The following is a 49,110-nucleotide window of genomic DNA, read 5'->3' as shown; positions in this document are numbered from 1 at the left end:
CGCAAGTGCCGCGCCCCGCGCCCGCCCCGCTTCCGGTCGGATTCGAACCCGTCCGGCCGCGTCCGACCGCTGCGCGGCCGGCCACCGCTGCGCTGACGCAGACCGCGCCGCGCGCGACCGTCACGCCGCGACCTGCCGGCACGCAAGCGCAACGTCCGCCGGTGCGCCCGGTCGCGGGCACGGCGGCCACCGGCCAGTCGCCGGACGCCGCACGTCGCCGCCCGGCGCCGCCCGCCCCGGCGCGCGCGCCGCTCTATGCGTGGAACGAGAAGCCGGCCGCGCCGATTACGCCGGCGCCGAGCGTTCACGACACGCTGCGTTCGATCGAGGCCAGCACCGCGCAATGGGCGTCGCTGGGCGGCGCACAGTCGGCCGATGCAACGCACGCGGCGGCCGCGGCCGCCGCCGTGGCCGGCGTCGCCGCGGCAGCAGGCAGCGTGGCCGCGCCGGTATCGGCGGCATCGGCGGTCGCGTCGAACGCGTTCGCCTCCGCGGCACATGACATTGCAGCCCAGGACACCAACGTTCCGGCAGCACACAAAGAACACGATGCCGTGCCCGCGTACGACGATCGCGCGCCGATCGTGCTCGACGCCTTCATGCCGGCCGAATCGCGGATCACGCAGGCGCCGGCTGGCGAGTTGCCGGGCCCTGCGCTCGACGACGCTACATCGCACGCGCTGCCGGAAACCGGCACCGACGATCGCGTGGTTTCGCATCACGCCGACGACGAGATCCGTCACGTCGACGATGTGCCCGCCGCGCCGGCATTCGGGATCGCAGCCGCGCCGTCGTTCGACGCGCCCATCGATCTCGCGCCGTGGGACGACGTTGTCAGCGCGCCGGTTTCCGCCCTCGACGTGTCGACCGAAAACCCGATCGCCGAATCGCTGGCGAACACCGCAGGATCGGAATCCGCTCATTCAGCCTCCACGCAAACAGGCGATGCAGCGATTCGCGACCTCGGCACCAGCACACCGACCAGGTCCGTCGATATCGACGACAAGGACGACGCGCAACCGGCGGCTGCCATCGACCGCACCGCACCGGTCCACGTGCCGCAAGGCGCTGCCGATGCGCACGCCGGTGTAACACCCGTCGAAAGCATCGTTCCGTTCGCTGCGCTGCCCTCTTCGTCGATCGCGCAGACGTCTGCCCGCACGCTTTCCGGGACCGCGTCGACTGCGGCAACGTCCGCACCGGCCGGATCGCAGCCTGCACCGGAAGCTGGCAAGGCAATGGAGGCGGACCCAGCGGCACCGCTGTCGGCCGGCGCTCAACGCGCGACGCCCGCCGCCACACATTGGACAGCCCCGACGATGCCGTCCGCTGCGGCACCGGCGACCGTCGCTTCGGAAGTGCCGAAATCGCCCGCGGCTCAACCGTTCGCCGCAGCTTCGACGGCTTCGGCCATCGCTGCATCGCCACTGGCCGGCACGGCTCATGGCTCGACTGCACAAGCATCCACACCCGCATCGAGCGTCGCCCCCGCTACCGCCGCCGTCTCACCCGTTGGCACAACCGGCACCGCGCCCGCTTCGCTGACGCAACCGGCCGCATCGGCACCGCCCGTTACTTCCGCCGCGCCGGCATCGCCGGCCGGTGTTACGGGCATGACTTACGGTTCGCTTTCCGGCGCTTCGACGCCCGCATCGACCGCCGCGCCCGTCGTGACGGCATCGACGACCGGTGCGTCGGGTTCGACGTTCGGTTCGATCGCGCCGACGCCGGACACATCGGCGCCCGCCATCGCGACGCCCGCGACTTTCACGTCCGCGCCGAACGCTGCACCGTCTTCCGCGCCTGCATCGACGCTTCCCGCCAGCACGGCGACCACGTCGACCGGTACAACGACCACGACCTTCGCTACATCCGGCTCATCCGGCGCAGTCACCCCGCAGCCGCCAATCAGCTTGCCGGTGTCGCCCACCGCGTCCACCACGACGTCGGCGTCCTTCAGCGCGCTCGCTCCGGCCACCACGGCCGCCGCCACTCCGGCCCACCCGCCCGCGGGTGCGCCTTCAGCCGCAGCCGCAACCCAGACGTTCACGACATCGCCCGCCCCTGCCGCTTCGTCGGCAGGCTGGACCATGTCGCATGACGTGACCGCGACGCCGACCGCGGCACCGCCGGCAGCAATCGTCCCCGGCACGAACCTCCCGGCCACGCCGGCAGCCGTCAGTTCGGCGCCGCCGACCGTGATCCCGCCAATCGGCGCACCCGCGGCCCATGCAACCGAGGCCACCGACGCAACCGAACCGCCCCCGGCCGACACCCCCGTCCGTCAGCCGCGCCCGAACGCGTTCGAATTCCACGCACCCGCGTCGTTCAGCGTCGAACTGCCGACGCTCGACCTGCTCGAACCGGCATCCGACGACATCGAAACGATCACCGAGGAACACCTCGCGCAAACCGCGCAGGTGATCGAGCAGCGGCTGCAGGAATTCAAGGTGCCGGTGACGGTGGTCGGTGCATCGGCCGGCCCCGTGATCACGCGCTTCGAGATCGAACCCGCGCTCGGCGTGCGCGGCAGCCAGATCGTCGGCCTGATGAAGGATCTGTCGCGCGGCCTCGGCCTCACGTCGATCCGCGTCGTCGAGACGATTCCCGGCAAGACCTGCATGGGCCTCGAACTGCCGAACGCGAAGCGTCAGATGATCCGCCTGTCGGAAATTCTTGCCGCACGCGAATATCAGCATTCGCCGTCGCAACTGACGATCGCGATGGGCAAGGACATCACCGGCCATCCGGTCGTCACCGACCTCGCGAAGGCGCCGCACATGCTCGTTGCCGGTACAACCGGTTCGGGCAAGTCGGTCGCGATCAACGCGATGATCCTGTCGCTGCTGTACAAGGCGACGCCGGAAGACGTGCGGCTCATCATGATCGACCCGAAGATGCTGGAGTTGTCGGTCTACGAAGGCATCCCGCACCTGCTCGCGCCGGTCGTCACCGACATGAAGCTCGCGGCCAACGCGCTGAACTGGTGCGTCGGCGAAATGGAGAAGCGCTACCGGCTGATGTCGGCCGTCGGCGTGCGCAACCTCGCGGGCTTCAACCAGAAGATCCGCGACGCGGAAGCGAAGGAAAAGAAGATCGGCAACCCGTTCTCGCTGACGCCCGACGATCCGGAGCCGCTGTCGAAGCTGCCGCTGATCGTCGTCGTGATCGACGAGCTGGCCGACCTGATGATGGTGGCCGGCAAGAAGATCGAGGAGCTGATCGCCCGCCTCGCGCAGAAGGCGCGCGCGGCCGGCATCCACCTGATCCTCGCGACCCAGCGGCCGTCCGTCGACGTGATCACGGGCCTCATCAAGGCGAACATCCCGACGCGCGTCGCGTTCCAGGTGTCGTCGAAGATCGACTCGCGCACGATCCTCGACCAGATGGGTGCGGAGTCGCTGCTCGGGATGGGCGACATGCTGTTCCTGCCGCCCGGCACCGGCTATCCGCAGCGCGTGCACGGCGCGTTCGTCGCCGACGAGGAAGTGCACCGGATCGTCGAGTACCTGAAGCAGTTCGGCGAGCCGCAGTACGAGGAAGGCATCCTCGACGGCCCGGCCGCCGACGGCGCGACGCAGGACCTGTTCGGCGACGCGCCGGACGCGGAAGCCGATCCGCTGTACGACGAAGCGGTCGCATTCGTCGTGCGCACGCGGCGCGCGTCGATCTCGTCGGTGCAGCGGCAGTTGCGCATCGGCTACAACCGCGCGGCGCGCCTCGTCGAGCAGATGGAAGCGGCCGGCCTCGTGTCGGCGATGGGCATCAACGGCAGCCGCGAGGTACTCGTGCCGGCCGCGGCCGACTGAAGCCGGCAGGCCGGCGGCCGCGAATCGTCGATCCGGGCGAGCCACACAACCGGCCGCCCCGCACAAAAAGGCGCTGCCTCGGCAGCGCCTTTTGCATTTACTGCACCGGCACCAGCTTGAAGTCGACCGGCTTGCCGACCGCGACCTTCTGCGGATTCGCGCCGAGTTGCCCGGTTTCGACATCGCGGCTGAACACGTAGAACGTGTCGCTGTCCTGGTTGCCGACGATCAGCCACTTGCCGGTCGGATCGATCAGGAATTCGCGCGGCGTCTTGCCGAGGCTCGACTGGCGACCGACGTGCTTCAACCGGCCGTCGGCCTTGTTCACCGCGTAGATCACGAGGTCGTTCGCGTCGCCGCGGTTGCTCGCGTACAGGAAGCGGCCGTCCGGCGACAGGTGGATCGCGCCGCCGCCGACCTTGCCCTTGAAGCCCGGCGCCGTCATCGGCAGCGTCTCGATCGGCGTCAGCTTGCCGTCGTGGTAGCCGAACACCTCGACCGATGCGTTCAGCTCGCTCGTCACGTACGCGAACCGGCCGTCGGCGCTGAACACCATGTGGCGCGGGCCCGAGCCGGCCTTCACCGGCGTGTAGCGCGCCTCGGTCGGGCTGATCAGCCCGCGGCTGCCGTCCACCGTGTAGCGGTAGCCGTAGATCTTGTCCGCGCCGAGATCCTGCACGAACAGGTAGCGGCCGTCCGGCGAAAACACCGTCGAATGCACGTGCGCGCCGTCCTGGCGGCCCTTCACGGGCCCGGTGCCTTCGTGGTGAACCGTCAGCACGGCCTGGCCGACCGCGCCGTCGTCGCGCAGCGGGAACACCGCGAAGCTGCCGCCCGGATCGGCCGCGACCGAGTAGTTGGCCGTCACGAGGTACTTGCCGTCCGGCGACAGCGCGAGATAGCAAGGATCGTTCCCTTCGGACGATACGCGGTCGATGAAGCTCAGCGCGCCCGTCTTCGCGTCGAAGCGGAATGCGCTCACGCCGCCGCGCTGCGTCGCCGGGCCGTTGTCGCCGGGCAGTTCGTTGACCGCGTAGACGGTGCGACCGTCGCGGCTCGGCAACAGATACGACGGATTTTCGGTCTTCGCCGACGATACCGGCGCGACGCCGCCGGTCTTGGTATCGAAGCGGTAAACGTAGATCCCGTCGCTGCCGCCGCCCGTATAGGTGCCGACGAGCAGGTTGTAGACGCCGTCGGCCGGGGCGGACGATTGCTGTGCAAACGCGTGGGTCGCGGACAGGGAAAGCACGATCGCGAAACCTTTCATCCAGTGAGCGAGCCTAAGCGGGAACCCTCGTGTCGAAGCGCGTGCGTCATGCTCGCGTAAACGGTTGGGCATTGAATCCTCCTTGCATCGAGTCGCTTCAAGTGTTGAGATAGGACGAAACGCCGGCCGTTCATGCGCTCCGCCGCCCGGCCGAGTATACGGGGCGCGGCGCCCGGGCGTGAAGTCCGGGCCGCCGACGTCCGCATTGTGAACTCGAATACCCAAGGATCGCCTGCCCATGCCCGCCCTGATCGAAGACTACGCCCTCGTCGGCGATGGCCATACGGCCGCGCTGATCGCAAAAGACGGCTCCGTCGACTGGCTGTGCTGGCCCCGCTTCGATTCGGGCGCCTGCTTCGCGGCGCTGCTCGGCACGCCCGAGCACGGCCGCTGGCTGCTTGCTCCGGCCGCCGACGCCGCGATCACGCACACGACCCGCCGCTATCGCGGCGACACGCTGATTCTCGAAACCGATTACGAAAGCGCGGACGGCGCCGTCACCGTGATCGACTTCATGCCGCCCGGCAACGGCTGGTCCGAGCTGGTGCGGATCGTCGTCGGCCGCCACGGCACGATGAAGATGCGTATGGAGCTCGTGTTGCGCTTCGACTACGGTTTCTCGATTCCGTGGGTCACGCAACTGACCCGCGAGGACGGCATGAAGGCCATCGCCGGGCCCGACACCGTCGTACTGCGCACGCCGGTGCCGCTCACCGGCAAGAACCTCCATACGCTCGCGGAATTCACGGTCGGCGCCGACGAGCGCGTGCCGTTCTCGCTCGGCTACGCGGCGTCGCACATGCGGCTGCCGCCCGCGCGCGATCCGCTGTCGATGCTCGCGCGCACCGAAAACTACTGGCTCGAATGGTCGGGCCGCTGTCAGGTGCAGGGCCGCTACGCGGCCGCCGTGCGCCGCTCGCTGATCACGCTGAAGGCGCTCGCGTACGAGCCGACCGGCGGCATCGTCGCCGCGCCGACCACGTCGCTGCCGGAGAAGATCGGCGGCAACCGCAACTGGGACTACCGCTACTGCTGGCTGCGCGACGCGACGATCACACTGCTCGCGCTGATGCGCGGCGGCTACTACGACGAGGCGCGTGCGTGGCGCACGTGGCTCGGCCGCGTGATGGCCGGCTCGCCCGAGCAGATCCAGATCATGTACGGAATCGCCGGCGAGCGCCGGCTGCCGGAAATGGAGCTCGACTGGCTGCCCGGCTACCAGGACTCGCTGCCGGTGCGCGTCGGCAACGGCGCCGCGAACCAGCTCCAGCTCGACGTGTTCGGCGAGGTGATGGCCGCGCTGCACCTCGCGCGCGTGGGCGGCCTGCAGGCCGACGACACGGTCTGGTCCGTGCAGTGCGCGCTGCTCGACCATCTGGAAAAGATCTGGCAGGAGCCCGACGAAGGGATCTGGGAAACGCGCGGCGGCCGGCGCCATTTCACGTTCTCGAAGGTGATGGCGTGGGTCGCGTTCGACCGTGCGATCAAGTCGGCGGAAATGTTCCGGCTGCCCGGCTCGCTCGACCGCTGGCGCGCGCTGCGCGAGCGGATCCATGCGGACGTCTGCGCCAATGCGTGGCACGAAGGCAAGCAGGCATTCGCGCAAAGCTACGGCAGCGACGAGCTCGACGCGAGCGTGCTGCTGCTGCCGCAGCTCGGCTTCCTGCCGCCGGAAGACCCGCGCATCGTCGGCACGGTCGACGCGATCGAACGGGAATTGCTGCACGACGGGCTCGTGATGCGCTACCGCACGACCGAATACGACGACGGCCTGCCGCCGGGCGAAGGCACGTTTCTCGCATGCAGCTTCTGGCTGGTCGACAGCTACGCGCTGCTCGGCCGGATCGACGACGCGCATCGGCTCTTCAGCCGCCTGCTCGCGCTGTCGAACGACCTCGGGCTGCTCGCCGAGGAATACGACCCGGTCGCCGGGCGGCTCGTCGGCAACTTCCCGCAGGCGTTCTCGCACGTGGCGCTCGTGCACACCGCGATGAACCTGATGCACCACGAAGACGCGATGGCGCGCGCGGCCGGCCAGCCCGCGCCGGCCGTGGCCACCGGCCGCTGAACGCTGCCGCCGCGGCCTTGGTCAGAGATCGTCAAATCGCAACACTTTGATGAAAACCCGGGGAAATGTTGCATTGCACCACCGATCGTTGTCCGATATGATCGACGCGATTGTCCGGCTGCAATGCAACATGGCCGGTCGCTGACCCACACGGCACGCCGCGACGCCTCACGCCGCCCTTGCGCACCGTCCCCCACGCGGGAGTAGCCTGCATGCTTTACCAACTGCACGAATTCCAGCGGGCCATGCTGAGCCCCCTCACGGCCTGGGCCCAGGCCGCCTCGAAGTCGTTCGCGAATCCGTCCAGTCCGTTCTCGCTGATGCCCGGCGCCCCGCGGATGGCAGCCGCCTATGAGCTGATGTATCGGCTCGGCAAGGATTACGAAAAGCCGGAATTCAACATTCATCAGATCGTCAAGGACGGCCACAACATTCCGATCGTCGAGCAGACGATCATCGAGAAGCCGTTCTGCCGGCTGCTGCGCTTCAAGCGCTATTCGGACGACGCCGACGCCGTCACGCAACTGAAGGACGAGCCGGTCGTGCTGGTCTGCGCGCCGCTGTCGGGCCACCATTCGACGCTGCTGCGCGACACCGTGCGCACGCTGCTGCAGGATCACAAGGTTTACATCACCGACTGGATCGACGCGCGCATGGTGCCCGTCGAGGTCGGCCCGTTCCACCTGCACGACTACATCGCGTACATCCAGGAATTCATCCGCCACATCGGCGCGCGCAACCTGCACGTGATCTCGGTATGTCAGCCGACGGTGCCAGTGCTCGCGGCGATTTCGCTGATGGCGAGCCGCGGCGAGGACACCCCGCTCACGATGACGATGATGGGCGGCCCGATCGATGCGCGCCGCAGCCCGACTTCCGTGAATTCGCTCGCCACGCAGCACTCGACCGCGTGGTTCGAGAACAACGTGATCCACACGGTGCCCGCGAACTATCCGGGCGAAGGCCGCCAGGTGTATCCGGGCTTCCTGCAGCACACGGGCTTCGTCGCGATGAACCCGGAGCGGCACGCGCAATCGCACTGGGATTTCTACCAGAGCCTGCTGCGCGGCGACGAGGACGATGCCGAAGCGCACCGCCGCTTCTACGACGAGTACAACGCGGTGCTCGACATGGCCGCCGAGTATTACCTCGAAACCATTCGCGTCGTGTTCCAGGAATTCCGGCTGGCGGAAGGCACGTGGGACGTCGAAGGCGAGCGCGTGCGGCCGCAGGACATCAAGCACACCGCGCTGATGACGATCGAAGGCGAACTCGACGACATCTCGGGCAGCGGTCAGACCCACGTCGCGCACGAGCTGTGCACGGGCATTCCGCAAGACGATCGCCGCAGCCTGACCGCCGAGAAGTGCGGTCACTACGGGATCTTCTCGGGCCGCCGCTGGCGCACGATCATCTATCCGCAACTGCGCGACTTCATCCGCGAGCATGCGCCGGAGCCGAAGAACGGCGCGACGAAGTTGCCCGCCGATGCGCAGGATGCCACCGCGATCGGCGTCGTGCCGGCCGCAAAACCGGAGCCGGAGACGACGGCGCGCGCCACCGCCGCGAAGCGTACGCGCGCGAAGGCGCCGGCCGTGACGGTCGCGCCCGCGAGGACACCCGCCGCAAAGGCCGCGCCCGCCGCGAAACGCGCGGCAAGCAGCCCGCGCGCAAAACCCGTGCGTGCCCGCAAGGCCGCCTGACACGCCGCCCTCCGACGCAAAAACGCCGCCGTTGCTTGCGCACGGCGGCGTTTTTTCATGCGGCGACGACGAGCGGGCGGCTCGCCGGCTCGTCCGTTCGTTGCGTCAGCGCCGCAGCAGATACGCGAGCAGCACCTCGGTGTTCATCCGGACCATCTCCGCGCGTTCGTCGGTGTCGGTGAAGTCGCGGCCGAGCGTCGCGGCGAGCGTGAAGCGGTTCGAGACGATGTAGTAGCCGAGCCCCGACAGCGTCACGTAGAAGCGCAGCGGATCGACGTCGTTGCGAAACAGCCCGGCCTTCTGGCCGCGCATCAGCACGTTGCCGAGCTTCGCGACGATCGGCGACATCATCTCGCGGATCCGCGTCGACTTGTGCAGATAGCGGGCTTCGTGCAGATTCTCGTTGTTGATGAGCCGGAGCAGTTCCGGATGGTCGCGGTAGTAGTCCCAAACGAAATGCGCGAGCCGCGTGACGGCTTCGACCGGCGCGACGCCATCGAGATCGAGCACGCGCTCGGCCTCGGTCAGCGCGGAAAACGCGTGTTCGAGCACCGCCGTGAAGAGCTGCTCCTTGCTGCCGAAGTAGTAATAGAGCATGCGCTCGTTGGTTTCGGCCCGGCGCGCGATCTGATCGACGCGCGCGCCGAACAGCCCTCCATTCGCGAACTCTTCGGCTGCCGCCATCAGGATGCGGCGGCGCGTACCTTCAGGATCTCTTTTGATTTTTGGCTGATTCATGGTGGCGTTTTGCTATGTGAGCCGCTTGATCCGGACCGGCACCCCCACCGCCTCGGCGCCGGCCGCCCTGGAACGGGCGCGCCGCGGACGGCCGCCCTCCTGCTGAGCCCCTGCAAAAAAGCGGTTCGATTATGCGCATAGACGGCGTCCAGCGCAATGCGGGAAATCGGCGATAATCGAGCTTTGGCAAACCTTTCCGGCCGCGCCCGACGCGGCCGAGAGCCATTCGGCGCCGTTGCGCCCGCTGTTACCGTGACCGACTCCAAAACACTCGCGGATCGCATCGAAGATCTGCTGCCCCAGACGCAATGCACGAAGTGCGGCTATAACGGCTGTCGCCCGTACGCCGAGGCGATCGCCGCCGGCGACGCGAACTACAACCAGTGCCCGCCCGGCGGCGCCGAAGGCATCGCGCGCCTCGCGAACCTGCTCGGCAAGCCGGTGATTCCGCTGAACCCGGTCAACGGCACCGAGCATCCGCGCGCGATCGCGTTCATCGACGAAAACCTGTGCATCGGCTGCACGCTGTGCATGCAGGCGTGCCCGGTCGACGCGATCGTCGGCGCGCCGAAGCAGATGCACACGATCGTCGCGTCGCTGTGCACGGGCTGCGACCTGTGCGTGCCGCCGTGCCCGGTCGACTGCATCGCAATGCTGCCGGTGACCGGCGATCGCACGGGCTGGGAGGCGTGGTCGCAGGAACAGGCCGACGCCGCACGCGAACGTCACGACCTGCGGCTCGCACGCCAGCGCCGCGAGCGCGAGGCCGCCGAAGCGCGCGCCGCCGCACGCCGCGCGGCCAGCGCCACGAAGCCGGCCGCGGAGCCCACCGCCGCACAGCCCGGCGCGCCAGCCGCCGCACCGGCCGACGACGACGCCGAAGCGAAGAAACGCGCGATCATCGCCGCCGCGCTCGAACGCGCGCGCAAGAAGAAGGAAGAACTGTCCGGGCAAGGCGCCGGGCCGAAGAACACCGAAGGCGTGAGCGCGGCCGTCCAGGCGCAGATCGACGCGGCCGAGGCCCGCCGCAAGCGGCTCGCCGAACAGCAGGCGCAGCGCGACGCCGAAGCGGCATCGGGCAGCAACGACAACGACGCAGGCAACGACGATCCGGACGGCCCGTCCGCGCCGCCCGACCAGAACGCTCCATGAACGCCAGCAAACGACGCGCGATCTACGAAACGCTGCAGAGCCTCAATCCGCATCCGACCACCGAGCTCGAATATTCGACGCCGTTCGAGCTGCTGATCGCCGTGATGCTGTCCGCGCAGGCGACCGACGTGTCGGTCAACAAGGCAATGCGGAAAATGTTTCCGGTCGCGAACACCCCGCGACAAATCGTCGCGCTTGGCGAGGAAGGCGTCACCGAGTACATCAAGACGATCGGCCTCTATCGCACCAAGGCGAAGAACGTGGTCGCGACGTGCCGGATCCTGCTCGAGCGTTACGACGGCGAGGTGCCGGCCGATCGCGAAGCGCTCGAAGGCCTGCCGGGCGTCGGCCGCAAGACGGCGAACGTCGTGCTGAACACCGCGTTCGGCCAGCCGACGATCGCGGTCGACACGCATATCTTCCGCGTCGCGAATCGCACCGGGCTCGCGCCGGGCAAGGACGTGCGGGCCGTCGAGGCCGCGCTCGAGAAGTTCACGCCGAAGGAATTCCTGCAGGACGCGCATCACTGGCTGATCCTGCACGGGCGCTACGTGTGCAAGGCACGGCGGCCCGAATGCTGGCACTGCGCGATCGAGCCGCTGTGCGAATTCCGGCCGAAGACGCCGCCGCCCAACGAATAAGCGTCCGGTACGACGGGCCCGCGCCGCGGGCCGTCGCAGTCCCCGCCCCCTTTCCCGACTACGCGTTGGACGTCGCCGTCGCGTCGTCGGCCGCCGCGCCGCCCGCGCGCACGAGCGCCAGCACGGCCGCCAGAATCGCGACGCCGCCCGCCCATTGCAGCGGCGACAATGCCTCCCCGAACAGCAGCGCCGCGAGCGCGACCGTCACGACCGGCTCGAGCGTCGACAGCATCGACGTGCGCGCGGCCCCGAGCCGCGCGAGCCCGGCGAAGAACGCGAGCATCGCCGCGACCGTCGATATCAGCGCGATCGCGAGCATCGACGCCCAGCCGCCGGCCGTCGCCGGCCAGCGCGGCGGCGCGCCGAACGCCGCCGTTCGCACGACGGCGATCGCGACGAGCGTCGCGCTGGCCGACAGGCAGATGATCGCGGTGGTCGCGAGCGGATCGACGCCGCGCGTCGCCTTCGTGCCGCCGACGATGTACAGCGAGTAGATCACCGCGGCGGCCAGCGCGAGCGCGATCCCGAGCGGCTCGCCGTGCCCGCCGCCGACCATCAGCGCCGAACCCGCGACGCACAGCACCAGCGCGACGGCCTTCGCGCGCGTCAGGCGCTCGCCGAGCCACCACGCGGCCAGCAGCGTGACGAACGCCGGATAGAGGTACAGCAGCAGCGCGACGAGGCTCGCCTGCGCGTGCTGCAGCGCGCTGAAATAGCAGAACGACTGCCCGACGTAGCCGAGCGCGCCCATCGTCACCAGCGGCGCGAGCGCGCGCCCGCGCGGCCACGCGACGCGGCGCTGCCGTGCGATCGCGGCGAGCACCGCGCCGCCAATCGCGAAGCGCACGATCAGCAGCCCGAGCACGTCGACGCCGGCCGCATACGCATAGCGGCCGAAAATCGCCATCGCGCCGAACGCGGCGGCGGACAACGCGACGTAGAGCGCGCCCTGCAGGGCCGCGGACGATGGGCGGACGGTGGCGGTCATGACGAAACGGGCGGCAACGCGCCGTGACGGGAATCGTCGGAGTGTAGCGGCGCGGCGGCGGCGAGCCTACCCGCGCTTACCCGTTCCGCGGCGGGCGGGCGCAACACCGCCTCGACCGCTGCCGGGGCCGCCGCCAGCGCCGTGCGCCGCTCCGGCGTACAATGCCCGACGCGGCATGAGCCGCCCGAATCACGACGTTTCCCCACCATGTTCAATCCAAGCCGCGACGACGTGCGTCGCTTTTTCACCGAGACCTGGCGCAAGCAGCGCGCGGGCGAGATCCTGACGCCGCTGGAAGCGATTGCCGCCGACTGGATCGTCGAGCATCCCGAATACCACGACGAACTGGCCGACGCCGACGGCGCGGCGGCGCGCAACTACACGCCCGAGGAAGGCCGGACCAATCCGTTCCTGCACCTGTCGATGCACCTCGCGATCAGCGAACAGCTGTCGATCGACCAGCCGCCCGGCATCCGCGCCGCGCACGACAAGCTGGCCGCGAAGCTCGACTCGACCCACGACGCGCAGCACGCGATCATGGAATGCCTCGGCGAGACGATCTGGGAAGCGCAGCGCACCAACACGCCGCCCGATACCGACGCGTACCTGCAGCGCATCCTGCGCCGCGCGTCGCGCGACTGACGCCCCGAGGCCGGCACATCGGCCCGCACCGGACCGCGGACAAAAAAATACCCCGCCGAGGCGGGGCATTCTTGCTGCGTGAGCCCGCGAGGCCCGTCGCGCTTACTTCTTGAACACGAGGTCGGTTTCCTTCAGCGACTCGATGTAGGACGCGATGTCCTTCATGTCGCTGACCGACAGGTTCTGTACCTGCGCCTGCATGATCGCGTTGTTGCGACCGAGCAGCGGATTCGTCAGCCCCATCTGGTACTGGCGCATCGCCCACACGAGGTAGTCGGCGTGCTGGCCGGCGAGGCGCGGGTACTCCGCGTTGATCGGCTTGTTCAGCTGCGCGCCGTGGCAGGCCGCGCAATTGTGCGACTCGACCAGTTCCTTGCCCTTCGAGATGTCCGCGGCGTGCGCGGTACCGATCGCGAGGCCGGCCGCCAGTGCAACCGCCGCCGTCTTGAATGCGTTGTTCATGAATGCTCCTGTCCCGCCGGAGAGATCGGCGGCGCGCGCTTTACTTGTAGGGATTGTCCTTCGTGTCGGCCTTCTGCGCGGCGTAGTACGCCGACAGATCCGCGATGTCCTGGTCGGTCAGCGAACCGGCGATCGCATTCATCGACGGGAAGTGACGATCCTTCTTGCGGTAGGCCTTCAGCGCGTTCTCGAGGTATTGCTGGTTCTGGCCGCCGAGGACAGGCACCCGGTAGACCTCCGGGTACGCCGCGCGGTAGTCCTGGATGCCGTGGCAACCGATGCACATGGCGGCCTTGCTCGCCCCGTCCTTCGGGTTGCCGACCACACCGGCCGCCTGCGCGCTGCCCGCGAGCGCCACGAGCGCTGCGACAACGACGTGTTTGCCGACGAATTTGTTCATAGCTCTTGTAACCTAGCTTGAGGGGAAACTGGCGCCAAAGCGGCAACGGCCCGCGCCGTTTTGCTTATCGGATCGCCACGCAGGCCAAAAAAAACGGCCAGATTGTACCGCGTCGGCGGGGAACGCGTCCATACGGCGCCCCGGTTCGCCCCGCCGCAGCCCCGCAACGATACGCGGGCGCGGCCCAACCGGACAGCCCTTCTGACTTATACTGGGTTTTTTTCCCGATGAAGAAGAGCGCCGCCATGCGTTTCGAAGGGTCCTCGCAGTACGTCGCCACCGACGATCTGAAGCTCGCGGTCAACGCCGCATTGACGCTGCAACGCCCGCTGCTGATCAAGGGCGAGCCCGGCACCGGCAAGACCATGCTCGCCGAGGAAGTGGCCGCCGCGCTCGACATGCCGCTGTTGCAGTGGCACATCAAGTCGACCACCAAGGCGCAGCAGGGCCTGTACGAATACGACGCCGTGTCGCGACTGCGCGATTCGCAGCTCGGCGACGCGCGCGTGAAGGACATCGCGAACTACATCGTCAAGGGCGTGCTGTGGCAGGCGTTCGACGCCGAGCGCCCGAGCGTGCTGCTGATCGACGAGATCGACAAGGCCGACATCGAATTCCCGAACGACCTGCTGCGCGAGCTCGACCGGATGGAATTCCACGTGTACGAGACGCGCGAGACGGTGCGCGCGAAGCACCGTCCGCTCGTCATCATCACGTCGAACAACGAGAAGGAGCTGCCCGACGCGTTCCTGCGCCGCTGCTTCTTCCACTACATCCAGTTTCCGGACCCGTCGACGATGCAGAAGATCGTCGCGGTGCACTTCCCCGACATCCGCGAGGAGCTGCTGCGCGCGGCGCTCGAGAGTTTCTTCGAATTGCGCGGCGTGTCGGGCCTGAAGAAGAAGCCGTCGACGTCCGAACTGCTCGACTGGCTGAAGCTGCTGCTCGCCGAGAACATCCCGGCCGACGCGCTGCGCGGCGCGGACGCGAAGCAGATCGTGCCGCCGCTCGCGGGCGCGCTGCTGAAGAACGAGCAGGATCTGAGCCTGCTCGAACGGCTCGTCTACATGAACCGGCACAACCGGTAACTCCCCCACCCCGAAGGCCCGGCCATGCTGCTCAATTTCTTCTACGCGCTGCGCGCAGCCAAGCTGCCCGTCTCGGTGAAGGAATACCTGACGCTGCTCGAATCGCTGAAGGCCGGGCTGATCTCGCCGTCGATCGACGCGTTCTACTTCCTCGCGCGGATGACGCTCGTCAAGGACGAACAGTACTTCGACAAGTTCGACCAGGCGTTCGGCGCATATTTCCACGGTGTGTCCACGCTGCCGTCCGAGGCGTTCGACATCCCGCTCGACTGGCTCGAGAAGCGCCTCGAGCGCGAGCTGTCGCCGGAGGAGAAGGCGCAGATCGACGCGATGGGCGGGCTCGACAAGCTGATGGAGCGCCTGAAGGCGCTGCTCGACGAGCAGAAGGAGCGCCACGAAGGCGGCAACAAGTGGATCGGCACGGGCGGCACGTCGCCGTTCGGGCACGGCGGCTACAACCCCGAAGGCGTGCGCATCGGCGGCCCGTCGAACGGCAACCGCACCGCGGTGAAGGTGTGGGAGGCGCGCGCGTACCGCGACTACGACGATTCGGTCGAGATCGGCACGCGCAACATCAAGGTCGCGCTGCGGCGGCTGCGCCGCTTCGCGCGCGAAGGCGCCGCCGAGGAGCTCGACCTGCCCGGCACGATCCGCAGCACGGCCGCGAACGCAGGCTGGCTCGACCTGCGGATGGTGCCCGAGCGCCACAACAACGTGAAGGTGCTGATGCTGCTCGACGTCGGCGGCTCGATGGACGACCACATCAAGCGCACCGAAGAGCTGTTCTCGGCCGCGAAGGCCGAATTCAAGCACCTCGAATTCTTCTACTTCCACAACTGCGTGTACGACCACCTGTGGAAGAACAACCGCCGCCGCCACGCGGAACGCACGGCGACGTGGGACGTGCTGCACAAGTTCACGCCCGACTACAAGCTGATCTTCGTCGGCGACGCGACGATGAGCCCGTACGAAGTGCTGCAGCCCGGCGGCTCGGTCGAATACAACAATCCGGAAGCCGGCGCCGTGTGGCTGCGCCGGCTCGCCGACCAGTTCCCCCATCATGCCTGGCTGAACCCCGAGCCCGAGCGGCTATGGGAGTACCGGCAATCGATCGCGATCATTCGCGACGTGCTCGGCCAGCGCATGTATCCGCTCACGCTCGCGGGCCTCGAAACCGCGATGCGCGCACTCAGCAAGTAACGACACCCACCCGCAGATACACAGGCCGCGTCCGAGCGGCCGCCCCGGAGATTGCATGAACCCTTCGCCCACCGCGAGCGCCGGCCGCGCCGGCGGCCGCCGCTTTTTCGCCGATACGTCCGTGTCCGCGCTCGTCGCCGGCTTCGTCGCGATGATGACCGGCTACACGAGTTCGCTCGTGCTGATGTTCCAGGCCGGCCGCGCCGCCCACCTCACCGATGCGCAGATCTCGTCGTGGATCTGGGCGCTGTCGATCGGCATGGCGCTGACGACCATCGGCCTGTCGCTGCGCTATCGCGCGCCCGTCGTGGTCGCATGGTCGACGCCCGGCGCCGCGCTGCTGATCGCGTCGCTGCCCGGTGTGCCTTACCCCGAGGCGATCGGCGCGTTCGTCGTGTGCGCGCTGCTGCTGACGGCCGTCGGCGTGAGCGGGCTGTTCGACACGCTGATGAAGCGCATTCCGGCCGGCATCGCGGCGGCGCTGCTCGCGGGCATCCTGTTCGAGATCGGCATCGAGATCTTCCGCGCCGCGCAGTTCCAGACCGCGCTGGTGCTCGCGATGTTCTTCACCTACCTGATCGTCAAGCGCCTCGCGCCGCGCTATGTGATTCCGACGACGCTGATCGTCGGCACGGCCGTGGCCGGCGGCCTCGGCCTGCTCGATTTCAGCCGCTTCCACATCGCGCTCGCGCAACCCGTGTTCACGATGCCCGCGTTCTCGATCGCGTCGATCGTCAGCATCGGCATTCCGCTGTTCGTGGTCGCGATGGCGTCGCAGAACGTGCCGGGCATCGCGGTGCTGCGCGCGGACGGCTATCCGACGCCGTCGTCGCCGCTGATCGCGACGACCGGCCTCGCGTCGCTGCTGCTCGCGCCGTTCGGCTCGCACGGCGTGAACCTCGCGGCGATCACGGCCGCGATCTGCACCGGCCCCGAAGCGCACGAGGATCACACGAAGCGCTACACGGCCGCCGTGTGGTGCGGCACGTTCTACCTGATCGCCGGCATCTTCGGCGCGACGATCGCCGCGCTGTTCGCGGCGCTGCCGAAGGCGCTCGTCGTGTCGGTCGCGGCGCTCGCGCTGTTCGGCTCGATCATGAGCGGGCTCGCGAACGCGATGCAGGACGTGAAGCAGCGCGAAGCGGCGCTCGTCACGTTCATGGTGACCGCGTCGGGCCTCACGCTGCTGTCGATCGGCCCGGCGTTCTGGGGGCTCGTCGCGGGCGTCGTCACGCAGGTGATCCTGAACGCGCGGCGCCCCGCGTGACGCGGCTCGCCGGCCGCCGCGGCGCGCCCCCGGCACGCCAAAACGTGCTCGACACGAATCGGGCCTAAAATGATGGATCGGAGGCGGCGCCCGGCGCCGCTTCGCTTCGCCGCCGCGCTCGCGCGGCCCGTGAGAACCCGGCGCCCCGCGCGCTTCTTTCGAATCGCCATGACTACCGCACTCGACCAGCTGAAGCAGTACACGACCGTCGTCGCCGACACGGGCGACTTCCAGCAGCTTGCGCAATACAAGCCGCAGGACGCGACCACGAATCCGTCGCTGATCCTGAAGGCCGTCCAGAAGGATGCGTACAAGCCGATCCTCGAGAAAACCGTCCGCGATCATCGCAACGAAAGCACCGATTTCATCATCGACCGCCTGCTGATCGCATTCGGCACCGAAATCCTGAAGCTGATCCCGGGCCGCGTATCGACCGAGGTCGACGCGCGCCTGTCGTTCGACACGCAGCGCTCGATCGACAAGGGTCGCGAGCTCATCAAGCTGTACGAAGCAGCCGGCGTCGGCCGCGAACGCATCCTGATCAAGCTTGCGTCGACGTGGGAAGGCATCCGCGCGGCCGAGGTGCTGCAGAAGGAAGGGATCAAGTGCAACATGACCCTGCTTTTCTCGCTCGTGCAGGCCGCCGCGTGCGCGGAAGCCGGCGCGCAGCTGATCTCGCCGTTCGTCGGCCGCATCTACGACTGGTACAAGAAACAGGCCGGCGCCGACTGGAATGAAGCGCGGGACGGCGGCGCGAACGATCCGGGCGTGCAATCGGTGCGCCGCATCTACACGTACTACAAGACCTTCGGCTACAAGACCGAAGTGATGGGCGCGAGCTTCCGCACGACCAGCCAGATCATCGAGCTCGCCGGCTGCGACCTGCTGACGATCAGTCCCGATTTGCTGCAGAAGCTGCAGGAGAGCAACGACACGGTCGCGCGCAAGCTGTCGCCCGACACGCTGCAGGACAAGCCGGCCGAGCGCGTCGCGATCGACGAGGCGTCGTTCCGCTTCCAGCTGAACGACGAAGCGATGGCCACCGAAAAGCTCGCCGAAGGCATCCGCGTGTTCGCCGCCGACGCGGTGAAGCTCGAGAAGCTGATCGACGCGCTGCGCTGAGCCATGCCGCGCGTCAGCGGCTGTCAGCAAGACTGACAACAGCCGTCAGCACTTGCTGCACACGGTCGCGAACGTGATGTTCGCGGCCGTTTTTATTTTTCATTCCATCGTCAAGCGCGCGCACTACAATCCACGTCACGGGTGCGACGGCCGCCTCCCGATGCACCCTTTCCCCCCAGTCAGTCTTGCACGACGCCGTGCCAGCGCCGCCGCGCCGGCACGGCTCATCCCAGGAGACAACGATGCAAGTTCAACCGTACCTGACGTTCTACGGTCGCGCCGACGAAGCCCTTCAGTTCTACGAAAAGGCACTCGGCGCGAAGACGATGTTCAAGATGCACTTCAAGGACGCCCCGCCGAATCCCGATTACCCGATGTCGCCGGAGATGGCCGACAAGGTCATGCACGCGAGCTTCACGATCGGCGACTCGATGATCATGTGCTCGGACGGCGATTGCAGCCAGCCGGCGGGCGCCGCGCACGCCGGCTATTCGCTGTCGCTGAACCCGGCGACGGTCGACGAAGGCCAGAAGCTGTTCAATGCGCTCGCCGACGGCGGCGAAGTGACGATGCCGTTCGGCAAGACGTTCTGGGCGCTCGGCTTCGGGATGGCGAAGGATCGTTTCGGCGTGCACTGGATGGTCAACGTCGAGGACCTGTCGCAGCGCGAGGATCTCGCGAAACGCGCGCAGGGCTGACGCAAAACGAACGCCCGCCACCTTGCGGTGGCGGGCGTTTTCGTTGCCGGGCAGCCACGTAATGCGTCGTGCGCGGCGAGCGGCCGTGCACCGGCCGTATCAGCCCTCGACGACGTCCAGATAATCCTCCGGCCGCGTGCGATCCTCCGCATGCGCCATGCCCATCACCCGCACCAGCACACTCACCGCCACCGATACCACCAGGTTCACGACCAGCGACCACACGGCCGCATAACCGGGGATCGCGAGACCGAACAGGTGGATCGTGAAGATCGAGCTGGCCAGCTTCAGCGAAATCGCCATCCACGTACCGCACACGATGCCGGCCGCCCAGCCGGCCAGCAAGCCGCGATGGTCGAGCACGCGCGTGTACAGGCCGAGCACGATCGCCGGCAGCGTCTGGATGATCCAGATCCCGCCGAGCAGTTGCAGCTGGATCGCGTAGGTCAGCGGCAGCCCGAGGATGAACGCCACCGCGCCGACCTTCACGATCAGCGACACGAGCTTCGCGACGTGCGTTTCCTGGTCGTGCGACATGTTGCGGTTCACGAACTCGCGGTGGATGTTGCGCGTGTACAGGTTGGCGGCCGCGATCGACATGATCGCCGCCGGCACCAGCGCGCCGATGCCGATCGCCGCGAACGCGACGCCGACGAACCACGACGGGAAATACTCGAGGAACAGCGCGGGCACCGCGAAGTTCGGGCCGAACGCCTTGAAGTACGGCGCGTACTGCGGCATGTCCTTCACGCCGGAGGCGAGCGCCATGTAGCCGAGCAGCGCGAGCAGGCCGAGCACGAACGAGTACGCGGGCAGCATCGCCATGTTGCGGCGGATCGAGTTGCCCGACGACGACGACAGGATCGCCGTGACCGAGTGCGGATACAGGAACAGCGCGAGCGCCGAGCCGATCGCGAGCGTCGCGTACGCGCTGTAGCCGTTCAGGCTCGTCGCGTCCGGCGCCTTCAGCAGCAGCTTCGCGGGCGGCACCGCGGAGAAGATGTGCCCGAAGCCGCCGAGCTTCGCGGGGATCACGATGACCGCGGCCGCGATCGTGACGTAGATCAGCACGTCCTTCACGATCGCGATCATCGCGGGCGCACGCAGCCCCGACGTGTACGTGTACGCGGCGAGGATCGCGAACGCGATGATCAGCGGCAGATCGCCGACGAACCCGGTCGTGTCGAAGCCGAGCGCGCCGATCACCACCTCGATGCCGACCAGTTGCAGCGCGATGTACGGCATCGTCGCGACGATGCCCGTCACCGCGATCGCAAGCGCCAACATCCGGCTGCCGTAGCGTGCGTTGACGAAATCGGCGGCCGTCACGTAGCCGTGCCGCTTCGCGATGCTCCACAGTTTCGGGAACACGACGAACGCGAACGGATAGATCAGGATCGTGTACGGCAGCGCGAAGAAGCCCATCGCGCCGGCGCCGAATACGAGCGCGGGCACCGCGACGAACGTGTAGGCCGTATAGAGGTCGCCGCCGAGCAGGAACCACGTGACGATCGTGCCGAAGCGGCGTCCGCCGAGGCCCCATTCGTCGAGATGAGCGAGATCGCCGCGCCGCCAGTTCGCGGCCAGGAAACCGAGGATCGTGACGCCGATGAACAGCAGGACGAAGACGAAGGTCGCGCCGAGATTCATTGCGCACCTCCTTGCGTGCCGCTCGCCTTCCACGCGTTCTTGGTCTTGAAATACACGAACGCGGTGATCACCGCGCTGATGAAGACCCAAAGCAACTGGTACCAGTAGAAAAACGGAAAACCGAGCCATTGCGGTTCGATCTTGCTGTACGACGGCACCCAGACCATCGCGATCAGCGGCAGTACCAGCAGCCAGAGCCAGCGCTTGGCGGCCCGGTTGGCGTCGGCATCGTGAGCCATGACGTCTCCTCTTGTTTCCCGGTTATCGATCTTGTTGAGCGGGTACGGCACCGAGAGGAGCGGCAAAACGGGTAGGCTGCGGCTCCCCTGGCTTCGCGCCAGTATAGGAGCCGCGAGCACGCGGTCAAGCAGGGGCGAACCCGAGGTGATCCGCCCCTTGTCGCGGGTTGCACCGGCCTGCCGCCGGTGCATCCGGCGTCAGATCGCGAACGCGGTGTCGCGTGCGCCGGTCGTTGCTTTCAAAGCTTTCACCCACTTGCGCGCGGGCAGCTTCAGCGTGTCCTCGATCAGCTTCGCCCGGGCGTCGAGCTGCGCGAACGGCACGTCGAGCGCGGGGCCCGAAAACGCGATCGCGATGCGGTTGCCGTCGTGCACTTCGGGCAGCGCGATCACGCGGTGATCGAACGCCGCGTTCAGGTGCTTCATGTTGCGCACGAAGCTCGGATGATCGCCGAACAGGTTGATCGTCGCGATGCCGGCATCGGCCAGGCAGCCGCGCACCGCGCGGTAGAACGCGACGCTGTCGAGCACGGGGCCGCGCGCGGTCGCGTCGTACAGGTCGATCTGGATCGCGCCGGTCGTGCCGCGGTTGGCCGGGTCGTTGACGAAGTCCCAGGCGTCGGCTTCGTGCACGACGAGGCGCGCGTCGTCGGGCGGCAGCGCGAACATCGTGCGCGCGGCGACGATCACGGCCGGGTTCAGCTCGACGGCCTCGACCTTCGCGTGCGGCAGGAAACGGTGCGAGAACTTGGTCAGCGCGCCGGTGCCGAGCCCGAGCTGGACGATCCGCTCGGGCGTTTCGAGGAACAGCAGCCACGCCATCATCTGCTGCGCGTATTCAAGCTCGATGTGCAGCGGCTTCGAGATCCGCATCGCGCCCTGCACCCACTCGGTGCCGAAGTGCAGGAAGCGCACGCCGCCTTCTTCGGAGAACGTAACGGGCGCGAAGCGCGGCTTGCGCGGCGCTTCGAGCACCGGCACGTCGTCGTGCTCGTCGATGTCCGGGCGGCGCTTCACGCGCGGCGGCTGGAGTTTTTCGGAGCCGTTGTAGGCGGACGCCTTGCGTTGCTTGAACGCGCGCGCCTCGGCGGACGCGCGCTTGATCAGTCGGGTCATGATGATTGAATCTCGCTGGGTGACGCTGGATGAGCGGACGAGAGGATAGCATTGGTGGGAGACGGAGGCCGCGACGAACGCGCGGCCCTGCGTGACGCCGAATCACGTCGGCGCTACGCTGCACTTGCGGATCACGGGAGCGCGCATGACCTCGAACGACAGGAAGATCTGGTTTCCAGCGAAGCGCTACGGCTGGGGATGGGGATTGCCGGTGGCGTGGCAGGGCTGGGTCGTGCTGCTGCTGTTCGCGTTCGGGATCGTCGCGAGCGCGTGGCTGCTGCCGCCGCAACGCTCGCCGGTCGCGTACGGCGCGTGCATCGTGGTGCTGGTCGCCCTGCTCACCGCGGTGTGCTGGATCAAGGGCGAGAGACCGCGGTGGCGCTGGGGCAACGACGATTGAGCGTCGCCGGCAACGGCGCGCGACGGGCGCCATGCGTGCCTGCGGCCGGTACGTGCCGATGTCCCAGTCCATTCGACTGCTGATACGACGACCGTCGAAATCCACGAACCCGCCGCCAGCCTGATTCGCAGACGTGACCGGTCATTTACTTTCTTGCAATAAAAAGGCCGTTCGGTCGACCGAACCTATGCCAAACTGAAACGGCATTCGGGGAGGCTCATAGCGGCCATGACGCACACTGCGACGGACCACGCATCGCCAGATCGCCGGGGATGGCTCTCCCGAGAGCGGCTCGTGCTGTACAGCGCGGCCATCCTGCTGTTTCAGCTCGCGTTGCTGGGTATCTGGGCATTTTCGTGCTGGGTGCTGCATCTCCCCGGCGTGCCGCCTCCCGGCATCGACTTCCGGGTTTTCTGGAGCGCGTCCTTCGTGTCGCTCCACAGCGGGCCGCTCGCTGCCTTCGACCTTCGTCAGATGTTCGCGGCGGAAGCCCGCTTGCTGCCGGATTGGCCGCCCGCGCGGATCGCCGCGCCGTGGGTTTATCCCCCGACCTTCCAGTTGCTGGTGTATCCGCTGGCGTTGCTGCCCTACGCCGCTTCGTACGGCCTGTTCGTCGGCATCGGCATCGCTGTCGCGCTGGCGGCGTGCACGCTCGCGATGAAGGATCGCCCGCTGCCGTGGATCGCGCTCGTCGCGTTCCCCGGCATCTGGGTCACGACGATCTGCGGCCAGAATTCATTGCTGACCCTGGCGTGCGCCGCCGGCGCACTGGGATGGCTCGAACGACGTCCGGTCGTCGCCGGCGTATGCGCTGGCCTACTCGTCATCAAGCCGCAGCTCGCGCTCCTGTTCCCGGTGCTGTTCCTCTGCGGTGGACATGTCCGCGCGGTTGGCGCGATGGCCGTCACGGCCGCGCTGTTCTGCGCGGTCAGCGCGCTGGTGCTCGGCGTGCCGCCGTGGATGCGTTTTTTCGACACGCTGTCGTGGTTCAGCCACTTGATCCTGGCGAACAACGCGGGCGGAATCTGGAACGCGATGCCGACGCCGTTCGCGATGTCGCGACGGTCGGGCGCCAGCCTGCCGACCGCCTTTGCCGTGCAGGCGGCCGTCGCGATACCGGCCGTCGTTGCGACCGCGGGTCTATGGGCGAGGAAGAAGCATGCCGACCTGTGCGCGGCGGCGGCGATCGTTGCGACGCTGCTGACCCAGCCGTACCTCGTCTACTACGATCTCGCGTGGCTGCTGCTCGCGATCATTTACATGTGCAGGTATGACCGGGCAACCCGCGCGCTCGGGCGGGTGGACCATGCGGTCATGACGTTGGCGTGGGTCCTGCCGGGCCTCTCGTTTTTCTTCGTGTTCAAGCCCGCGATGGGACAACCGGGCGCCGTCCTGTTGCCGATTTTGCTGATCCTGATCGTCTACCGCGCCTTGCATCCGCGCGCGGCTGACGCGAGAACCTCGGTTGCCGTACGACAGTCGCCCGGCTAGCGCGGCGACGCTCCGACGCGACGCTATCGAACGGCGATCGCGCGCCACTGCGCGAGCTTCTGCTCGAACGACAGCATCGCATTCGCCGGGCTCGACGACGGCAACACGAGCGTCTCGTATCCGGCCTGGCCGATCACGTCCGCGAACCGCCCCGCCGTCTTGCCGTTGAAGCACACGCGCTTCAGCAACGGCGCATGCTCGCGCAGCGACGCGAAGTCGTTCGGCTTCGCATTGCGAATCGCGGAATCGAGACTGCCCTGACGATGGCACGCATCGAGCACATCCCAGATGCCGATGCCGTGCGACAGCACGCGCGCGAGCCGCGCGTCGTACGGCAGTTCATGCAGCGTCGGCTCGCCGAGCACCGCGCCGAGCAGCCGCCAGAACTGGTTGCGCGGATGCGCGTAGTACTGCGCGGCGTCGAGCGACGCCTCGCCCGGAAAGCTGCCGAGAATCATCGTGTGCGTATGCGGCGCGACGACCGGCGGAAAGCCCTGCAGCATCACGCGCCTCCGTGCGGCCCGACCGACCGCGGCCCGTCGCCGTGCGCGGCGAGATGGCGCCACAGCGCCGGCAGCATGCACTCGGTGACCATCAGCGGCTTGCCGTGACGCTGGAACACCGAGCGGCGCGCGGCAAACGCATGCGGCGCACGCGCGCCCTGCAATGCATGGCTCGCGAGCGCATACAGCGGATGACCGGCGATCACGCGCCGGCTCACGAGCGCCGAGCGCTCGACCTGCGGATCGCTGTACAGCAGCTCCGCGAGCGGCCGTGTGCGCAGCCGCCGCATGGCCTGCCACACCCCCTTGCTGGCCGCAAGCGGCGCAATGCTGTGCGCGGCGACGTACGGCGTGCCGTCGACCGACAGGATCACCTCGCGCACCCACATCGGCGCGCGCGGCGAACTGGCGAGCGCGTCCGGCTCGTCGAACCACGGCGAATCGACGGCCTCGCGCGTCACGCGCACGTTCACGCGGCCGAGCCGCGCGAGGTGCGCGGTCAGCGATCCGCCGCGCGTCAGCCAGTCGCGCTGGTCGAGCGTGCAGCCAGGCCGCGGCGTCTCGCGCCAGCCGGCCTGGGCGCCGTCGAATCGCATGCGCGCGTTCACGCGGCGCGCGACAGCAGCAGCGCGTTGGTCCGCTTCACGAAGCTCGCCGGGTCGTCGAGCATGCCGCCTTCGGCCAGCAGCGCCTGATCGAACAGCAGATGGCACCAGTCGCCGAAATCGGCGCTGTCGGCGTTCAGCTGCTTCACGAGCGCGTGCTCGGGATTGATCTCGAGGATCGGCTGCATCGCCGGCGCGTTCTGGCCGGCCGCCTTCAGCATCCGCTGCAGATAGCCGCTCATGTCGTTGTCGTCCGCGACGAGGCACGACGGCGAATCGGTCAGGCGGAACGTGACGCGCACTTCCTTCACCTTGTCGCCGAGCGCTTCCTTCATCTTCTCGACGACCGGCTTGATCGCCTCGCCGGCCTGCTCCTGCGCCTTCTTCTCCTCGTCGTTCAGCTCGCCGAGATCGAGATCGCCGCGGGCCACGCTCGCGAGCGGCTTGCCGTCGAATTCGTGCAGGAACGAAAGCATCCATTCGTCGACGCGGTCGGTCAGCAGCAGCACCTCGACACCCTTCTTGCGGAACACTTCGAGATGCGGGCTGTTCTTCGCGGCCTGCCAGGTATCGGCGGTCACGTAGTAGATCTTGCTCTGCTCGGGCTTCATGCGCGACACGTAGTCGGCGAGCGACACGTCCTGCGCGTCGGTGTCGCCGTGCGTCGACGCGAAGCGCAGCAGCTTCGCGATGCGCTCGCGGTTCGCGTGATCCTCGCCGAGGCCCTCCTTCAGCACCTGGCCGAACGCGCCCCAGAACGTCTTGTACTTCTCCTTGCCGGCATCCTCTTCCGCGTTCGCGAGTTCCTCGAGCATCGACAGCGCGCGCTTGGTCACGCCCTCGCGGATCGCCTTCACGTCGCGGCTTTCCTGCAGGATTTCACGCGACACGTTCAGCGGCAGGTCGGCCGAATCGACCACGCCCTTCACGAAGCGCAGGTATTGCGGCAGCAGTTGCTCGGCGTCGTCCATGATGAATACGCGCTTCACGTACAGCTTCAGGCCGCCGCGATAGTCGCGGTTCCACAGGTCGAACGGCGCGTGCGCCGGCACGAACAGCAGCTGCGTGTATTCGCTGCGACCCTCGACGCGGTTGTGCGTCCACGTGAGCGGATCCTGGTGATCGTGCGCGATGTGCTGGTAGAACTGCGTGTACTGCTCGTCGGTGACGTCGCTCTTCGAACGCGTCCACAGCGCGCTCGCCTGGTTGACGGTTTCGTCCTCGTCCTTCAGGACCATCTCGCCCTTTTCCTGATCCCACTCTTCCTTGCGCATCAGGATCGGCAGCGCGATGTGGTCGGAGTACTTCTGGATGATCGACTTCAGGCGGTGCGACGACAGCAGGTCGTCCTCGCCTTCGCGCAGGTGCAGCGTGATCGTCGTGCCGCGCTGCGCGCGCTCGATCGCGTCGATCGTGAAATCGCCCTCGCCGGCGCTTTCCCAGCGCACGGCCTGGTTCGCCGGCAGGCCCGCGCGGCGCGTCTCGACGGTGATCTTGTCGGCGACGATGAAGCCCGAGTAGAAGCCCACGCCGAACTGGCCGATCAGCGCCGCATCCTTCTGCTGGTCGCCCGACAGCTTCGTGAAGAATTCCTTGGTGCCCGACCGCGCGATCGTGCCGAGGTTCGCGATCGCCTCGTCGCGGCTCATGCCGATGCCGTTGTCGTCGATCGTGATCGTGCGCGCGGCCTTGTCGTAGCCGATGCGGATGCGCAGGTTCGGATCGTTCTCGTACAACGCGTTGTCCGCGAGCCCCTCGAAACGCAGCTTGTCGGCCGCGTCGGACGCGTTCGACACCAGTTCGCGCAGGAAGATTTCCTTGTTGCTGTAGAGCGAATGGATCATCAGGTGGAGGAGTTGCTTGACCTCTGCCTGAAAGCTCATCGTTTCGTGTGCCATGGATGCTGTTTCCTCTTACTAGAACTGAAAAGGGGTGACGCCGGCGCCCGGCGCGCGATGCCGGCGGCCCCGCGAAAGACGGCGCGTCCGGGACGGCGCGTCCGGGACGGCCCGTGTGGGACGGCCCGTGTGGGACGACCGCCTGGCGCCGGCGGTTTGCGCGCGTATCTGGGGACGGCTCGGACAATTTCAAGAGCCGGCCTTGCCGCGCCGCGTCACGACGCGCGCCGCACCGCCGAGTCGATATAGCTCGCCAGCAGCCCCGGCAGCGCCGGATCGCCGCAGTTCGCGACGTTGAAGCGCATCCACGTGGACGGCGACTGCTGCGGCGAGAACAAGCTGCCCGGCGTCAGCAGGAAGCCGGCTTCGTGCGCGACCGCCGCGAGCGCGTCCGAATCGACGCCCGTGTCGGCCCACAGGAACATCCCGGCCGCGGGCATCGTGAAGAGCCCGAGCCCGGTGCGCTCGAGCATCCGCGCGGTCTTGTCGCGCACGCCGTCGAGCCGGGCGCGCAGCCGCTCGACGTGGCGCCGGTAATGCCCTTCGGTCAGGATCTTGTACAACACGCGCTCGTTGAGCTCGGGCGTGGTCATCCCGACCAGCATCTTCTGGTCGGTGATCGCTTTCGCGATTTCCGGCGCGCACGCGACGTAGCCGACCCGCAGGTTCGCCGCGAGTGTCTTCGAATAGCTGCCGAGATAGATCACGCGCTTCAGCTGGTCGAGGCTCGCGAGGCGCGTGGCCGGATAGCTGGGCGGGCACAGGTCGCCGTATATGTCGTCCTCGACGACCAGGAAATCGTAGGCCTCCGCGAGCTTGAGGATCCGGAACGCCTGCGCGGCCGACAGCGATGTGCCGGTCGGGTTCTGCAGCACCGAATTGATCACGAGCATCTTCGGCCGCCACATCTGCACCAGGGTTTCGAGCGCGTCGAGGTCGGGGCCGTCGGGCGTATACGGCATCCCGACGAGCTGCGCGCCCTGCGCCGCGAAACGGCCGAACATCTGGAACCACGCGGGATCGCCGACGATCACCGCATCGCCCGGGCGCATGTAGATCCGCGAGATCAGGTCGATCGCCTGCGTGATGCCCGACACCAGCACGATCTGTTCGGGCTTCGCGCCGATCTCGACTTCGGCGAGACGCGTCTGCAGTTGCTGGCGCAGCGGCAGGAAACCCTGCGCGGTGCCGAAACCGAGCATCTGCGCGCCCGACTGGCGCCCGAGCGCGCGCAGCGCGCCGGTGATCAGCTCGCCGTCGAGCCAGCGCCCCGGCAGGTAGCCGAGGCCGGGACCCTTCTCCGGGCTGACGGTATGCAGCATGTTGCGCAGCAGCCAGACGACGTCGATCGTGTTGTGCACGGGCGCGGCCTCGGCCACCCGCGCGACGCTGTCGGCCGGCTGCGGGCCGGCGCCCGTGCGCTCGCGCACGTAGAAGCCGGAGCCGCGCCGCGAGTCGAGGTAACCCTGCGCGACGAGGCGCTCGTAGGCCTCGACGACGGTGAAGCGCGACACGCTCTTGTCGAGCGCGAGCTTGCGGATCGACGGCATGCGCATGCCGGGACGGAACACGCGTTCGTCGATACGCCGCCGCGCCCACTGGACCAGCTGGTCGACGAGCGTGAGCGTGGCCGTGTCGTGCGGCGCGGGAATCTGGGCGAGTGGGACGGTGGACATGGGCGGCAGCTCCAACTGTACCGAAGGCTATCGCGCCGATTGTACCGTTACTGTGCCGGTAGCGACGATTACAGTTGACCGGAATGGCGATCGTGCGGCCGCCGTTGCGGCCCCGCCGCACCTGGCGCTGCGCCCGCCGGCCCGCTTCGCGGCCGGGTGCGCCGGCCGGTCCGGCGCCGCCCGGCCCGCCGTCCGCCTACCATGACACTTTCGCTTCCCGACCGACGCTCATGCCAGCCCGCTCCCTGACACTCGACCATCTCGTGATTGCCGCGCGCACCCTCGACGAAGGCGTGCGCCATGTCGCCGACGCACTCGGCATCGAGCCGGCCGGCGGCGGCCGCCATCCGCTGATGCGGACCCACAATGCGCTGTTCGGCGCGTGGGGCGGGCTCTACCTCGAAGTAATCGCGATCGACCCCGATGCGCCCGCGCCGGACGACGGCACGAAGCCGCCGCGCGCGCGGCTGTTCGGGCTCGACGATCCGGCGCTCCAGGCGCGGCTCGCGCAGGGCCCGTTTCTCGCGCACTGGGTGGCGCGCGTCGACCGCCCGCGCCAGCTTGCGTTGTGGCAGCGCCAGTACCCGGCGCGCATCGCGCCCGTCGTCGCGATGCGGCGCGGCGACCTGAGCTGGGGCCTCACGGTGCCCGACGACGGCAGCTTCCCCGCATGGCAAGGCGCCGGCGACGGCCTCGTGCCGTCGCTGATCCAGTGGGACAGCCCGCGTCATCCGGCCGAATCGCTGCCGGCCGACGGCGTCGCGCTGAAGGCGCTCAAGGGCGTCCACCCGCACGCGGATACGGTCCGCGAGCAACTCGACTGGCTCGGCGCCGCGCACCTGCTCGACCTCGAATCGACCGACGGTCCGCCGGCGCTGGCCGCCGAATTCGACACGCCGCACGGCGCACGCACGCTGCGCTGACCGCCCCGCCGCTTTCCCGACGACAACGACCTGCACGACGGAGACACCCACGACATGAATTCGCGCGAAACCCGGGGCATGCTGCTCGGCCTCATCGGCGTGATGATCTTCAGCCTGACGCTGCCGATGACGCGCATCGTCGTATCCGAGCTCAATCCGCTGCTCAACGGGCTCGGCCGCGCGCTCGCCGCCGCCGTGCCGGCCGGCCTGCTGCTGTGGTGGCGCCGCGAGCCGCTGCCGAGCCGCGCGCAACTGAAAAGCCTCGCGATCACGTCGGCCGGCGTGATCATCGCGTATCCGGTGTTCTCGGCCTGGGCGATGAAATCGGTGCCCGCCTCGCACGGCGCGGTGGTCAACGGCTTGCAGCCGCTGTTCGTCGCGCTGTATGCGGCCTGGCTGTCGCACGAACGGCCGTCGAAGGCGTTCTGGGCCAGCGCGGTGGCCGGCAGCGCGCTCGTGATCGCGTTCGCGCTGCGCGACGGTGGCGGCACCGTGCAGGCCGGCGACGCGCTGATGCTCGTCGCGGTCGGCATCGGCGCGCTCGGCTATGCGGAAGGCGCGCGCCTCGCGCGCCAGATCGGCGGCTGGCAGGTGATCTGCTGGGCGCTCGTCGTGTCGGCGCCGGTCCTCGTGCTGCCGGTCGGCTGGCTCGCGTGGATGCAGCACGCCGCGCATCCGGGCCCGCTCGCGCTGCGCACGTGGCTCGCGTTCGGCTACGTGACCCTCTTTTCGCAATTCATCGGCTTTTTCGCGTGGTATGCGGGGCTCGCGATGGGCGGCATCGCGCGGGTCGGCCAGGTGCAACTGCTGCAGATTTTCTTCACGATCGCCTTTTCCGCGCTGCTGTTCGGCGAAACGGTCACGTCGTCGACGTGGCTGTTCGCGGCCGCCGTGATCGCGACCGTGGTGCTCGGGCGCCGCTCGGCGGTCGCCACGGCCCCGCGTCCCGCTCGCGCCGGCTGAACAGCTGCGCCATAATGGACGTTTTGCCTGATCGGTTTGCCCACCCGGCCGCGAAGGCTTCATCGCGTTCGCGCTCGCCCACCCGGCGGCGTCGAAGCGATTCGCCCGAACGACCTTTCTTGACTGACCACGATATCCGAACGAGGAGACTATGAATCCGAGCGACCTGCATCCGCCGCACTGGCAGCTTTCCGAACGCGCCCGCAAGCTGACGAGCTCTGCGATCCGCGAGATCCTGAAGGTCACGGAACGCCCCGAGGTCATCTCGTTCGCCGGCGGCCTGCCCGCCCCCGCGACGTTCCCGGCGGAACGCATGCGCGCCGCCGCCGACCGCGTGCTGCGCGACGCGCCGGCCGCCGCGCTCCAGTACAGCGCGACCGAAGGCTACCTGCCGCTGCGCGAATGGATCGCCGAGCGCTACAGCGTGCGCGTGTCGCAGGTGCTGATCACGACCGGCTCGCAGCAGGCGCTCGACCTGCTCGGCAAGGCGCTGATCGACCCGAACAGCCCGATCCTCGTCGAAACGCCGACCTACCTCGGCGCGCTGCAATCGTTCTCGCTGTACGAGCCGCGCTACGTGCAGGTGCCGACCGACGAGCAGGGCCTGCTGCCGGAAGGCCTCACGCCCGGACTCACGCAAGGCGCGCGCCTGCTGTACGCGCAGCCGAACTTCCAGAACCCGACCGGCCGCCGCCTGCCCGTCGAGCGCCGCCGCGCGCTCGCCGCGTTCGCGCAGACGAGCCCGTTCCCGGTGCTCGAGGACGATCCGTACGGCGCGCTGAACTACCAGGGCGAGCCGCTGCCGACGATGCTGTCGATGGCGCCCGACCACGTCGTGCACCTCGGCACGTTCTCGAAGGTGCTCGCGCCGGGCCTGCGGATCGGCTACATCATCGCGCCCGAGGAACTCCACTTCAAGCTCGTGCAGGCCAAGCAGGCCACCGACCTGCACACGCCGACGCTCACGCAGCGCATCGCGCACGAAGTGATCAAGGACGGCTTCCTCGACGAGCACATCCCGACGATCCGCGCGCTCTACAGCGCGCAATGCGACGCGATGCTCGGCGCGCTCGCGCGCCACATGCCGGAAGGCGTCACGTGGAACCGCCCGGAAGGCGGGATGTTCATCTGGGTGAACCTGCCCGCGCAGATCGACAGCATGAAGCTGCTCGCCGCGGCCGTCGACAACCACGTCGCCTTCGTGCCGGGCGCGCCGTTCTTCGCGGAGAACGCGCAGCAGAACACGCTGCGCCTGTCGTTCGTGACGGTGCCGCCCGAGAAGATCGAGGAAGGCGTCGCGCGCCTCGGCAAGCTGCTGCGCGAGCGCCTCTGATCCCCTTTTTCCTGTCACGACTCTCTACGAGGAATCGAACACATGGCTAACGTCTACGACAAACTGAAATCGCTCGGCATCGAACTCCCGACCGCCGGCGCCCCGGCTGCCGCCTACGTGATGAGCGCGCAAAGCGGCAACACGGTCTACCTGTCCGGCCACATCGCGAAGAAGGACGGCAAGGTCTGGGCCGGCAAGCTCGGCGCGGATCTGCAAACGGAAGACGGCAAGGCCGCCGCCCGCTCGATCGCGATCGACCTGCTCGCGACGCTGCACGCGCACACCGGCGACCTGAACAAGGTCACGCGCATCGTCAAGCTGATGAGCCTCGTCAACTCGACGCTCGACTTCACCGAACAGCACGTCGTGACGAACGGCGCGTCGGAGCTGATCGCGGAAGTGTTCGGCGACGCGGGCAAGCATGCGCGCTCGGCATTCGGCGTCGCGCAGATCCCGCTCGGCGCGTGCGTCGAGATCGAACTGATCGCCGAAGTCGCGTAACGGGCACATCGCGATGTCCGGCCGTCTCGTTCGTTTCAAGCAGGTCGACGTGTTCACGTCGGCGCCGTTCAAGGGCAATCCGCTTGCCGTGGTGTTCGACGCCGATTCGCTCGGCGACGACGCCATGCTCGAGATCGCCCGCTGGACGAACCTGTCGGAAACGACGTTTCTCTGCACGCCCACCGATCCGGAAGCCGACTATCGCGTGCGGATCTTCACGACGGGCGGCGAACTGCCGTTCGCCGGTCACCCGACGCTCGGCACCGCGCATGCGTTCCTCGAAAGCGGCGCGCGGCCGCGCACGCCGGGCCGGCTGATCCAGCAGTGCGGAGTCGGCCGGGTCGCGCTGCGCGAGCAGGCCGACGGCTGGGCGTTCGCCGCGCCGCCGGCACGCGTCACGCCGCTCGACCGTTCGGACTACGCGGTACTGGCCGCCGCGCTGCGCAGCGACGCGCTCGACCTCGATGCCGAGCCGTGCGCGGTCGACAACGGCGCGCCGTGGCTGGTCGTGCGGCTGAAGTCGGCCGATGCGTGCATCGGCCTGTCGCCCGATCCGGCCGCGCTGGCCGCGCTCACCCGGCGTTACGGCGTGGACGGCCTCGCCGCCTACGCGCCGCATGCCGAAGGCGGCCCCGCGACGTTCGAGATCCGCTGCCTGATGACAGGCGGCCAGTTCGGCACGCCCGGCGAGGACCCCGTCACCGGCAGCGCGAACGCCGCGCTGGCCGGACTGCTGACGCGCCAGGCACGCCGCCCCGGCCCGTCGTATACGGCCCGCCAGGGCACGGCGATCGGCCGCGACGGCCGCATCTTCGTCAGCTACGACGAAGACGGCACGACCTGGATCGGCGGCCGCGTCGTCACGGTCGTCGACGGCACGTTTCGGTCACCCGACTGACATTTCGCGATGTGCGATGGCGCCGGCTCGTCCGGCGCCCTACGCTTCACCCAACTATCGCAAAAACGTTCCAGCCAGTAATATCGGGCCTAATCCGTTGTTTCGGAGGTCTGTCCATGGTTGCGCGTCCCGCGAACGAACAGACGTCGGGACAATCCGAACCATAGCCGGCCATCCAGACGGATGGCGCACGCGAGCAGGACGCCGCCCTCTTCGATGAGTTCCGCCCGGTCCAACCACACGCCGCCGAACCGGCCGCTGCGCGCGCCGCGCAAATCGCGCCGGCGTGCGCTGTTTGCCATCCCGCTGCTCGGGATGCTGGCGCTCGCGCTGCTGTGGGCCGTGATCATCGCGCGTCTGTCCGTTGAAAAGGACAGCGCGTACAAGGAAGCGGCGGCCTCCGCGGCGATCCTGTCGTCCGCGCTCGAGCAGCATACGGTCAAGGCGATCCACCAGGTCGACCAGATCACCCGCTTCGTCAAGTTCGAATTCGAGAAATCGCCGGCGCGCTTCAATCTCGCGAGCGCCGTCGAGAAAGGCGTCGTGCCGAGCGACACGCTGATCCAGGTGTCGCTCGTCAACGCGAAGGGCATCCTGTTCGCGAACACCGCCGAACTCCATCCGCAGCCGATCAACCTGTCCGACCGCGAGCACTTCAAGGTCCACCTCGCGCACAACGATGATCGCCTGTTCATCAGCAAGCCGGTGCTCGGCCGCGTGTCGAGCCACTGGACGCTGCAGATGACGCGGCGCCTGAACAACCCGGACGGCAGCTTCGCGGGCATCGTCGTGGTGTCGGAAGACCCGAGCTACTTCACGAACGATTTCTACAACAACGCGGCCATCGGCAAGGAAGGCGTGATCGCGGTCGTGTCCGACACGGGCGCGGTGCTCGCGCGGCGCACGGGGTCGGTCAACAACGCGCCGGGCGCGTTTTCGGCCTCGGGCGTCTACCCGATCGCGGAGCGGGTGACCGGCACGATCATCGATCCGATCGACGGCGTGACGCGCATCGTGTCGTACCGCCACCTCGACGGCTACCCGCTCGCCGTGATGGTCGGGCTGTCGCAGACGGAAGAGTTCGCGGACTACACGCACACGCGCAACGTCTACCTGCTGATGACGAGCTTCATCACGCTCGCGATGCTCGCGTTCTTCGGCGTCGCGACGGGCCTGATCGGCAAGCTGCTCGGCCGCGAGCGCGAAATGACGCAGCTCGCCGAATACGACCTGCTCACCGGCCTCGCGAACCGCTATGCGACGCTGCGCGGGCTGCGCAACGACGTGTCGATGCCCGCGAGCCTGTCGCGGCTCGGCCTGCTGTTCATCGATCTCGACAAGTTCAAGACCGTCAACGACACGCTCGGCCACAACGCCGGCGACATCGTGCTGCAGATGACCGCATCGCGCCTCGCCGACGCGGTCGACGACGAAGGCTCGCTCGCGCGCATCGGCGGCGACGAGTTCGTGGTCGTGATGAAGGGCGACGACGTCGAGCGGCGCGCGGTGCGGCTCGCGGAAGCGATCATCCGGATGTTCAGCGAGCCGTTCGACGTACGCGGCAGCTCGTTCGTGCTGCATGCGAGCATCGGCATCGCGCTGCACACCGTCGCGAACGAAAGCGAGATCGACCTGCTGAAAAAGGCCGACCTCGCGATGTACAGCGCGAAGGACGCCGGCAAGAACTGCTACCAGTTCTATGCGCCGCACCTGTCGCACCGCGCCGACCACCTGATGCGCTGGGAGCAGCAGTTGCGCGTCGCGCTCGCCGAGGGGCAGCTGTTCCTCGCGTACCAGCCGAAGATCGACCTCACGCACCGTACGATCACCGGCTTCGAGGCGCTGGCACGCTGGGATCACCCCGAGCACGGCGTCATCTCCGCGAACGAATTCATTTCGATCGCCGAATCGACCGGCCTGATCGTGCCGATCGGCGACTTCGTGATCCGCACCGCGTGCGAGCAGATCGCGCGCTGGCGCGACGAAGGCCACGACACGCTGACGCTCGCGGTCAACATCTCGCCCGTGCAGTTCTGGCGCGGCGACCTGATCGAGACGATCTCGCAGGCGCTGCAGGACACCGGCATCGACGCGAACCGGCTCGAGATCGAGATCACCGAAACCGCGATGATGGAATATCCGGAGCTCGTGTCCGAAAAGATCGTCGCGCTGAAAAAGCTCGGCATCCGGATCGCGCTGGACGATTTCGGCACCGGCTATTCGTCGCTGTCGTACCTGCACCGCTTCTCCGTCGACACGCTGAAGGTCGACCGCTCGTTCGTGCAGGCGATCCCGAACGATCGCAGCGTGTGCGTGATGGTGTCGTCGATCGTGCATCTCGCGCGCTCGCTCGGGCTGACCGTCGTCGTCGAGGGCACGGAGACCGAGGAGCAGATCACGTGGCTGTCCGCGCTCGGCGAAATCGAGGCGCAGGGCTTCCTGTTCTCGCGCCCGGTGCCGGCCGACGCGATTCCCGCGCTGATCGCACGCTTCGGCGTGCGCGGCGATCGTCCGAACGTCGTCGCGCATCGCGCGACCGGCAGCACCGGCGCCTGAACAGCCGCACCGCTGCTGCCGCGGCGCGCGTTGCGCACCGCCGCAATTGTTTCGTGTTCCGATCCGATCGTTTAGTTCATTAACTGGTGTTTTCGCGCATGGCAGTGTCATGATGCGCGGCGGACAATCGGGAGGGCCGACGTGTCGGCGGGCCGCCGGCACGGCCCTACGCGAGAGATCCGGCCCTGCGCCAACCACACAATCATGACAACCGTCGAAGTCGAAGCGACCACGCGTGTCGAAGAGGCACCCGCATCCCTGTGGGCCTTGTTCAAGGTCGTCGCCGGCATTTCGGCCGTCTCGTGGGGCGGGCTTTCGATGATGGCGCAACTCGAACGCCATTACGTGGAGCGGCTGCAGCGCATCGAGCCGCACGTTTTCGGCGATCTCGTCGCGCTCGCGTGGCTCGTACCGGGCCCCGTCGGCTGCAACGTTGCCGTGCAGGTCGGGCAGACGCTGCACGGCCGTGCCGGCGCATGGGTCGCCGGCATGGCGAGCGTGCTGCCGTTCTCGATCCTGATGACGCTGTTCGCGATCTTCTATCAGACGCCGCTCGTGCGCTCGCTTGCCGCGCCGATGCTGATCAATCACTTCGGGATGGTGCTCGCCGCGCTGATCGGCGTCACGTGGGTCAAGCAGTTGCGCTCGCTCGCGCGCACGCGGCTCGAACAGGCGATCGCCGCGCTCTCGACGATTCTGCTCGCTTTCGCGCATAGTCCGGCCGCTTTCGTCGGGATTCTGTTCGCCGCGTTTGCAGCGGGCTGGCTGACGGGGCCGCCGCAACGCGACGCGGTCGATTTCACGCTGTCGAAGCGCGACCGCAGCCTGCTCGTGCTGCTCGGCGTGCTGGTGCTGCTGTTCGCGGTGCCGTTGCCCGGCGATTACCAGGCGCAATTGCTGTGGCCGCGGCTCGCGGGCGCCGGCATGACGCTGTTCGGCGGCGGCTTCTCCGCGCTGCCGGTGCTCAAGACGCTGTTCGTCTCGCCGGCGACCGGCATCTCCGATCACGACTTCACGCTGGCGTTCGCGCTGTCGCCGGTCGCGCCGGGGCCGTTGCTGAACGTGGTGCCGTTTCTCGGCTACCTGACCGACGGCTGGGTCGGCGCGCTGCTCGCCACCGCCGCGCTGTTCATTCCGTCGGGATGCCTCGTCGTGTTCGCGCAGAACCACCTGCTCCGGCTCAAGCGCCATTCGCGCTTCGAGCACGGGATGCGCCTGCTGCGCGCGGCGACGACGGGCTTTCTCGTGGTCGCCGTCGTCAAGATCCTGCATCGCGAACCGGCCGACCCGGTTTACTGGCTGACGGGCGCCTTCGCGACGCTGTGCTTCACGCGCTTCAAGGTGCCCGTTTATGCCGTATACGGCGCGGTCGCCGTGGCCTGCAGCGTGTGGCTGTGGGCCGCCGCGCACTGACGGGCGGCGGCCGTCGCGCTGCCCGGCCGGGTTCGCCTCACCGGCTCAACCGGCCCGCATCGCGACCCGGCGTGCCATCCAGCGGGCGCGCAGCGCGTCGTACGCGAGGTTGAAGCAGAACGTGTAAGGCAGGAAGAACAGCACGATGCCCAGGTCGAGCAGCAGCGCCTCGACGAGGCTCACGTTCAGCCACCATGCGGCCACCGGCACCACCATCGCGACGAGGCCGAGTTCGAACGTCACCGCATGCGCGATCCGCATGCCGAGCGTGCGCGACAACCCGGCCCGCCGCTCGAAGCGGTCGAACAGCGCGTTGAAGGTCATGTTCCACGCCATCGCGATCAGCGACACCATCACCGTCAGCACGCCGACGTGCGACACCGGCATGTCGAGCAGCCACGCGCCGATCGGCGCGCACAGCGCGATCGCCACCAGCTCGAACGTCAGCGCGTGCAGCAGGCGCTCCGTCACCGTTTTGTTGATCTGTTTCATGATTCGCTCCAATGCGTTACCTGATCCATGGCGGCCATTTTGATCGGCAATACCGTATGAATCCAGTTTGATATCATCGGTTTTACCGATATATCACCGCCTGGAGCACTGCATGCACCACGCCCCCGAAGCCCTGCTCGCATTCGCCGAAGCGGCGCTGCTCGGCTCGTTCACGGCCGCCGCGCGCAAGCTCGGCAAGCGCCAGTCGACCGTGTCGGAAGCGATTGCGAACCTCGAAATCGATCTGGGCGTGCCGTTGTTCGATCGCTCGACGCGCACGCCGACGCTCACCGACGCCGGCCGCGCGCTGCTGCCGCAGGTACAGCGCGCGCTCGAGGCCAGCGCGGCGATCGACCGCACGGCCGCCCGGCTCGCGCACGGCGAGGAAGCGCGGCTCACGCTCGTCGTCTCCGATACGTACCAGTCGAAGCGCTACGAAGAGACACTGATGGCGCTCGAACGGCGCTTTCCGGCGCTCGAGCTCGAATGCCAGATCGCCGAGCACGACGACGTGCTCGACCTGATCCAGCAAGGCCGCGCGCAACTCGGGCTGATGGCCGCGCGCGCGGCCTACCCGGCCGATATCGGCGCGGCGACGGTGGCGGAGGAATCGGAGATCGGACTGTTCGTCGGCCGCACGCACGCGCTTGCCGAATACGGCGACGCCGAGGTGCCGCACGCGGCGCTGCGCGACGTGCGCGAACTGCGCCTCAATACCTACGTGAAGACGGAAGGTCGCGGCACCGACGACCGGATCGTCGTCGGCACGCAGCACTGGCTGGCGCCGAGCTACCTGATGCTGCTGGAGATGGCGGTGCTGGGGTTCGGCTGGGCGGAACTGCCGCGCTGGATGGTCGAGCACTTCGCGCGCGACCGCCTGTGCGAGCTGCGCTCGCGCGGCTGGCCGCGCCGCGTGCGGGTGGATGCGGTGTGGTCGCGCAACCGGCCGCTCGGGCCGGCCGGTTCATGGCTGCTCGACGCGATGCTGGCCGCGTAGCGCCGCGTGCCGCCAGGCCCGCGGCGACCCGGCAGCGGCCGGACGCCGGCCGGTCAGAAACCGCGCGACAGCACGGCCGCGCCGATCGTGACGACGCCGAGCACGAGATTCACGACGACGAGCAGGCGTACCGCGTTCACCGCGCGCGCGCCGTCCGGCCAGTTCTGCGCCTGCACCGCACGGCGAATGCGCGGGAACAGCGCGAAGCGGATGTGCCCGAAGATCAGCATCATCACGACGCCGAGCCCGGCCATCGCATGCAGCGACCACGTCGCGTGTGCGCCGCCGAAGCTCGTCAGCAGGAAACCGCCGGACAGCAGGATCACGATCACGGCCCCCGACACCCAGTTGAAGAAGCGGCCGAACACGCCTTCGATCAGCGGCAACCGCAACTGCGGCGACAGGTCGGACAGCGCCGGGCGCAGGCAGAAGTGCGCGAAGACCATCCCGCCCACCCACACGGCGACGGCCAGCAGGTGAAGAAACAGCGCGACGGCAACGGCGTGGGACATGGCGACGATCCTGTATGAGGGGGGGCAGCGAACGGCCGCGTCGCGCGCGGCATCAAGCGACGTTCGACCAGCCAGTCGCGTCGCGGTTCAGACCCTCAGCGCGATTTCACACTATTTTGCAAATTCCGCGTGACAGCGCCACGCTTGCTTACCCGAATCCCCGCGTCAAAAAGAAAAAGCCGCACGGCCGCCGAAGCGGACGTGCGGCCATCGATCGCGGCCGAACCGTCGAACCGGACGATCCGGACGCCCCGCGCGGCGTCAGCCGAGCAGCGGGCGCAGCTCGTTGACGACCTTGAGCTTCGTCTCCGGCGTGCGGCCCTTGCGTGCGCGCTTGCCGATGTGCGGCGCGAGCCCGGCGTACGACAGCGTGTCGTCCTGCGCCTTGCCGCCGCGGCCGGTGCCGATCAGCACGACGCCGGCCGGATCGATCGCCAGCGCCTGCACGAGCGTTTCCTTGTCGTCGAGCGCCATCAGGATCACGCCGCGCCCGCCGCCGGACAGCGTCTTCATCTCGTCCATCCCGAACACCAGCAAGCGCCCGCCGCTCGACAGGCACGCGACCTGCGTCGCGTTCGGCAGTACCGGCATCGGCGCGAGCGGCACCGCGCCCGCATCGATCGTCATGAAGGACTTGCCGGCCTTCACGCGGCTCACCATGTCGCCGACCTTCGCGAGGAAGCCGAAGCCGTTGCTCGACGCGAGCAGCAACTGCTGGTCGGCCGGCGCCGCGTAGTAGTGCATCAGGTGCGAGCCCGATTCGAGCTCGATCAGCGACGTGACCGGCACGCCGTCGCCGCGCCCGCCCGGCAGCACCGACACGTCGACCGAATACACGCGGCCGCTGCTGCCCCATGCGATCAGGCGATCCGGCGTGCGGCACTGGAACGCCGCGTACAGGTGGTCGCCTGCCTTGAACGTGAAGCCGGCCGGGTCGAGCCCGTGGCCCTTCAGCGCGCGCACCCAGCCCTTCTGCGACACGACGACCGTCACCGGCTCGTCGACCACCTTCGCCTCGAACGTCGCGCGCTTTTCCTGCTGGATCAGCGTGCGGCGATCGTCGCCGTACTGCTTCGCGTCGGCCTCGATCTCCTTGATCATCAGCCGCTTCATCGCGCTGTCGTTGGCGAGCAGCTCCTCGAGCTTCGCCTTCTCGTCGCGCAGCGCTTCGAGTTCCTTCTCGATCTTGATCTTCTCGAGCCGCGCGAGCTGGCGCAGGCGGATTTCGAGAATGTCCTCGGCCTGCCGCTCGCTGAGGCCGAACGCGCTTATCAGCGCGGCCTTCGGCTCGTCCGACTCGCGGATGATGCGGATCACCTCGTCGATGTTCAGGAAGACGATCATCCGCCCTTCGAGGATGTGGATGCGGTCGTCGACCTTCGCGAGACGATGGCGGCAACGGCGCGTCATCGTCAGCTGGCGGAACTTCACCCATTCGTCGAGGATCGTCAGCAAGCCCTTCTGGCCCGGCCGGCCATCCGCGCCGATCATCACGAGGTTCAGCGTCGCGTTCGATTCGAGGCTCGTGTACGCGAGCAGCGTGTTCACGAATTCCGTCTGGTCGATCGTGCGCGACTTCGGCTCGAACACGAGCCGCACCGCCGCTTCCTTGCCCGACTCGTCGCGCACTGCGTCGAGCAGGTCGAGCATCGCCTTCTTCGTGTTGAGCTGCTCGGGCGTCAGCGTCTTCTTGCCGAGCTTGAGCTTCGGGTTGGTCAGTTCCTCGATTTCCTCGAGCACCTTCTGGCCCGACGTGTTCGGCGGCAGTTCGGTCACGACGAGCTGCCACTGGCCGCGCGCGAGATCCTCGATCTTCCACTTCGCGCGCACCTTCAGGCTGCCGCGCCCCGTTTCGTACGCCGCCGAGATTTCGGTGTCGCTCGAGATGATCTGGCCGCCGCCGGGGAAATCCGGACCGGGAATCAGGCTCATCAGCTCCGCGTGCGTGAGCTTCGGATTGCGGATCAGCGCGACCGCCGCGGCCGCGACTTCGCGCAGGTTGTGCGACGGGATTTCGGTCGCGAGGCCGACCGCGATGCCCGACGCGCCGTTCAGCAGCACGAACGGCATGCGGCTCGGCAGCGTCTTCGGCTCCTCGAACGAGCCGTCGTAGTTCGGCATGAAGTCGACCGTGCCCTGGTCGATCTCGTCGAGCAGCAGCTTCGCGATCGGCGTGAGGCGCGCTTCCGTGTAACGCATCGCCGCCGCGCCGTCGCCGTCGCGCGAGCCGAAGTTGCCCTGCCCGTCGATCAGCGGGTAGCGCAGCGAGAAATCCTGCGCGAGCCGCACCAGCGCGTCGTACGCCGACTGGTCGCCGTGCGGATGGTATTTACCGAGCACGTCGCCGACCACGCGCGCCGACTTCACCGGCTTCGCGTCCGGGCCAAGACCCATTTCGTTCATCGCGAACAGGATCCGGCGCTGCACCGGCTTCTGGCCGTCGCACACGTCGGGCAGCGCGCGGCTCTTCACGACGCTGACCGCGTAGCTGAGATACGCCTGCTCCGCGTAATTGCCGAGCGTCAGCGCTTCGGCATCCGGTGCATCGGACCCGGCAAAGAGATCGGAAGTATTGTCGTCCATCTGAATTCCGTATTCGTAAGTGGCGTGAGGCCGGGCCGGGCGTCATGCCCGGCCGCGCGGATGCTCCGCTTAAATGTCCGCTTCGACGTCGTTGCCCTTTTCCTCGAGCCAGCCGCGCCGCGCGGCTGCCTCGCCCTTGCCCATCAGCATCGTCATCCGCGCGACCGTCGCCTCGTAGTCGAGCTCGCCGAGCTTCACCGGCATCAGGCGGCGCGTGTCGGGGTTCATCGTCGTGTCCCACAGCTGCTCGGCGCTCATTTCGCCGAGGCCCTTGAAGCGGCTGATGCTCCACTGCGTGTCGCGCACGCCGTCCTTGCGCAGCTTGTCGAGGATCGCCTCGAGCTCGCCGTCGTCGAGTGCATAGAGCTTCTGTGCGGGCTTCTTGCCGCGCGCGGGCGCATCGACGCGGAACAGCGGCGGGCGCGCGACGTACACGTGGCCGCGCTCGATCAGCTGCGGGAAATGCTTGAAGAACAGCGTGAGCAGCAGCACCTGGATGTGCGAGCCGTCGACGTCAGCGTCCGACAGGATGCAGATCTTGCCGTAGCGCAGGTTCGACAGGTCGACGCCGTCGTCCGGGCTGTGCGGATCGACGCCGATCGCGACCGAGATGTCGTGCACCTCGTTGTTCGCGAACAGGCGGTCGCGCTCGGTTTCCCACGTGTTCAGCACCTTGCCGCGCAGCGGCAGGATCGCCTGGTATTCCTTGTCGCGGCCCATCTTCGCGGAGCCGCCCGCCGAGTCGCCCTCGACGAGGAACAGTTCGTTGCGCGCGATATCTTCCGTCTCGCAATCGGTCAGCTTGCCGGGCAGCACCGCGACGCCCGAGCTCTTGCGCTTCTCGACCTTCTGGCCCGCGCGCGTGCGCGCCTGCGCCTGCTTGATCACGAGTTCGGCGAGCTTCTTGCCGTGCTCGACGTGCTGGTTCAGCCACAGTTCGAGCGCCGGACGCGAGAACGACGACACGAGCTTCACCGCGTCGCGGCTGTTCAGCCGCTCCTTGATCTGCCCCTGGAACTGCGGATCGAGCACCTTCGCGGACAGCACGAACGACACGCGCGCGAACACGTCTTCCGCGAGCAGCTTCACGCCCTTCGGCTGCAGGTTGTGCAGCTCGACGAAGCTCTTCACCGCCTGGTAGAGACCATCGCGCAGGCCCGACTCGTGCGTGCCGCCGGCCGGCGTCGGAATGAGGTTCACGTACGACTCGCGCACGAGCGAACCTTCCTCGCTCCATGCGACGACCCACGACGCGCCTTCGCCCTCGGCGAAGGTTTCGTCGGTCGAACGCGAATCGGCGAAACGCTCGCCTTCGAACAGCGGGATCAGCAGCTCGCTGCCGTTCATTTCGTCGAGCAGGTAGCCGCGCAGGCCGTCTTCGTACTTCCACGTCTGGCGCTCGCCCGTCTTCTCGTTGACGAGCACGACCTCGACGCCCGGCAGCAGCACGGCCTTCGAGCGCAGCAGGCGCTGCAGCTCGCCGAGCGGCAGGTTCGGCGAATCGAAGTACTTCGGATTCGGCCACACCTGCACGCGCGTGCCGGATTTCTTCTCGCCGCGCCCCGCCGCCTGCGTCGCGAGCGGCTTGACCACGTCGCCTTCCGCGAAGCCGAGCTCGGCCATCTTGCCGTCGCGCCAGACCGTCACGTCGAGTCGCGTCGCGAGTGCGTTCGTCACCGATACGCCGACGCCGTGCAGGCCGCCCGAGAACGTATACGCGCCGCCCGCGGCCTTGTCGAACTTGCCGCCCGCGTGCAGGCGCGTGAACACGATCTCGACGACCGGCACGCCTTCTTCGGGGTGCATGCCGAACGGGATGCCGCGGCCGTCGTCCTCGACCGAGACCGACTGGTCGGCGTGCAGCGTGACCGTGATCTGCTTGCCGTAGCCGCCGAGCGCCTCGTCGGACGCGTTGTCGATGACTTCCTGGATGATGTGCAGCGGATTCTCGGTACGGGTGTACATGCCGGGCCGCTGCTTGACCGGCTCGAGACCCTTGAGCACCTTGATCGATGCTTCGCTATAGGCCGCGCTGGGTTTCTTCGTTGACATAGGCGCTGAATTTCGTCATTCATCGGGACGTTGTCCACATCTCGTGTGGATAACGTCGTGGACAAAACGTTGAGTTCCGTAAAAAAGCGAATCGAAACAACGGTGTGCTTGGACTGCTCCGAAAGCGGGCGCGCGGCGTGCGCTGCGCGCCCCTGAACGCGCGGTATTTTACTGGTTCCGCGTGGCGCGCCAATCGCGGGATCGGCGCGCGCCGCACGCGTCACACCGGCTTGCGCTTCGCCTCGAGCGTTTCCCACCGTTCGAGCGCGGCGAGCAATTCGTCGTCGATAGCCGCGAACCGCTCGGTCAGGCGCGTGCCTTCCTGCGGGTCCTTCGCGAAAATGGAGCCGTCCTCGAGTTGTGCATTGATCGTCTTCTGCTCGGCTTCGAGCGCGGTGATCTTCTCCGGAAGGGAATCGAGCTCGCGCTGCTCGTTGAACGACAGCTTCACCGTGCGCTGCGCGTTGCGGCCGGCCGCGCTCTTCGCCGGCTCGTCCTTCGCGGGCGCCGCTTCCTTGACCGCGCGCTTCGCCGCTTCCTGCTGCGCGAGCTGCTCCGAGCGCTCGCTCTGGATCTGCCAGTCGGTGAAGCCGCCGACATATTCGCGCCACTTGCCGTCACCCTCCGCCGCGATCACCGACGTCACGACGTTGTCGAGGAACGCGCGATCGTGGCTGACGAGCAGCACCGTGCCGTCGTAGTCGGCCAGCAGCTCTTCGAGCAGTTCGAGCGTCGGGATGTCGAGGTCGTTGGTCGGTTCGTCGAGCACCAGCACGTTGGCCGGGCGCGCGAACAGGCGCGCGAGCAGCAGCCGGTTGCGCTCGCCGCCGGACAGCGACTTCACCGGCGAACGCGCGCGTTCCGGCGCGAACAGGAAATCGCCGAGATAGCTCATCACGTGCTTGCGCACGCCGCCGATCTCGACCCATTCGCTGCCGGGGCTGATCGTATCCGCGAGGCTCTTCTCCTGGTCGAGCTGCGCGCGCATCTGGTCGAAATACGCGACCTGCAGGTTCGTGCCGGTGCGCACCGTGCCTTCGTCGGGCTTCAGGTCGCCGAGGATCAGTTTCAGCAACGTGGTCTTGCCGGCGCCGTTCGGGCCGACGAAGCCGATCTTGTCGCCGCGCATGACCGTCGTCGAGAAGCGGTCGACCACCGTGCGGCCGCCGTAACGCTTCGTCACGTCGGTCAGCTCCGCGACGATCTTGCCGGACTTCTCGCCCTGCGCGACGTCCAGCTTCACGTTGCCCTGCGCATTGCGGCGCTCCGCGCGCTCGTTGCGCATCTGCACGAGCCGCGCGATGCGGCCCACGCTGCGCGTACGGCGCGCTTCGACGCCCTTGCGGATCCACACTTCTTCCTGCGCGAGCAGCTTGTCGAACTTCTCGTTCTCCACCCGCTCGACTTCGAGCTGCTGCGCCTTGCGCGTCTGGTACGCGGAAAAATTGCCCGGGTACGACAGCAGCCGGCCGCGATCGAGCTCGACGATGCGCGTCGCGACGCGGTCGAGGAATGCGCGATCGTGGGTGATGAACAGCAGGCCCGCGCGCTGCGCGACGAGCAGCTCTTCCAGCCAGCGGATGCCGTCGAAGTCGAGGTGGTTGGTCGGCTCGTCGAGCAGCAGCACGTCGGGCTGCAGCACCAGCGCGCGCGCCAGCGCGACGCGCTTCTGCATCCCGCCCGACAGCGCTTCGACGCTTGCGTCGACGTCCTGCAGGCCGATCTGCGCGAGCGTCATCGACACGCGGGTGCGCCAGTTCCACGCGTCGTGCGCGTCCAGCGACGACTGCAGCGCGTTCATCCGCGCGAGCAGCGCATCGTGTTCGGCACCTTCCGGGATCTCCGCGAGGCGGTGCGCGATCGAATCGTATTCTTCGAGCAGTTCGCGCGTATGCGCGAGCCCTGACGCGACCGCGTCGAACACCGTCGCGCCCGGCTCGAATTCGGGCTCCTGCGGCACGTAGACCGTCACGAGCTCCTGCTGGCGCGTGACCAGCCCGTCGTCGGGCTTCGCGAGATCGGCGACGATCTTCAGCAGCGACGACTTGCCCGCGCCGTTGCGGCCGATCAGGCCGACCCGCTCGCCGGCTTCCAGCGAGAAATCCGCGTGATCGAGCAACGCGACGTGACCGAACGCGAGCTGCGCGCCGGTAATGGAATAGAGCGACATGGGGAGACGGCGAAGAGAGAAATCGGAAGCGCCCATTGTACCGGGCGCGCGGGCCGGGATCGGCTTGGCTGGACGGACGAGCGCCGCGGGATGCGCTTGAAGCGCGTCGGCGCGATGCCGGGAGCGGGTTGCGGACGGTTTTTCGCTTTGGATGCCGGCCGTCGTTTACGTGCCCGCGTAAACGGCCGAACGCCGGCCGGATGCCCGCGGCCGGCCGATCGACCGATCCCGTGCGCGGCGCGGCGAGCGCCGGCGCGGGACGTGCGATTATTTCACGTTGACCGTGATCGTCGAGCTCAGTTCGGGACCGTACGAACGGTGCGCGCCGTCACCGAGCTGCAGCGTCAGCGTATGCTGGCCAGGCGGCAGCTTCACGTCGGTTTCGGTCTGGGCCTTGCCGAAATGCAGCGAATGGTCGGTCGCCGGGATCACGTCGCCCTTCGGCACCGGCTTGCCGTCGATCAGCAGATGATGATGACCGGTATCCGGGGTCATGTCGCCGGCCGGCTTGAGCGCCATGCCTTCGAGACCGAACTTCACGTGCACGGGGCTCGACACCGTCGCGCCGTCCTGCGGCTCGACGAAGAACACACGCGCTTCGGCGCGCGCGAGCGTCGATACGGCCAGCGCCGCGACACAGACTGCACCCGCGATCCACTTTCTGTTGAGCATCGTTTCCTCCTTCAGATTGACAGGCTCACGAAGCATACACTGCATGCCCGACCGACGCGACGGCGCCGGTTGTTCGCGATGCGTACGTTTAAAACGACGTTGCGCAGGCGTTCGGCGAAATTCCGGTACCATTGCGCCTTTCGTCCGCCGGCCAGGCTGCGGACGGCATCGCCGAATTTTCATTATCCCGAGCGCAACATGAGCGAAGTAACCGAATACCAGAGCTGGGTCTGCCTGATTTGCGGGTGGGTCTACAACGAAGCGGAAGGGCTGCCCGACGAAGGCATTCCGGCCGGCACGCGTTTCGCCGACATTCCGGCGGACTGGCGCTGCCCGCTGTGCGACGTGGGCAAGGAAGATTTCGTCGTCGTCGATTTCTGATTTTCCGTTTCGATCGCGGTTGATTACGCGATACGCGCGTCGCGGGGGCATTCCGCCCCGCCGACGCGCCGCGCGTTTGCTATACTCTGCGCGCTGTCCACACCGCCGTCCGGTTCGCCTTCTTTTGCGCGAATGCCCGGATATGGCTCTCCCCGTAGTTCAATGGATAGAACAAGCGCCTCCTAAGCGCTAGATACAGGTTCGATTCCTGTCGGGGGGACCAGCCCAGCTCCATGCCTCCCCGGATTCACAAGAACTCCCCGCTCAAGCAACGACAACCGTAAACTCAACCCCCGACTCAAAATCCAGCGTCGTAGTCGAAAACCGCGGCTCCTCGTCGAGGTATTGCTTGTACGGTCGCACGGCGTCCTCGGCCGTGTACATGTTGTCGGCCAGCACGACCGATCCGGGCCGCAGCAGGCGCTCGATCTGCTTGAACAGCTTCAGATAGGCGTCGGCCCAGACGTCGATAAACACCATGTCGACAGTCCCGTCCAGCCCGGCAACCGTGTCGAACACATCGCCCTCCCGCACGTCGACATAGGCCTCCAGGCCCGCAGTTTCGACGTGGTCGCGCAAACGCGCGCACTTGAGCGCATCGCCTTCGGTCGCGATGACCACGCCACGGCCCAACGTCCGCAGCGCGTCGGCGAAATACAGGGTCGACACACCGCAGGAACTGCCGAGTTCGAGAATTCTGGTCGGCCGTTGCGCGAGCACCATGTTGCGCAAGAACCTTCCCGTTTCCGCCGACACGGCCAACGATAGCGCACTGCCCGCCGACGACTCGAAATCTTCGGTGAACAGGCCGAACGTTTCGAGAAACCGCCCTCGCAACCTCGGGGCGAGTGCTTCGTATTCGTCGACGAGCGTCGGAAACGCCTCGTTCGGCCCCTGGAACTGCGCGCGGGCGCGGGCGATGATTTCGCGCTGGCTCTCTTCATGAAGCCGTTGCAAAAGAGCGTGGGTGGTAGAAACCAAGTGCGTTCCTTGATGAGTTTGATCACGTAGACGGCGTATCCAGCGACTGCTATCCGCCATCAGGCCTGCGGCGCTACCGCTCCATCATCGGCGAGCACGGGCGACGCTATGCCCTTCTCGCGAGCGTGATCGCGCGCTCGGGACACGCCGTCACGCAAAGCCCGCATGACCGACAGGCTTGCGCATTCGGCGTGTACGCGACCTTCATTCCATGCACGCGCAGCTTCAAGCGATGCATCAGACCGAGGTCGAGATAATCGGCCTCGTCGATGCGCCGGACCTCGAACACGTTTTCGGGGCAAACGGTGACGCAATCGCCCTTGCCTTCGCAACGCTTCAGATCGACGACCGGCGCAATCACGCCCGCCTTCTGCTTGCAGTCGGCCGCTGATTTCTCGCGCATGGTCACTCCTCCGTGGGCCGCTTGCCGCGCGACCGCCATGCGGCTCGGAACTGCTCGCGCTCTTCCGGCGTCATGGCTTCCCACTTGCGCCAGTGGCGCCGGCCGTGCCAGCCGCGGTGTCCGCGGAATCCGCCGAACAGGATGCGGCTCAACACGAGCAGGCCCAGCGCATGAGCGAAGTCGATCGTCCGGGCGCCAACGAATAGCGCCGGCATCACCCAGTTCCACAACATCATCACGACCCCACCGAGCACCCCGATGGCCACCACCACGAGCAGCGCCTTGCCCGCACATCTGATTCGAAAATTCATCCGTCGACTCCTCTAGGGAAACGCTGATCAATGGACCAACTTCCGAAGTTGCAGGCGAGATGGCTTCAAATTTTCTGGATGACGAAGCGAATCGGCGCTCAATTCAGTGAATTTGGCGCGTAAGCGAGCCTCCCTGCTCGCAT

Annotated in this window: 43 protein-coding genes and 1 tRNA gene; 23 read left to right on the top strand and 21 right to left on the bottom strand. The window is 67.6% G+C overall.

Translation table 11 applies throughout. The annotated features are described in order from the left end of the window. Window positions 1-3,809, top strand: a 3,809-nt coding sequence (locus H0X91_RS27775) for a DNA translocase FtsK (RefSeq protein ID WP_330165490.1), incomplete at its 5' end; no start/stop codon positions are given. 97 nt (window positions 3,810-3,906) lie between these two features. Here H0X91_RS27775 and H0X91_RS27770 read toward each other — a convergent pair. Next, window positions 3,907-5,151: a lactonase family protein gene (locus tag H0X91_RS27770; RefSeq protein ID WP_085964353.1), complete on the bottom strand. Its 1,245-nt coding sequence runs from the start codon at window positions 5,149-5,151 to the stop codon at window positions 3,907-3,909. Window positions 5,152-5,317: 166 nt separating this feature from the next. Between H0X91_RS27770 and H0X91_RS27765 the strand changes: the two genes are divergently transcribed. Continuing rightward, the gene (locus tag H0X91_RS27765) at window positions 5,318-7,147 is read left to right on the top strand and encodes a glycoside hydrolase family 15 protein (RefSeq protein ID WP_062911281.1); all 1,830 of its coding nucleotides are present in this window, start codon (window positions 5,318-5,320) and stop codon (window positions 7,145-7,147) included. Window positions 7,148-7,359: 212 nt separating this feature from the next. Beyond that, complete coding sequence (locus H0X91_RS27760; protein WP_006493406.1) at window positions 7,360-8,850, top strand: polyhydroxyalkanoate depolymerase; 1,491 nt, start codon at window positions 7,360-7,362, stop codon at window positions 8,848-8,850. A gap of 105 nt (window positions 8,851-8,955) precedes the next feature. Here the strand turns inward: H0X91_RS27760 and H0X91_RS27755 are convergent, their stop codons facing one another. Next, a complete protein-coding gene (locus H0X91_RS27755; protein ID WP_006485466.1) occupies window positions 8,956-9,588 on the bottom strand; it encodes a TetR family transcriptional regulator in 633 nt (210 codons plus the stop codon). Between the two features lie 252 nt (window positions 9,589-9,840). Between H0X91_RS27755 and rsxB the strand changes: the two genes are divergently transcribed. Together rsxB and nth are read left to right on the top strand one after the other, a co-directional pair. Then, entirely contained in the window at window positions 9,841-10,740 is a 900-nt protein-coding gene (gene rsxB / locus H0X91_RS27750; RefSeq protein ID WP_369718883.1) for an electron transport complex subunit RsxB, read from the top strand. Next, window positions 10,737-11,381, top strand: a complete 645-nt coding sequence (gene nth, locus H0X91_RS27745) for an endonuclease III (RefSeq protein ID WP_006478196.1) — start codon at window positions 10,737-10,739, stop codon at window positions 11,379-11,381. The genes rsxB and nth overlap by 4 nt, the downstream gene beginning before the upstream one ends. A 58-nt stretch (window positions 11,382-11,439) precedes the next feature. Here nth and H0X91_RS27740 read toward each other — a convergent pair whose 3' ends face one another. Next, complete coding sequence (locus H0X91_RS27740; RefSeq protein ID WP_034201487.1) at window positions 11,440-12,369, bottom strand: DMT family transporter; 930 nt, start codon at window positions 12,367-12,369, stop codon at window positions 11,440-11,442. Window positions 12,370-12,576: 207 nt separating this feature from the next. On the opposite strand from H0X91_RS27740, the gene H0X91_RS27735 reads away from it, so the two are divergent. Next, window positions 12,577-13,011 (top strand): DUF1841 family protein, encoded by a 435-nt coding sequence (locus tag H0X91_RS27735; protein ID WP_006490655.1) that lies wholly within the window; start codon window positions 12,577-12,579, stop codon window positions 13,009-13,011. A gap of 102 nt (window positions 13,012-13,113) precedes the next feature. On the opposite strand, the gene H0X91_RS27730 is transcribed toward H0X91_RS27735, so the two are convergent. Both H0X91_RS27730 and H0X91_RS27725 read right to left on the bottom strand, forming a co-directional pair. After that, window positions 13,114-13,473: a c-type cytochrome gene (locus tag H0X91_RS27730; RefSeq protein ID WP_006490657.1), complete on the bottom strand. Its 360-nt coding sequence runs from the start codon at window positions 13,471-13,473 to the stop codon at window positions 13,114-13,116. 40 nt (window positions 13,474-13,513) lie between these two features. Further along, window positions 13,514-13,873 carry a c-type cytochrome gene (locus H0X91_RS27725; protein ID WP_006478192.1) on the bottom strand — a complete coding sequence of 120 codons (360 nt, stop codon included), beginning with the start codon at window positions 13,871-13,873 and terminating at the stop codon, window positions 13,514-13,516. A gap of 245 nt (window positions 13,874-14,118) precedes the next feature. Here H0X91_RS27725 and H0X91_RS27720 point away from each other — a divergent pair, with 245 nt between their 5' ends. The 5 genes from H0X91_RS27720 (at window position 14,119) to H0X91_RS27700 (ending at window position 19,248) form a co-directional block, all read left to right on the top strand. Further along, on the top strand, window positions 14,119-14,961 hold the full coding sequence (locus tag H0X91_RS27720) for an AAA family ATPase (protein ID WP_021033334.1): 843 nt from the start codon (window positions 14,119-14,121) through the stop codon (window positions 14,959-14,961). A 24-nt stretch (window positions 14,962-14,985) separates the two neighbouring features. Next, window positions 14,986-16,161: a vWA domain-containing protein gene (locus tag H0X91_RS27715; RefSeq protein WP_006497060.1), complete on the top strand. Its 1,176-nt coding sequence runs from the start codon at window positions 14,986-14,988 to the stop codon at window positions 16,159-16,161. Between the two features lie 55 nt (window positions 16,162-16,216). Next, window positions 16,217-17,428, top strand: a complete 1,212-nt coding sequence (locus H0X91_RS27710; RefSeq protein WP_084750515.1) for a benzoate/H(+) symporter BenE family transporter — start codon at window positions 16,217-16,219, stop codon at window positions 17,426-17,428. Window positions 17,429-17,596: 168 nt separating this feature from the next. Continuing rightward, window positions 17,597-18,550: a transaldolase gene (gene tal, locus H0X91_RS27705; protein ID WP_012492750.1), complete on the top strand. Its 954-nt coding sequence runs from the start codon at window positions 17,597-17,599 to the stop codon at window positions 18,548-18,550. 242 nt (window positions 18,551-18,792) lie between these two features. After that, window positions 18,793-19,248, top strand: coding sequence for a VOC family protein (locus H0X91_RS27700; RefSeq protein WP_006490663.1), 456 nt, complete (start codon window positions 18,793-18,795; stop codon window positions 19,246-19,248). A gap of 99 nt (window positions 19,249-19,347) precedes the next feature. On the opposite strand, the gene mctP is transcribed toward H0X91_RS27700, so the two are convergent. The 3 genes from mctP to H0X91_RS27685 form a co-directional block, all read right to left on the bottom strand. Next, on the bottom strand, window positions 19,348-20,898 hold the full coding sequence (mctP, locus tag H0X91_RS27695) for a monocarboxylate uptake permease MctP (RefSeq protein WP_080322647.1): 1,551 nt from the start codon (window positions 20,896-20,898) through the stop codon (window positions 19,348-19,350). Then, a complete protein-coding gene (locus tag H0X91_RS27690; protein ID WP_006490660.1) occupies window positions 20,895-21,137 on the bottom strand; it encodes a DUF3311 domain-containing protein in 243 nt (80 codons plus the stop codon). The genes mctP and H0X91_RS27690 overlap by 4 nt, the downstream gene beginning before the upstream one ends. A gap of 198 nt (window positions 21,138-21,335) precedes the next feature. After that, entirely contained in the window at window positions 21,336-22,253 is a 918-nt protein-coding gene (locus H0X91_RS27685) for a spermidine synthase (RefSeq protein ID WP_034201486.1), read from the bottom strand. 145 nt (window positions 22,254-22,398) lie between these two features. On the opposite strand from H0X91_RS27685, the gene H0X91_RS27680 reads away from it, so the two are divergent. Beyond that, window positions 22,399-22,653 carry a hypothetical protein gene (locus H0X91_RS27680; protein ID WP_006497065.1) on the top strand — a complete coding sequence of 85 codons (255 nt, stop codon included), beginning with the start codon at window positions 22,399-22,401 and terminating at the stop codon, window positions 22,651-22,653. 294 nt (window positions 22,654-22,947) lie between these two features. Next, window positions 22,948-24,144: a glycosyltransferase family 87 protein gene (locus H0X91_RS27675; RefSeq protein ID WP_084750518.1), complete on the top strand. Its 1,197-nt coding sequence runs from the start codon at window positions 22,948-22,950 to the stop codon at window positions 24,142-24,144. 23 nt (window positions 24,145-24,167) lie between these two features. Here H0X91_RS27675 and H0X91_RS27670 read toward each other — a convergent pair whose 3' ends face one another. The 4 genes from H0X91_RS27670 to H0X91_RS27655 form a co-directional block, all read right to left on the bottom strand. Further along, the gene (locus H0X91_RS27670; protein ID WP_006490664.1) at window positions 24,168-24,647 is read right to left on the bottom strand and encodes a DNA-deoxyinosine glycosylase; all 480 of its coding nucleotides are present in this window, start codon (window positions 24,645-24,647) and stop codon (window positions 24,168-24,170) included. Beyond that, the gene (locus H0X91_RS27665; RefSeq protein WP_006497067.1) at window positions 24,647-25,243 is read right to left on the bottom strand and encodes a chorismate--pyruvate lyase family protein; all 597 of its coding nucleotides are present in this window, start codon (window positions 25,241-25,243) and stop codon (window positions 24,647-24,649) included. Before H0X91_RS27665 ends, H0X91_RS27670 begins: the two co-directional genes overlap by 1 nt. Before the next feature lie 8 nt (window positions 25,244-25,251). Beyond that, window positions 25,252-27,150: a molecular chaperone HtpG gene (htpG, locus tag H0X91_RS27660; protein WP_006497068.1), complete on the bottom strand. Its 1,899-nt coding sequence runs from the start codon at window positions 27,148-27,150 to the stop codon at window positions 25,252-25,254. Window positions 27,151-27,365: 215 nt separating this feature from the next. After that, on the bottom strand, window positions 27,366-28,826 hold the full coding sequence (locus tag H0X91_RS27655) for an aminotransferase-like domain-containing protein (RefSeq protein ID WP_006483766.1): 1,461 nt from the start codon (window positions 28,824-28,826) through the stop codon (window positions 27,366-27,368). A 230-nt stretch (window positions 28,827-29,056) separates the two neighbouring features. On the opposite strand from H0X91_RS27655, the gene H0X91_RS27650 reads away from it, so the two are divergent. The 7 genes from H0X91_RS27650 to H0X91_RS27620 all read left to right on the top strand — a co-directional run bounded on the left by H0X91_RS27650 (window position 29,057) and on the right by H0X91_RS27620 (window position 37,413). Next, on the top strand, window positions 29,057-29,749 hold the full coding sequence (locus H0X91_RS27650; RefSeq protein ID WP_006494064.1) for a VOC family protein: 693 nt from the start codon (window positions 29,057-29,059) through the stop codon (window positions 29,747-29,749). Between the two features lie 54 nt (window positions 29,750-29,803). Then, window positions 29,804-30,712, top strand: a complete 909-nt coding sequence (locus H0X91_RS27645) for a DMT family transporter (protein ID WP_080330812.1) — start codon at window positions 29,804-29,806, stop codon at window positions 30,710-30,712. A gap of 151 nt (window positions 30,713-30,863) precedes the next feature. Beyond that, the gene (locus tag H0X91_RS27640) at window positions 30,864-32,045 is read left to right on the top strand and encodes an aminotransferase-like domain-containing protein (RefSeq protein ID WP_006497073.1); all 1,182 of its coding nucleotides are present in this window, start codon (window positions 30,864-30,866) and stop codon (window positions 32,043-32,045) included. A gap of 42 nt (window positions 32,046-32,087) precedes the next feature. Continuing rightward, on the top strand, window positions 32,088-32,546 hold the full coding sequence (locus tag H0X91_RS27635; RefSeq protein ID WP_006478174.1) for a RidA family protein: 459 nt from the start codon (window positions 32,088-32,090) through the stop codon (window positions 32,544-32,546). A gap of 13 nt (window positions 32,547-32,559) precedes the next feature. Further along, a complete protein-coding gene (locus tag H0X91_RS27630) occupies window positions 32,560-33,444 on the top strand; it encodes a PhzF family phenazine biosynthesis protein (protein ID WP_048984612.1) in 885 nt (294 codons plus the stop codon). Between the two features lie 216 nt (window positions 33,445-33,660). Beyond that, window positions 33,661-36,000 (top strand): bifunctional diguanylate cyclase/phosphodiesterase, encoded by a 2,340-nt coding sequence (locus tag H0X91_RS27625; protein ID WP_196433529.1) that lies wholly within the window; start codon window positions 33,661-33,663, stop codon window positions 35,998-36,000. Window positions 36,001-36,204: 204 nt separating this feature from the next. Beyond that, window positions 36,205-37,413, top strand: a complete 1,209-nt coding sequence (locus H0X91_RS27620) for a chromate transporter (protein ID WP_006487623.1) — start codon at window positions 36,205-36,207, stop codon at window positions 37,411-37,413. Between the two features lie 45 nt (window positions 37,414-37,458). Here H0X91_RS27620 and H0X91_RS27615 read toward each other — a convergent pair whose 3' ends face one another. Further along, a complete protein-coding gene (locus H0X91_RS27615) occupies window positions 37,459-37,905 on the bottom strand; it encodes a multidrug/biocide efflux PACE transporter (protein WP_034178454.1) in 447 nt (148 codons plus the stop codon). Between the two features lie 112 nt (window positions 37,906-38,017). Between H0X91_RS27615 and H0X91_RS27610 the strand changes: the two genes are divergently transcribed. After that, window positions 38,018-38,902 carry a LysR family transcriptional regulator gene (locus tag H0X91_RS27610; RefSeq protein ID WP_060266999.1) on the top strand — a complete coding sequence of 295 codons (885 nt, stop codon included), beginning with the start codon at window positions 38,018-38,020 and terminating at the stop codon, window positions 38,900-38,902. Window positions 38,903-38,955: 53 nt separating this feature from the next. Here the strand turns inward: H0X91_RS27610 and H0X91_RS27605 are convergent, their stop codons facing one another. From H0X91_RS27605 to H0X91_RS27585, 5 genes are all read right to left on the bottom strand, one after another. Next, window positions 38,956-39,414 carry a CopD family protein gene (locus H0X91_RS27605; protein ID WP_006487629.1) on the bottom strand — a complete coding sequence of 153 codons (459 nt, stop codon included), beginning with the start codon at window positions 39,412-39,414 and terminating at the stop codon, window positions 38,956-38,958. Window positions 39,415-39,675: 261 nt separating this feature from the next. After that, window positions 39,676-41,997 carry a DNA topoisomerase IV subunit A gene (gene parC / locus H0X91_RS27600; protein ID WP_196433528.1) on the bottom strand — a complete coding sequence of 774 codons (2,322 nt, stop codon included), beginning with the start codon at window positions 41,995-41,997 and terminating at the stop codon, window positions 39,676-39,678. 69 nt (window positions 41,998-42,066) lie between these two features. Beyond that, window positions 42,067-44,049, bottom strand: a complete 1,983-nt coding sequence (gene parE, locus H0X91_RS27595) for a DNA topoisomerase IV subunit B (RefSeq protein ID WP_006497076.1) — start codon at window positions 44,047-44,049, stop codon at window positions 42,067-42,069. A 220-nt stretch (window positions 44,050-44,269) separates the two neighbouring features. After that, window positions 44,270-46,219, bottom strand: coding sequence for an ATP-binding cassette domain-containing protein (locus H0X91_RS27590; RefSeq protein ID WP_428845260.1), 1,950 nt, complete (start codon window positions 46,217-46,219; stop codon window positions 44,270-44,272). A gap of 267 nt (window positions 46,220-46,486) precedes the next feature. Next, window positions 46,487-46,891, bottom strand: a complete 405-nt coding sequence (locus H0X91_RS27585) for a DUF4399 domain-containing protein (protein ID WP_012328968.1) — start codon at window positions 46,889-46,891, stop codon at window positions 46,487-46,489. A gap of 198 nt (window positions 46,892-47,089) precedes the next feature. On the opposite strand from H0X91_RS27585, the gene H0X91_RS27580 reads away from it, so the two are divergent. After that, complete coding sequence (locus H0X91_RS27580) at window positions 47,090-47,272, top strand: rubredoxin (protein WP_006478164.1); 183 nt, start codon at window positions 47,090-47,092, stop codon at window positions 47,270-47,272. A 148-nt stretch (window positions 47,273-47,420) separates the two neighbouring features. After that, window positions 47,421-47,495, top strand: a tRNA-Arg gene (locus tag H0X91_RS27575). A 41-nt stretch (window positions 47,496-47,536) separates the two neighbouring features. Here H0X91_RS27575 and H0X91_RS27570 read toward each other — a convergent pair. Genes H0X91_RS27570 through H0X91_RS27560 form a run of 3 tightly spaced genes read right to left on the bottom strand, consistent with a single transcriptional unit; the run spans window position 47,537 to window position 48,967 of the window. After that, the gene (locus H0X91_RS27570) at window positions 47,537-48,313 is read right to left on the bottom strand and encodes an O-methyltransferase (RefSeq protein WP_369718848.1); all 777 of its coding nucleotides are present in this window, start codon (window positions 48,311-48,313) and stop codon (window positions 47,537-47,539) included. 46 nt (window positions 48,314-48,359) lie between these two features. Continuing rightward, window positions 48,360-48,656 carry a 4Fe-4S dicluster domain-containing protein gene (locus tag H0X91_RS27565; RefSeq protein WP_006487655.1) on the bottom strand — a complete coding sequence of 99 codons (297 nt, stop codon included), beginning with the start codon at window positions 48,654-48,656 and terminating at the stop codon, window positions 48,360-48,362. A gap of 2 nt (window positions 48,657-48,658) precedes the next feature. After that, window positions 48,659-48,967, bottom strand: coding sequence for a hypothetical protein (locus tag H0X91_RS27560; RefSeq protein ID WP_006487637.1), 309 nt, complete (start codon window positions 48,965-48,967; stop codon window positions 48,659-48,661). Window positions 48,968-49,110 lie beyond the last annotated feature (143 nt).

Origin of the sequence: Burkholderia sp. 9777_1386, from assembly GCF_015712265.1 — a bacterium.
Taxonomy (GTDB): Bacteria; Pseudomonadota; Gammaproteobacteria; order Burkholderiales; family Burkholderiaceae; genus Burkholderia; species Burkholderia cenocepacia.
The sequence above is the reverse complement of the archived record's forward strand: the minus strand, read 5'-3'. Positions and strand labels throughout refer to the sequence as shown.

Excerpts from the sequence above, each read along its gene's own strand:
- H0X91_RS27770 (WP_085964353.1), bottom strand. The coding sequence starts at position 5,151 with ATGCCCAACCGTTTACGCGAGCATGACGCACGCGCTTCGACACGAGGG.
- H0X91_RS27765 (WP_062911281.1), top strand. The coding sequence starts at position 5,318 with ATGCCCGCCCTGATCGAAGACTACGCCCTCGTCGGCGATGGCCATACG.
- H0X91_RS27760 (WP_006493406.1), top strand. The coding sequence starts at position 7,360 with ATGCTTTACCAACTGCACGAATTCCAGCGGGCCATGCTGAGCCCCCTC.
- H0X91_RS27755 (WP_006485466.1), bottom strand. The coding sequence starts at position 9,588 with ATGAATCAGCCAAAAATCAAAAGAGATCCTGAAGGTACGCGCCGCCGC.
- nth (WP_006478196.1), top strand. The coding sequence starts at position 10,737 with ATGAACGCCAGCAAACGACGCGCGATCTACGAAACGCTGCAGAGCCTC.
- H0X91_RS27740 (WP_034201487.1), bottom strand. The coding sequence starts at position 12,369 with ATGACCGCCACCGTCCGCCCATCGTCCGCGGCCCTGCAGGGCGCGCTC.
- H0X91_RS27735 (WP_006490655.1), top strand. The coding sequence starts at position 12,577 with ATGTTCAATCCAAGCCGCGACGACGTGCGTCGCTTTTTCACCGAGACC.
- H0X91_RS27730 (WP_006490657.1), bottom strand. The coding sequence starts at position 13,473 with ATGAACAACGCATTCAAGACGGCGGCGGTTGCACTGGCGGCCGGCCTC.
- H0X91_RS27725 (WP_006478192.1), bottom strand. The coding sequence starts at position 13,873 with ATGAACAAATTCGTCGGCAAACACGTCGTTGTCGCAGCGCTCGTGGCG.
- H0X91_RS27720 (WP_021033334.1), top strand. The coding sequence starts at position 14,119 with ATGCGTTTCGAAGGGTCCTCGCAGTACGTCGCCACCGACGATCTGAAG.
- H0X91_RS27715 (WP_006497060.1), top strand. The coding sequence starts at position 14,986 with ATGCTGCTCAATTTCTTCTACGCGCTGCGCGCAGCCAAGCTGCCCGTC.
- H0X91_RS27710 (WP_084750515.1), top strand. The coding sequence starts at position 16,217 with ATGAACCCTTCGCCCACCGCGAGCGCCGGCCGCGCCGGCGGCCGCCGC.
- tal (WP_012492750.1), top strand. The coding sequence starts at position 17,597 with ATGACTACCGCACTCGACCAGCTGAAGCAGTACACGACCGTCGTCGCC.
- H0X91_RS27700 (WP_006490663.1), top strand. The coding sequence starts at position 18,793 with ATGCAAGTTCAACCGTACCTGACGTTCTACGGTCGCGCCGACGAAGCC.
- mctP (WP_080322647.1), bottom strand. The coding sequence starts at position 20,898 with ATGAATCTCGGCGCGACCTTCGTCTTCGTCCTGCTGTTCATCGGCGTC.
- H0X91_RS27690 (WP_006490660.1), bottom strand. The coding sequence starts at position 21,137 with ATGGCTCACGATGCCGACGCCAACCGGGCCGCCAAGCGCTGGCTCTGG.
- H0X91_RS27685 (WP_034201486.1), bottom strand. The coding sequence starts at position 22,253 with ATGACCCGACTGATCAAGCGCGCGTCCGCCGAGGCGCGCGCGTTCAAG.
- H0X91_RS27680 (WP_006497065.1), top strand. The coding sequence starts at position 22,399 with ATGACCTCGAACGACAGGAAGATCTGGTTTCCAGCGAAGCGCTACGGC.
- H0X91_RS27670 (WP_006490664.1), bottom strand. The coding sequence starts at position 24,647 with ATGCTGCAGGGCTTTCCGCCGGTCGTCGCGCCGCATACGCACACGATG.
- H0X91_RS27665 (WP_006497067.1), bottom strand. The coding sequence starts at position 25,243 with ATGCGATTCGACGGCGCCCAGGCCGGCTGGCGCGAGACGCCGCGGCCT.
- htpG (WP_006497068.1), bottom strand. The coding sequence starts at position 27,150 with ATGGCACACGAAACGATGAGCTTTCAGGCAGAGGTCAAGCAACTCCTC.
- H0X91_RS27655 (WP_006483766.1), bottom strand. The coding sequence starts at position 28,826 with ATGTCCACCGTCCCACTCGCCCAGATTCCCGCGCCGCACGACACGGCC.
- H0X91_RS27650 (WP_006494064.1), top strand. The coding sequence starts at position 29,057 with ATGCCAGCCCGCTCCCTGACACTCGACCATCTCGTGATTGCCGCGCGC.
- H0X91_RS27645 (WP_080330812.1), top strand. The coding sequence starts at position 29,804 with ATGAATTCGCGCGAAACCCGGGGCATGCTGCTCGGCCTCATCGGCGTG.
- H0X91_RS27640 (WP_006497073.1), top strand. The coding sequence starts at position 30,864 with ATGAATCCGAGCGACCTGCATCCGCCGCACTGGCAGCTTTCCGAACGC.
- H0X91_RS27635 (WP_006478174.1), top strand. The coding sequence starts at position 32,088 with ATGGCTAACGTCTACGACAAACTGAAATCGCTCGGCATCGAACTCCCG.
- H0X91_RS27630 (WP_048984612.1), top strand. The coding sequence starts at position 32,560 with ATGTCCGGCCGTCTCGTTCGTTTCAAGCAGGTCGACGTGTTCACGTCG.
- H0X91_RS27625 (WP_196433529.1), top strand. The coding sequence starts at position 33,661 with ATGAGTTCCGCCCGGTCCAACCACACGCCGCCGAACCGGCCGCTGCGC.
- H0X91_RS27620 (WP_006487623.1), top strand. The coding sequence starts at position 36,205 with ATGACAACCGTCGAAGTCGAAGCGACCACGCGTGTCGAAGAGGCACCC.
- H0X91_RS27615 (WP_034178454.1), bottom strand. The coding sequence starts at position 37,905 with ATGAAACAGATCAACAAAACGGTGACGGAGCGCCTGCTGCACGCGCTG.
- H0X91_RS27610 (WP_060266999.1), top strand. The coding sequence starts at position 38,018 with ATGCACCACGCCCCCGAAGCCCTGCTCGCATTCGCCGAAGCGGCGCTG.
- H0X91_RS27605 (WP_006487629.1), bottom strand. The coding sequence starts at position 39,414 with ATGTCCCACGCCGTTGCCGTCGCGCTGTTTCTTCACCTGCTGGCCGTC.
- parC (WP_196433528.1), bottom strand. The coding sequence starts at position 41,997 with ATGGACGACAATACTTCCGATCTCTTTGCCGGGTCCGATGCACCGGAT.
- parE (WP_006497076.1), bottom strand. The coding sequence starts at position 44,049 with ATGTCAACGAAGAAACCCAGCGCGGCCTATAGCGAAGCATCGATCAAG.
- H0X91_RS27590 (WP_428845260.1), bottom strand. The coding sequence starts at position 46,219 with ATGTCGCTCTATTCCATTACCGGCGCGCAGCTCGCGTTCGGTCACGTC.
- H0X91_RS27585 (WP_012328968.1), bottom strand. The coding sequence starts at position 46,891 with ATGCTCAACAGAAAGTGGATCGCGGGTGCAGTCTGTGTCGCGGCGCTG.
- H0X91_RS27580 (WP_006478164.1), top strand. The coding sequence starts at position 47,090 with ATGAGCGAAGTAACCGAATACCAGAGCTGGGTCTGCCTGATTTGCGGG.
- H0X91_RS27570 (WP_369718848.1), bottom strand. The coding sequence starts at position 48,313 with ATGGCGGATAGCAGTCGCTGGATACGCCGTCTACGTGATCAAACTCAT.
- H0X91_RS27565 (WP_006487655.1), bottom strand. The coding sequence starts at position 48,656 with ATGCGCGAGAAATCAGCGGCCGACTGCAAGCAGAAGGCGGGCGTGATT.
- H0X91_RS27560 (WP_006487637.1), bottom strand. The coding sequence starts at position 48,967 with ATGAATTTTCGAATCAGATGTGCGGGCAAGGCGCTGCTCGTGGTGGTG.